The following is a 57,671-nucleotide window of genomic DNA, read 5'->3' on the forward strand; positions in this document are numbered from 1 at the left end:
TCACGTAAGCTCCTGTCTTGTGCGTGAGTAATAACCGCTTGAAAACAGGGATACTCCAAAGTCAAAATATAACCGTCTTGACCTTTCTCTTCAGCCAGCGCCCTTGCCGTATTCATGGCATGTTCTGGCAATCCGGCCAATCGATTGGCATCGGTAATGTGCATGGTAAACGCCTGTGTGGCATCGAGCACATTATTGCCAAACTGACTAGACAGCTCAGCTAAACGGGCTTGAATTGCTTCGAAACGTTTTTTTTGTTCGCTGGAAAGCGCAACGCCAGATAACTCGAAATCAAGCAGACTGTCCTCGATTATTTTCTGTTGTGCTGAGTTTAAAGCGTGTTTATCAATAGATTTAATCGCTTCATACAACTGATGATTGTGACCTATTGCAGCTTCATAGGCGGATAACAATGGCAAACACGCATCATAACAGTCACGCAAAGCCTTGGAGTCCATGACTCCATGCAAATGAGCCATAGGCGACCAAAATCGCTCCAGCGAATCAGCCAGATCATCCAGAGGATACATCAGATTATCCCAGGTATAATGCTGATTTTCCTTAAGGACAGAATCTATTTGTTCCAAATGACTTTTTAATAAGGCTTCCAAATGAGACTTAAATCCAGCAATGTCTATATGGCTAAATTGTGGTAATCCGACTGGCGATGACATGTTATACCTTGATCTGATTATTGGTGCTTCAAAGCATAGCACATCAAGTGATGAACACTCTATCCATAACGCAACGAAGTCCGATCGTCGCTGGGAAGATCTGCTGTATTTTCCAAAACAGTGTCGCCTTTAACCTGGTCATTATTGTTTTTGGCAAACACCCCAAACCGGGTAACGCCAGAGGGTTTTTCAACCGTATCATTAGGCCGAAACTGCTCCAAATTACGAGTAAGCGCAAAGGAAGCCATCCATATGGCGATCAACGAAACAGCACCAATGAAAGGGATAACTGCATTTGCGGCCAGAAATGGGAGAGCAAGACACATAGCCCAAAACACCGCTACAGTACCGGCAAGAACTAGTCCTAATCTTAAGGTTTCAAACTCGATACGGTGCTTAAGAAAGTGCTGATATTCTTCAATGGCATTTTTGGTTACGTCATCATCACAAGCCAGATAGATTTTTTTATAATCATTTTGCACGCCATAAAGCCTGTTAAGTTCAATAAACATCCTTAAACTGGCATTGGCAACATCAAAAGCAAAAGCGATCATGGTGAAATAAAAAGATAAGGGAGCCAAGGCGCCTACTAATACAAAACAATTAAGCAACCCCACTCCTACCCAAACCAAATCATTACCCAGTTCAAACCAACGGCGTTGTATTTGCGCCTGAAAACGAATATGCCAGTCCAGTTCCTGCTCTAGTGCATTTACGTCAGACCACGCAATACTGTGTTTTGCTAAAAGAAAAAGGTTAGTGGTCAAACGTGGGATGAAAAAACACCAGGCAATATAGTCAAAAAAAGGATTAGTATAAAAATCCATCAGCCGAACAAATTCTTTGTATTGTGGAGAACCGGTTACAACGAGATTTAAAAAATTTAAAAATCGTTTCGTACGAGTAAGAAAGAGTCTGAGCCAATTCAGCTGGGCGGTATTATCCCGGATGTATTGTGCGAATGAAAATTCAGGTTGTTCTGGATTTTTTATCCTTTCTTCAGGAAGAAAAGTCATCCCCGCCATGTCCTCAAGCAACGCTTTGTAAATTTGTTGATGTCGGCGTAACCGCTCAACTTCACGAGGAACAACGAGATAATTAAGGTAAATTTCCTCTAACAATTGCGCCAACATTAAGGCAGTTTGTAACTCGCCAATGACTTGTTTGGCGTTTATTTGCTTGGGATGATCAAAGTGATGCCTGATTTGATGGCATAAAATGCTGTATTCCATATTCAGCACGGGATGATGCAATACAATTTTTTTATAAAAATCAGAACCAAGAAGCTTGATGCGCTTATCAAAAGACCATTGCAGAGAATTACCCTCTGCCATTTGGGGCAAATCTGGAACAATGCTGCGTAAGCGCAAGATAACTGGCATCATGATGTCCTGAAATTACCTATTGAATATCCAATTTGTTTTATTGGTCTTAATTATTGGCTTCTGTATAAAAATATTCCATCCAATTGAGAATAGGGATACAAAAACAGGCGCATTATGACAAAAAATGGACAATAAGTAAAATTTTAAAAACATTAAAGTATAGAATTTACATCAGTTACAACTAAAAATGAATGGTTTTCTTGCTGATTTATGCCTTCTGAGCGACAATAGCGCCTCAGTTAAATGCATAAGAGTTCGCATGAATCTTTCTAAAGAATTAGCAAATGCTGTTCGTATATTAAGCGTTGATGCCGTAAACCAGGCTCAATCCGGTCACCCTGGAATGCCATTAGGTATGGCGGATATAGCTACTGTTTTATGGAAAAAATTCTTGAAATTTAATCCACGAAATCCCCAATGGTTCAACAGAGACCGGTTTGTGTTATCTAACGGACACGGTTCCATGCTGCTCTACTCCCTTCTTTACCTGACAGGATATAATTTATCTCTTGACGAACTTAAAAATTTTCGCCAGCTGCATTCTAAAACGCCCGGTCATCCAGAGTATGGACATACCCCCGGAGTAGAAACTACGACAGGCCCCTTAGGGCAAGGCTTGGCTAATGCGGTGGGTATGGCTTTAGCCGAAAAAATACTGGCCAGTCAGTTCAATCGTGATCAATTTGAACTCGTCAATCATCACACCTATGCTTTTGCAGGAGACGGTTGCCTGATGGAAGGTATTTCGCACGAGGCCTGTTCACTGGCGGGCACTCTGCAACTGGGAAAACTTATCGTATTTTACGATGATAATGGCATATCCATTGATGGTAAAGTTGAAGCCTGGTTTACTGATGATACTGTTGCCCGTTTCAGAGCATACAACTGGCAAGTGATTGAACAGGTTGATGGCCACGACATGAATGCCATTGAACAGGCCATCATTGAAGCCCGTGCCAATACAACGCAACCTACTCTCATTCAGTGCAAAACCATCATTGGACTGGGATCTTCTGTTGCCGGGAGTGAAAAATCGCACGGCTCGCCACTGAGTGCTGATGACATTCGGCAAGTAAGGGAATTTTTCAACTGGCCACATGCACCTTTCGTCATTCCTGATGCTCTTGCCCAACAATGGAACCATATAGAGCAAGGTGAGAAGGAAGAACAGCACTGGTTGCAACTGCACCATGAATACCAACAATGCTATCCTGAGAAAAACTACGAATTTTTACGCCGTATTAATGGCGACCTGCCCGACAACTGGCAAGAAGCTTCTGCAGCCTTTATCAATCAATGCCGAACAAACCAAAAGGCAATAGCGACAAGAAAAGCATCCCAACAGTGTATTGAATACTTTGCCGCTTTGTTACCCGAAATGCTTGGTGGCTCGGCTGATCTGACCGGCTCCAACAACACCGACTGGTCAGGAAGCAAGGCGATAACACCTAAAGATTATTCTGGAAACTATGTGTATTATGGGGTGAGAGAATTTGCAATGGCAGCCATCATGAATGGTCTTGCTGTTCATGGTGGATTCATTCCTTATGGTGGTACCTTCCTGGTATTTTCAGATTATGCACGTAACGCTGTTCGTTTGAGTGCGTTAATGAAGCAAAGAGTCATTTATGTCTTTACTCATGATTCAATAGGATTGGGAGAAGATGGCCCAACCCACCAGCCTGTAGAGCATGCCGCCATGTTGCGTATGACTCCAGACATGACCGTCTGGCGCCCTGCTGATTTAATGGAAACCGCAGTTGCCTGGCAAGATTCTCTAGCCCATCATAACGGGCCTGCGTCTTTACTTCTGTCACGTCAAAATCTACCCGCTCTACCTCACAGTGAGCAGGCCGCTGAGTTAATTAAAAAAGGCGGATACATTATCAAAGATTGCAATGGAACACCGAATGCAATACTGATAGCAACCGGTTCGGAAGTACATCTGGCCCTTTTAGCCGCCGAAGAAGCTGCAGCGAAAGGATTAAAAATCAGAGTAGTATCCATGCCCTGCGGTGAGCGATTTCTTGCCCAGGAACTTTCCTATAAAAATGAAGTATTACCTGATAATGTTCGAATTCGTATCGCTATAGAAGCAGGCAGCACTGCCTATTGGTATCAATTTGTGGGGCTGGATGGCGCAGTGATAGGTTTAGACAGTTTTGGCGTTTCTGCACCAGCAGCAGCAGCTTATACCAGCCTGGGAATTACTCAGGAACGTATTTTGAACACTTTGGAACGATTAATAAAACAAACACTAGTGTAACCCGCACCTTTTAAACATCAAAAGGATATACTTGCGAAAAACAGGTATGAGTAGGGCACCTCAAATCGGAGAAATAGCATGGCAATACGAGTCGCGATTAATGGCTATGGTCGCATTGGTCGTTGTATTTTACGTTCAATTTTTGAATACAACAGACAAAATGAATTTGAAGTTGTGGCAATCAATGATTTATCAGGAATAGATGTCACCGCACATTTAACCCGTCACGATTCGACACATGGTCATTTTGGATCAAGTGTATCAGTTGAAGGGAATACACTCATTGTTGATGGCCATAAAATTCAGGTTATAGCAGAACGTAACCCGTTAAATTTACCCTGGAACACTTTGGATATTGATATTGTGTTTGAATGTACCGGTTTCTTCACCACCAGAGATGCAGCGATGCAACACATTACTGCCGGGGCTAAAAAGGTACTGATTTCAGCGCCAGGCAAAGAGGTCGATGCCACCATTGTTTATGGAGTCAACCATCATCTTCTGAAAGCAAGCGACAAGATAGTATCTAACGCATCGTGCACCACTAATTGCCTTGCTCCAGTTGTCAAACCATTACATGACGCATTGGGAATAGAACATGGCCTGGTTAACACAGTTCATGCCTATACCAAAGATCAAATGTTGCTTGACGGCAGCCACAAAGATTTACGCCGCGCTCGTTCAGCGACGCAATCAATTATTCCAACCAAAACAGGTGCTGCGGCAGCTGTAGGCCTTGTTTTACCAGAGCTAGCCGGTAAGCTGGATGGTTTTGCCATGCGTGTTCCTGTTCTTAATGTTTCGGTAATTGATTTAACCTTTACCGCAAAACGCAACACAACCGTTGAAGAAGTAAATAGTATTGTTCGCCAGGCAAAAAGCCGTATTTTACAAATAAACGATGACCCATTAGTGTCTTGTGATTTTAACCACAATCCCGCATCATCAATATTTGATGCAACTCAAACGAAAGTATTAGGTAACCTCGTTAAAATCGTTGCCTGGTATGACAATGAATGGGGATTCTCCAATCGTATGCTCGACACAGCCCACCAAATGATGAATTGTTGAGGGATAACTCATGAATCTGATTAAAATGAGTGACATAGACCTTGCGGGTAAACGAGTTTTAATTCGCGAAGATCTTAATGTGCCCATTAAAGACGGGATAATTACCAGCGACCAAAGGTTGCGTGCCGCATTACCAACGTTGACTTCAGCACTGGATGCTGGTGCGGCGGTAATGGTACTCTCACACCTGGGACGACCCGAAGAAGGCCGCTACGAAAGCCGCTTTTCGTTAGAGCCTGTTGCAGATTATCTTCAGAAAAATCTTGACTACCCCGTCCGTTTTGTTAGTGAATATCTTGATGGTATTGAGATTAAACCCGGTGAATTGGTTATTTGCGAAAATGTTCGATTTAATCCTGGTGAAAAAAGTAATGATGAACATCTGGCAAAAAAATTAGCCCAATTGTGCGACGTATTCGTGATGGATGCTTTTGGAACCGCTCACAGGGCACAAGCATCAACTTATGGTGTTGCCCAATATGCTCCTGTAGCTGTGGCCGGTCCATTATTAGTTCGTGAGCTTGAAGCATTACAGCATGTTCTTAAAAATCCGCAAAAACCTATTGTTGCCGTTGTTGGCGGAGCAAAAGTCTCAACCAAACTCAGTTTACTCAAACAACTGGTTGGCATGGTAGATTATTTAATTCCAGGTGGAGGAATAGCCAATACGTTTCTTAAAGCCCAGGGATTTGAAATAGGTGTATCCTTGTATGAGCCTGATTTACTGGATGAAGCACGCCAGATCCTGAAACTGGCAGAAGAAAAAGGGTGTAAGATTCCTTTGCCTAAAGATGTAGTGGTTGGTAAAACATTTAGTGAAACATGCCCAGCCTTTAACAAAACATTAGCGAATGTTGCGACTGACGACATGATTCTCGATATTGGGCCTATGACCATCAGTGATTATGTGGACATCATTGATGAGGCAAAAACCATCATCTGGAATGGTCCGGTTGGTGTTTTTGAATTTGCCCAATTCGCCTATGGAACCCGGGCTCTTGCTATTGCAATTGCGGAAAGTGATGCATTTTCCATAGCAGGAGGTGGTGATACTTTAGCTGCCGTGGATCTTTATGATTTAAATAACCAAATTTCCTATATTTCCACCGGAGGCGGCGCATTTCTTGAGTGTCTCGAAGGAAAAACCTTACCAGCAGTAGCCATTTTGCAGGAGCGGGCTAAAGATGTTGAGAAGAACTAAGATAATTGCGACCCTTGGTCCAGCCAGTAATGATCCCGTCACCTTGCGTGCCTTGCTTGGTGCCGGGGTAGATGTGGTGCGAATTAATTTTTCTCATGCTGATGCTTCTGCGATAACACTGATACAACGGGTACGAAAAATTTCTGCAGAATTAAATCATCCCGTAGCAATTATGGCGGATTTACAAGGCCCAAAAATTCGAATTGGACGCTTTAAAGATAAAGCCATTACCCTTCTTGATGGTCAGAATTTTACTCTGGATTGTCAATCTCAAGAGATTGGTACGAATATGGAAGTCGCTGTGGCTTATCCCAATCTTGCCAATGAGCTGAGTAAAGGCGATCATCTGCTACTCAACGACGGATTAATCGAATTAGAAGTTATTAATATTATTGGTTCAAAAATTTATTGCCAGGTTATTGAAGGTGGTGTCCTTAGCGATTTGAAGGGGTTAAACAGAAAAGGTGGTGGTCTGGCAGCCAGAACCTTAACAGAAAAAGACATTAATGATTTACGTATCGCAATTGGGGCTGAGGTAGATTATGTCAGCTTATCTTTTGTAAAAGATGCTCAGGATATTCGCAACATCAAAGCATTAATGACGCAATTTGATGCTAAAATTACGCCCGTAATTGCCAAAATTGAACGCACTGAGGCATTAGAACACCTAACCGACATCATTCAGGAAGCAGATGCCATTATGGTTGCAAGGGGCGATCTGGGTGTGGAAATTGGCGCAGCAGAAGTTCCTGCCATTCAAAAACAAATTATTGAGCAAACTCGTCTGTTAAACAAAGTAGTGATCACGGCAACTCAGATGATGGAATCCATGATCAGTAATCCTCAACCTACTCGGGCAGAAGTATCTGATGTAGCCAATGCCATTTTGGATGGAACCGATGCGGTGATGCTGTCCGCTGAAACGGCAAGCGGCCAGTTTCCGGTGAAAGTAATCACTATGGTGAATAAAATATGCTTAAGCGCCGAAAAACATGCCAGCTTTTTTTATCATACCGATCCTGAATCCTGTCATTATCAACGTGCCGATCAGGCTATCGCTATGGCGACCATGCATGCAGCCAATCACTTTCCTATTCAAGCGATTATTACACTGACTGAATCGGGCGATACTGCGTTATGGATTTCAAGACATCATAGCACTGTACCTGTTATTGCCGTATCCGCCAACAAACGCACAGTGGGACGTTTATGTCTGATAAATAATGTATTTCCCGTATATCTCGACTATCATCACCTGGCTACCGCACATCTTAATCAACACATTATTGACGAGTTAGTCAAATTGCAACTACTGCAAAAAAATGGCTACATTTTATTAACTCGCGGCAAAGCCATAGGAACCCCGGGAGGAACGAATAGCATGGAGATCATTGCACTAACGCCCTAACCTTAAAAAATAGTCTTATCCTGCTTGCCGTAAACCCTTATTCGTATAAAGGCTTACGGCAATAAAACCTCCTCGAGAACTAAATTATCATGTAAAAAAGTTGGGAACATAATACAGCGCCTAAGGATTAACAATGTGCTAAAACCATGCAATAATCCGTCTATTATGCTCTGCCAAAGAATATCATGCCATTATACAAAACCATTTGTGACCAACTAAACCATGCAGGATTCCAATTTACTAAAGATACACTCCGAAATTTCGATATTATTGAATACATGGTACTTGAAGCGGTTGGGGCGCTTCATCCATTAAAGGATAAACCGCTACTGAGTGTTTTTCGCCTTGGCCATACAAGTAATTGTTTATTTGAAGATTCCCAAAAGCGCTCTTCACTGGAGTTTGGTTTTAAAAAAAATTCATCGGATTCCGGTCAATCAGCAATAAGTGAAGAAGACGGGTTTGATTTAATCGATAAAGTCAAAGCAATAGAAGTTAAATTTCCTAAAAGCACTCATGATTCTGAGCACTTTTACTATAATCATTTCAACACATTGTACGCAGTAATTATGCTAGATGACGATATTGAAAAGGCCATTCGCTCTTCATCAGTATTCCTTGCCGCAGGTGATTTGTCTCAATTTGATTTAGGATCACTTTTGCTGCTGAGAAAAAAACTGGCGTGTTATCAAATTGCTGATGCAAACATCAAGGCTCTGTCCATTGATTTAAGCGATAGAATAACTGACTATATGAACTCACATTTTGATCGGCAATTAATCGCTCAAACCGAGCCAGAAGCGCAAAAGCAATTTAACTTGATGATTGCCATTACAAAAGAAGAACACCGATTTAATCAGATTTTTCGCAGACTTTCTTACCGATTATCCGAATTAACGAACAAGGGAACGCCATTTTTTGAGAGCAGTATCATTCCACATGGTCCCATATCAAACGTCAGATATAATTCCAACTACGCCAAAATAGCATCCATTGCCAAGTCCTTAACCACTACCCTAAGGGCTGCTCGTAACGATTTTTTTAATAATCCGGTATCACAGGAACGTGTTATACAATTTCAAACAATCTGTATTGATGCAATAACCCATGCAAAAGGAGAATTCGCCAAATTTCGAGGTTTTGCTAATTGGTATAACGAATTAAATCCTGTACTGCAGTCAATAATCCAGTGCATTAGAACAATAGCAGGAATTATTGCCGGCCTGACTGTCATTCCGGCAATATTTACCGAAATGTACACAGAACGAGGCTACATAGGTACGTTCTTCAGCAACAAAACAGGTTCTCTGAAAGAACTCGAACGCTTCGAGCAGGGGCTTGTTGCCAAAGAAGGAATTTTTGACCGTTTAAAAACAGAAATCACTTTGGAACTACCGGAATTTAATGCTTTTTTAAAACCATAATATAAGCATCAACATAATCGGGTAAATGCCTTGTTCCACGATTAAACGCATCTCGTCCAGAATAACTGCCTGCCAGGTAATCAACCTGGTACAGATTATCAGCAAATGCACCGCCAGTGTCTGCCATAATTCCGGCTTTTGCGATGAGCTTACCCTTATGATCACGATACTGAATCATTAATACTCTACCCAAACCAAACTGGTGCAAATCAGCCGCAAATGTTACTTGGGGATTAATGGTGATTTTATGATCAGCGTCTTTACCATACCCTTTTATGCCATCAACCTGTTTAAAATACCAATAACGCTCCTGTTGATAAGGCGATTTCGTTCGGTCGTAGGCTATATTGTTGGTCCGGTGAACATTGAATATTTTTTTTTCTTTACCATCAAAATCAACAACAACAGTCCCTTGCAACAGAGCAGCCTCTAAATCCTCACGGCTTACATAAGCAAGTACTGGAACCGGCTTATCGTTTAATGCTCCTGCCAATATTGCCTGTTTACCGTAATTCAAACGAATTAGTCCTGGCTTTTTGTCTGCATCTTCCAGAGTTAAGCCACGTTCGTCAGCAGGAAGACCGTGCAGAGCATAGGGCATTCTGGATGTTTTTACTGAACTGGCATGGGCTAAATGAACGTAATATTTAGTCATTAATAAACGATCAGCGGGTAGATTTTTTAATAAAGGCTTATTTGTTGCCAGCAGGCTTGCCTGACGCTTATCAGGATACCAGCGCATAAAATCAAAATGGCGTTTTACAAAATTTGGATTATTTAATTTATCCTGATTGGCGCAAATAAATGTTAATGTTGCTTTAACTCGATTCAGCGGGATAGTAACCACCTTACCGTCATGAATCACGTGCGGGTCATAACCAGAACCTTGATGCAAATAGGCCAATGTTTGTTTGGCTGTGGCGCATAATTCCGTTCCATTGATATCGTAGATACCCTGAAACAATGGTTGAGACGCCACAAAATGAGGCGAAGCAAAAGCTGACTGAACGAATAAAAAGCCAAGCAGTATGGTTCGCAGCTTCATTTACTCAACGGTCTCTTTTTTCTCTTCTGCGCTACGAGATAATCCTAATTTCTCTTTGAGCCGTGCAACCGCATCAGGATCGTATTGCCGTGTTGTTTTATGTTTCACCACAACCGCAGCCGTTCTTACTGGTTGAGCTGCTGCATGGTGAGCACTAAACGCCGGAGCTCTGGGGGGATACGTTGGCAAGTAATCGTCACTAGGGGCTGCTGCACTATGGCTGGCAGACTTGGCGTAGGTCTGTGTTGGTTGCTGCATCACGCTTGCAGGTTGTTGCGTAGACAATTTACCGGCCATTATTTTACGTGCGTTTCGCACACTTTTTTCTACTCGTTTTTTTATTTTCGCAGCTGCATGCTCCGCTTCTTCATCAGAGACATCACTAACCACATTGCCCTGCAAATCAATTCGCTTTTCTCGAGCTTTCAAACAGGTGAGATAATCAAGGCGACGGGTAAAAAGGACAACCGCTTCTCTAAGCTTACTTTTTGAAATACCGGCTTCTGCGGCTTTATCAGCGAACTGCAAAATGTCATCCATAATGCCGGTTTTTAAAGGGCGTATGCGTAATGAATTATCAAATGCACTGGGAAAATTAGCAGCCAGCCAAACCAGTGCTTGCGATCGAGCTCGTCTGGATTGATTTTTTTGGGATTTATTGATTACAGCGGTGCGTGGATGCAGCTCCTGTTTTCTCATTATGGTACCTTTATTTTAGAACGTATTATGGAATGAAAGTTGTCAATTATCCGTGCGTTGTTGGTTTTCATATCCGATATCAGAAAATGGAATAGTTAGGTCATTTGTTTTAGAAATGAGCGCACAATGTACAATGTTTAACGGTTTTTTGCAAGCACTCTTAACGCAATTACAGGGCTTAAGCTGTATCCGATTAGAAAAATACTTTAAGATACACCTATAATTAATCATCTAACATAGGGTGAACAGATTATGAAACGATTTTTTATGTCTATTCTGGCGTTATTCTTTCCTTGGCTCGTGCTTTTGCTTCATGATAATCCCGGTGGGGCATTTGTTGCTTTAATCATGCAGGCTACTGTGGTTGGATGGCCTTTTGCGACCATTTGGGCCTGGCGTTTGGTTCACCCGGAAAATAAAACCGCTACAGAAGAAACAGAATAATTATCTATAACGTGTTTAAATCCATCAAACACACTACCTGGAGAACTGATGTCCATTCGAATTATTGTTAACGGAGCACAGGGTAAAATGGGTTCCCTTGCCTGTGAAACCTTGGCGAATCACCCTGATTTTGAACTGGTAGCCCAGCTGACCAAACAGGACAACCTGGCTGAGGCGATAACCAAAAACAGTGCTCAGATTGTAGTTGACCTAACTCGGGCAGATTGCGTTTACAATAATACGCAGACGATTATCCAAAATGGTGCTTGCCCTGTCATAGGAACATCAGGACTCATTACAGAACAAATTCATGAATTAACAAACGCATGTGAATCTCGTCAGCTTGGTGGAATTATTGTTCCCAATTTTTCTATTGGTGCCGTACTCATGATGTCTTTTGCAGCCAAAGCGTCTGAGTACTTGTCTGAAGTAGAAATCATTGAAACCCATCACCAAAACAAGCTGGATGCCCCATCTGGAACGGCTTTAAAAACAGCAGAAATGATAGCCTCAGCACGCAAAAATAAAAAAAATACACTGGTACTAAAAGAACTGATTCCGGGTGCTCGCGGGGGCACTTATCAGGACATTAATATACACTCCTTACGCCTGCCAGGGGTGCTCGCACGTCAGGAAGTACTCTTTGGAAACCTTGGCGAAACGCTGTCCATAACCCATGACAGTATCGATCGTCGCTGTTTTATGCCTGGGGTAATTCTTGCCTGTCAAAAAGTACTGGGATTAAACACGCTGATTTATGGACTGGAACATGTGTTGTAATTTCTAGCCTCGCTCATCCAGGCCAGCTTCTTTATCTATAAAGAAGCTACTACCTGACATGTGCTCCAATTACGCTAAACGAAGACTACAGGACAAATTGGGTATCATTTGTTTCAATAGACCGTTGAGATGAGCCAATAGCGCCTATTCAGACGATACATACAGCGAGTTAACAGGCGACAACACTACTGTTGGCTCGTTTTGATTCTTCAAACAGTCTTGACCATTCATCCACCGTTGTATTCGCAAGAAAATCAAGAGACTCATTATGTACCTCAAATACTGAAGTCACTATGCTTCTTATCCTGCCGTATATTGAGATCGTATAGATTGTACGTGTATCATCAGATACAGGCCTGTTAAATACTTCCAAAAATATTTTTTCCATCCGTAATATATTATTATCACCCGCATTTTTATCCTGAATCAAGCCAATTATTTTCGCGATTCCCGCAGGTAATTGAGAAGATGTATCAAATATGCTAAATCCCCATTCTTTACGTTTTTTTATAAAACGACTTCTTTCGCTAATTAATGAACTCAGAGCATCATACAATCGATTACACATACCCTCACCTAATTGTCTGGCTGTTAATTTACATTGCAATTCATTTTTAGTGATAAAAGAGTACTTCAGATATTTACTGATATGCTTCACCTCATTTCCGGTAGCCATCAAATCATCATAATCCACGCCTTTTTCAGTACCCAAGCGAAGATTAATTGCGGTAATAATATCAGCAGGTAAATACATATCAGGAGTTTTGATGCCGTCAGCGCCAGGCGCATTTTGACCAGCGTGCTCGTGCTGATGTCGTGTCATATAAATATCGACAAAAATATTAATAAAATTAATGCGATCTGCGTGAGTGAGTGGCGCATCAAATTTAGGCCATGCTCCATAGCGTTCCTTGTATAAAATCATGGCATCGGTATGCATCAACTCAACCGCTTTTCTATCCTTGCCACTAACACAAGAGCCATAGCTATGGCCATTTAGTGTGAGGATAATGACTTGTTCTAAAGAAGCTAAAAACAATTCTCGGCCTTTGTAATCCCAAACAGTTGCGGAACCAATGGGCGATTCAAGCACACGCTGGTACTCGTTTAAAAGATCCGTCAGCTCAGGAGTTTGAACCTCTAAATCGCGAACTGTAGACAACATGGTCAGACTATCAGCATCATCAGAGGCTGTATAATACAAATAACGGGCGTAATTAAAAGGATGATTGTGCTGTAAAATGACAGGCGCTTTTTTACTTCTTTGCACTGTAGACCGTGCGAGTTTGAATAATTCGAGATCGGGTGTGACTGACAAGGTATGCCGAAGTATAGAGGGGATATAGTCTGTGACATACAAGGGACTAATCAGAGTCTGTAATAAACACAATTGATTAGGTTTGGCATCCTTCATCACCATGGAAAAATTTGAATCACAATGCCTGCGTTTGACCGATAAAGGTGATTTTAAAGTATCGCGACTGCCTATATGAGCTGATCTAAACCGTTTTCCATACAGCTCTTTTACCGCTAAGGACTCATCTTCCTGAACCTCATTGGGCATTATTTTGAAAAGGCGATGAGCTGCAAAATTTGCTGGAGCGGGCAAGGTTCGGTGCCTACTGGATAAAAAGGATACCACTTCCTCTACAGGTGCATCACATCGCAAGGCATGTGCCAGAAAACTTTGCTGTACCGTGGATAATGACCAATACCATAAAGGGAGTTTAGGCAGTTTATCAAGAGAATCCAAAAAGGCAGGACTGATCTCTTGCTTCGATACAAAGTCCTTCAAAAGTATTAGGTTAGCATCAATGCACCACGGTTCAGCTGCAAGTACGTTTAGTACGGCTTTCTGAGCTTTAGAAAATTGAGATAAATTATCAATGTCTCTTAATTCAAGAATAATATCTCGTGATGTGCTTTTTAACTCATCCCATAAGCGAATAAACTTATAAATGTCGCTTGTGATTGAGGCAACATTAGGTGGACTAATCTCTAAATTAACGAAATACTCTTTTTGAAATTCTTGAAGGCTCCTAAACCAAACAGGTGTTTTGGGATAAGCCGTGAATCTTATCGCATTTAATTCGGTAATGAGTTCATCAGAACAAGGAGGCAGTGACTCGTCATACTGTAAAATATAGTCCATACCCCGTTCTGTTTGCATGGGCATTAACGTAGCCAAATCATATCGCCCCCTACTCATTAACACATACTGCTCGGCATCATTCAAACAATCAACAGCCTCATTGAACTCCTTGCCTTCTGACCATTTCCAGCATACAGAAATAATTTGAACCAATCTGGCGGTGAAATTTACCAGCTCGGTTTGTAAATGTTCCACAGAGTCTGTGGCCAGATTACAGGACGCTTTCACTTCCAGCACAAAATTTTTCAGTGTTTCAGCAGTTATAGAGGTAAATCGGGAATCCAGGGGGTATGCGTCCAGCATGAATAAAAATGCATCATGAAGACTGTCTATGCGTCTTTGATAACTTCGGCGGTAATTGGGTTTGTCTTGAAAATATTCGATGCGATAATCGGGTATGAGCTTAACCAGTGTGCGAGATAATTCTGGTGATATTTCAGTACCTTCCAAAAGACGTAAAATTATACCTTTTCCCATAGCTTATTCCCTTACTGCTTTTTTATTTTTATTATTGTACAAATAATTTTACGAAACAATCATTTGTGCCGTCATTAAAATTATTTTCTCAGATAAGATATCAGGAAGTTGAGTACCTTAATAGTTTTACTTCATGCTAAACTGTATTTTTTGGATAAATAATAAAAGGATGTCTATGAAAAGTATAGAGGATTTCGTGGGATTTTCTGAGTCAAATATTGGCGATGCGTTCCAAAATGCGCTAAACAACGCTGGAAATCCTGTCCATTGTGCAGTAGTGGAAACTCTGTGCTTTCAGAAAAGTAAAACCAGACGATACTATAGGGTTATTTTAAAAACAATGACTGAAAAATCAATGTAACACGGTATTGTTAAATAACTGGCATCAGCGATGAATCAGATACTTCATGAGCCGTTTGTGCAAGACGACGTCAATCGTATTTTAAACACCATAACGCCCATAACACATTAAAAAAGGAGTTTAACCATGGGATATAACGTACCCCATTTTATAGGTGGTCAACTGATCACTGAGTCCAACACAGAAGCTCATCCTGTATTCAATCCAGCCCTAGGTGAAACGATTGGTCAGGTACATTTTGCATCCAAATCGCTTTGCGATAAAGCGGTAACAACAGCAAAAGAGGCAGGAATTGAGTGGGCTGAAACTCCTGCAATCAAAAGAGCGCGCATCCTGTTTAAATTCAGAGATCTATTAGAAAAACATCAAACGGATCTGGCTCGCATTGTGACTCGAGAACATGGCAAAACGCTGGAAGATGCCAAGGGTTCCGTAGCTCGCGGTATCGAGGTAGTTGAATTTCATTGCGGGCTGGTAAACCAACTGAAAGGCGATTTTTCTGCTGATGTTGCAAGCCAAATTGACTGTCATACCTTCAGGCAACCATTAGGTGTGTGCGCAGGAGTATCCCCCTTTAATTTTCCAGTTATGGTACCGATTTGGATGATGATCCCCGCCATAGCCTGCGGCAATACCTTTATTTTAAAACCCTCAGAACAAGATCCCTCGGCTCCAATACGATTAATGGAATTATTAAACGATGCAGGTTTACCACCAGGTGTCGTAAATTGCCTGCAAGGTAATAAAGCAACCGTTGAACACTTACTGGCTCATCCTGATATTGCCGCATTCACAGCGGTAGCCTCCACACCCGTTGCTCAGTCTATTTATACTACGGCTACCGCCTATGGAAAAAGAGCCCATACCTTTGGTGGTGCCAAAAACCACTGTGTTGTCATGCCGGATGCCGATTTAGACCAGGCAGCCAGTGCCATTATCGGAGCTGCGTATGGATCTGCTGGTGAACGATGCATGGCCTTATCGGTAGCCGTAGTTGTGGGCGATGAAACTGCTGATGCGTTAATTGCCAAAATGGCGCCGCAAATTCGTGCGATGAAAATTGATGCTGGCGATGTAATAGGTGCCGACATGGGGCCATTAATCAGCCATGCGCATCAACAACGAGTATTAGCAGCTGTAGACAAAGGAGTGAATGAAGGAGCTCAACTGATTATCGATGGCCGTTCGTATAAGCATCCCCAGTACCCACAAGGTTTTTTTGTTGGACCCTGTCTTTTTGATAAGGTAAAGGAACACATGACCGTATATCAAAATGAAATTTTTGGTCCTGTCCTTGCGGTTGTTCGAGTCAATCATTTTGCAGAAGCACTGGCTCTGGTTAACAGACATCAATACGGTAATGGCACTGCCATATTTACCCGTGATGGATTTACCGCTCGTGAATACAGCCAAAAAGTTCAGGCCGGTATGGTAGGCGTGAACATACCGATTCCTGTACCTATTGCCAATCACCCCTTTGGTGGATGGAAACGTTCTTCTTTTGGCGATACCAACATGCATGGCGCAGAAAGCATTCACTTTTATACTCGCCGCAAAACAATAACCAGTAAATGGCCCGTAACTCAATCCAAGGAAAGTGCATTTACCATGCCTACCCATTAACAAAACCAAATCAACGGAACATTATCAATCGTTACGGAGTAATCAATGACTAGAATAGGCTTTATAGGGTTGGGACATATGGGTTTGCCCATGGCGATTAATCTGATCAAGGCAGGATATCATGTTACCGGATATGATCTGCAAGAATCGGCCTTAGCACAATTTTCCCAAGCAGGTGGTACCAAAGCGCTCACGCAGCAAGAAGTAGCACGTAATCAGGATGTGCTTATTACCATGCTGCAAACAGGTGAACAGGTATTAAAGGTCTGCAAGGGAGGAAATGGATTATTCAGCCATGCCAATTCGAATGCATTATTCATTGATTGCTCTACTATAGATGTCCATTCTTCTCGTGAGTTTCATCAGCTGGCCAGGGAGCATGGTCTACGCTCTGTGGATGCTCCAGTTTCAGGAGGTGTTGCCGGGGCAGCGGCCGGCACACTGACCTTTATGGTAGGTGGTGAAGTTGATGTTTTTCATGCCGCACAACCCATTCTTGCCCATATGGGACAAAAAATAATTCATACTGGCAACTCGGGTAGTGGCCAGGCTGCGAAAATATGCAATAACATGATTCTCGGTATTTCCATGGTTGCCGTTTCCGAAGCTTTTGTTTTGGCAGAACAACTGGGGCTGTCTGCGGAAAAACTCTTTGAAGTAGTCAGTAACTCATCAGGACAATGCTGGGCTATGAGCAAATACATTCCGGTTCCCGGGGTTTTGGATAACGTTCCAGCCAATAACGAATACAAACCCGGATTTGCAGCGGCCATGATGCTAAAAGATTTAAAATTAAGTCAGGAAACGGCACGTGCTGCACACGTTACAACTCCTTTGGGAGCTCATGTTACCCAACTCTATCAACACTTCATTAATCAAGGGCTTGGAGATACTGATTTTTCTGCAATCATTAAACTGATTGCTCAAGGCGTTGAGGTGTAACATGAAGTCCATTTCTTTAGCACACCCTAAATTGACCGACACTTTAGACGCATTAACGGAATTTTGGTCTGAAATCGCAAGCCAAACTCTTGACTGGATACAACCCTGGGATAGCATCCTTAACGGGGGATTTAAAGAAGGCTACATCAACTGGTTCAACGGTGGCCAATTAAACGTCAGTGCAAACTGCCTTGACCGGCATCTGGCGCAAAAAGCCAATCAAACCGCCATTATCTGGGAAGGAGATACGGAAGAAGAGCATCAAACGCTCACCTTCGCCCAATTGCATGCAGAAGTCTGTCGAATGAGTAATGTTCTTAAGCATTTGTACATAAAAAAAGGGGATAAAGTAGCGATATATTTACCCATGATACCTGAAGCGGCAATTGCCATGCTGGCTTGTGCTCGTATTGGTGCAGTTCATACGGTAGTTTTTGCCGGTTTTTCAGCGCATGCGCTAAGACAACGTTTAATCGCCTCCGAGTGTTCCTTATTAATTACCGCAGACCATTTTAACCGTGGCGGGAAAGAGATTAATCTAAAAGAGCAGGCAGATGAAGCCTGCGCCAACCTGAACTTAAACCAATTAATCATCAAGAAGGACAATACATCAACATCATCACAAGCCAGCAACTGTTATTGGTGGCATGAGCTCAGGCAACAGGTATCGGCTCAATGTGAGCCCGAACCTATGAATGCTGAAGATCCTCTTTTTATTTTGTATACCTCAGGAAGTACAGGACAACCCAAAGGCGTTGTTCATACCACAGGAGGATATTTGGTTCAGGCAGCATACACACATCAACTACTGTTTAATTGTCAAAACAATGAAGTATTTTGGTGTACTGCGGATGTTGGTTGGATTACTGGCCATAGTTATGTCGTTTATGCCCCCCTGTGTAATGGCATTACTACCCTGATGTACGAAGGGATACCGACATGGCCTAATCCAGCAAGAAATTGGCAAATCATCGACAAACACAAGGTTAATGTCTTTTATACAGCCCCCACGGCCATCAGGTCATTAATGCGGGCCGGGGATCAGTGGTTGGAATCAAGCTCTCGAGCATCTCTGCGCCTCATAGGCACGGTTGGCGAGCCTATTAATCCAGAAGCCTGGAACTGGTACCATCAAAAAGTAGGCCAGGGAAGATGTCCGGTTGTGGATACCTGGTGGCAAACAGAAACTGGAGCCATCATGATTAGTCCACGATTCGATGATTCAACGATTAAACCCGGATCAGCCCGTCAGCCAGTACCGGGAATTATTCCCGTATTGCTCGATAATCAAGGTGATGAAGTTCAGGGAGCAGGTGAAGGCTCACTGGCAATAAAATATCCATGGCCCTCAATTGCGCGCACCATAGCTGGAGATCATCAACGCTATTGTGCCACCTATTTTATGAATGGCTATTACATAACCGGTGATGGTGCAAAAAGAGATAAAGATGGTGATTATTGGATTACCGGCCGTATCGATGATGTTTTAAATATTTCCGGGCACAGACTAGGTACTGCAGAAATTGAAAGCGCTCTTGTCAGCCACCCCAGTGTAGCTGAGGCTGGCGTGGTCGGTATTCCTCATGAAATAAAAGGTCAGGGGATTTTTGCTTTTGTTATTTTAAAACAGGGGTATGTTGGTGATGAGCAACTAAAAAAAGTTTTAGTCGAGCAAGTAAAAGAGGAAATTAGCGCTATAGCAAAACCGGATGTAATCTATTTTGCCAGCGATTTGCCCAAAACCCGCTCAGGCAAAATAATGCGCCGAATTTTACGCAAAATAGCCTGTCATGAAGTAGACAATATTTCCCAACTAGGCGATTTATCCACCCTGGCCAACCCCCATGTTGTCGAGGAATTAATGAACGACATTATCGGATAATAAAGACTTACCATGCAACTACCCCATAACTCAGGAGCATTTGCATGGTAAGGATAAACCCCAATTAATCCAGCATCAACCAGGAATTTAATACGGCAACCAAAGCATCAATACCGTCTTTTTTAAGCGATGAAAAAGACTGAACAGAAATCAAATGTTCAGCTAATTCATAATGCTTGCGTACTTTAAGCACCGTATTTTTTACTTCGCTACGGCTTAATTTATCGGATTTAGTGAGTAAAATATGAACGGGAAGTTCTCGGTTCAACGCCCAATCTATCATCATTTGATCCAAATCTTTTAGTGGATGACGCACATCCATTAAAAGAATCAGCCCTTTAAGACTCTCTCTGACCTCAAGATAGTGTGCCAGATTTTTCTGCCACTCCTGTTTGATTTGCAAAGCTACTTTTGCGTAGCCGTATCCAGGTAAATCAACCAAGCGGCGTTGCTCATCCAGAGAAAATAAATTGATTAATTGAGTACGTCCGGGTGTCTTACTGGTTCTGGCAAGACTTTTTATACCGGTTAAACAATTAAGGGCACTGGATTTACCCGCATTGGATCGGCCAGCAAAAGCGACTTCGTAACCAATATCTTCAGGTAACTGATCAACACGGGCTGCACTTTTTAGAAATACTGCTTTAGAATATAAATTTACTAACATGGATTATAATTTCATTTTGGGATTTTGACCCAAGCAGTGTACCATTAAATTATCCATTATTTATGAGACAACGATGAAAAAATTGGCACTTACTCTCATCTTGTGCTTTCCATTGGTTCTGCACGCACAGGAAAATCTCCAGGACGTGCAAAATAAAGCCCAGATTTGTGCTGCCTGTCATGGACCTCAAGGCATCAGTTCCGCAGCTGAGTGGCCTAATCTCGCTGGACAACATCAGCACTATTTGGTGAAACAATTAAAAGACATTCAACAAGGAACACAGCGTGTTGCTCCTACCATGATTGCCATGGTTGCCAATCTTAGTGAACAAGACATGAATGACCTGGCGTCATTCTATGCTAAAATGCCACGTGCCCAAGGCTCTACTCCGAAAAAATACCTGCGCCGTGGCGAACAAATTTACCGAGGTGGAGATTTTAGTAAACACATTACCGCATGCATTGCCTGCCACGGTCCTAATGGTACAGGTAATGCTCAGGCTGGTTTTCCCGTCCTTGCAGGTCAAAAAGCAACATATACCGTACTGCAATTACAGGCATTCAAAGACGGTAAACGAAGCAATGATCTAAACCATATCATGCGAGACATCAGTGGCAGAATGAGCCAGGATGATATGGAAGCGGTAGCCCACTACATTGAAGGTTTATATTAAGGAACAAAACATGTTAAAAAAACTAGTTTGTATTGTATTGTTATTACCTGTCATAGCATTTGCCGCAGAGTTTATCGAGGGTAAAGACTATCAAGTGGTCAGCACCCCTCAGCAAACAATAAACAAAGGCAAGATCCCCGTAATCACTGAATTTTTCAGTTATGGTTGTCCCTGGTGTTATAAAATTGACCCATCCGTAAATCAATGGGCCGGAAAAATGAAAAATCAGGTACAATTCGAACGCATTCCTGTTGTATTTAAACCGGACTGGGAGCTTTATGCCAAGGCATACTACACCGCAAAAACCCTGGCATTGGCGGATAAATTAAGCCCACAATTATTTAAGGCCATTCTGGAGGATAAAAAACCTTTGGCATCAAAACAAACCATGATAGATTTTTTTACAGCACACGGTGTTGACCGAGAAATTGCCAAAAGTGCTTTTGAAAACTCCCCTACTATTGACATGCGAGTTCAAGACGGCATGAGCTTAATGGCCAGCTATCAGGTTAATGCGGTGCCCGCATTTGTCATAAACAATAAATACAAAACTGATTTGCAAATGGCCGGTAGTCAGGAGCGTTTATTCCAGATATTGGATTATCTGGTACGAAAATCAGCGTAGTCCACTCGTTAAAGACCTGCTCGTTGTTTCCCTTAAGCTGGACACAGAACAAGGGAAACAAACAGGGTGATAAACTTTGGGTTTTAAGCAAATTACAAACCCTTACCCGGATTTTCCAAACTTAAAATTCCTGTATTAAAATCATAGGCGAATATTTCTGCATAACGCCCCCAGTCAATCATTGTTCGCAAAACTCTATCGGCTTCTTTTTCACTCAAATAATCTTCTAACTTACTTAAAAAACGTTCTTCAGAAACTCTATGCCCAACTTTTTCATCTAAAATTCGGCGAATGTAACGAGCAAGAGGAACTTTTTCCAATAACCGTTGGGCAAATAACTGCTTTCGCTCCTGTAAATCAGCTTCAGAAAACTGTTTTCCCAAATCACTAAGTTGAATGTCGCCTGCGGAGACCTTCGCAAAACCGAGTATTTCCAATGTTTCAAGAATGGGGAACAAGTCATCAATATTCATCATGAGTTCATCAGCAAGTTCTGGTAAGTCTATGCGCTCTTCAAATGATTTCATGGTTTCAATCAAGCCTGACAATTCTGAAGGCTCAACATCGGGTAACCGGTATCCCAAACCAATTTGTCGCTCTCTTTGCGCACGCTTGGCTTTTTCTTTAGGCCCGGTAGTCATCAACGTATAAATCTTGTCTACCAATGCACGAAACTCTGCTGTTTCTGGATCTCGGGGCTGAGGAAGAGTCACTGGTAATTCTGCACGAATATATCCGGGGTCATTGCCAAAAATAACAATTCGGTCAGCCAGGGTGGCTGCTTCTTCAATATTATGCGTGACCAGTAGAATCCCATTGGTATTGGTTTTCTTTTCTTTCCACAATTCCAGCAAATCAGATTTTAAATTTTCTGCGGTTAATACATCAAGCGCTGAAAACGGTTCATCCATTAACAATACATCGGGATTAATCACCAAGGCGCGAGCAAAACCAACTCGTTGTCGCATACCACCCGATAATTCTTTGGGAAATGCCGATTCAAACCCGTCAAGACCGATAATATCAATAGCTTCAATGGCTCTATGCCTGCGTTCATCACGGCTAACGCCCTGTGCTTCAAGTCCAAGCTCCACATTTTCCAGAACAGTAAGCCAAGGCATCAGCGCAAAGGATTGAAACACCATGGCAATACCTTCCACAGGTCTGGTGACTGCTTTGCCTCTGTAAGTAACAGAGCCACTCGAGGGCGCAACCAAACCGGCTATAATCCGTAATAAAGTCGATTTTCCAGAGCCGGATTTCCCAAGCAAGGCGACTATTTCACCTTCCTGTAATTTAAAATTAACGTCCTCAAGAACCAACAAATCTTGAGATGACGCCTTTTTAAACGACTTTCTCAGATTTTCTATAGCAATAATGGTTTCAGACATAAGTGCCTCAATTAAAATTAAAACGTTCTTCTGCTAATCGATACAATGGACGCCAGATAAGATGATTAAACGCCAGAACATAAAGGCACATCATAGTGGTTCCCAACGCAATTTTTGGAAAATCACCTGCTGTAGTACTGGCTTGTATGTATTCCCCCAACCCAGTCGCTTGCAAGGTGACATTTCCCCAACTAACCCATTCCGCAACAATACTCGCATTCCAGGCACCGCCTGCGGCGGTTATGGCGCCCGTAATATAAAAGGGGAAAATGCCAGGTAAAGCCAGACGCTTCCACCAGTTCCATCCTTTCAAACCAAAATTATCTGCAGCAAGATACAAATCTCTGGGAATACTCGATGCTCCAGCAATGACGTTAAACAAGATATACCACTGCGTACCAAGAATCATGAGAGGGGTAACCCATATTTCGACACTTAAATGAAATTCAACTATAGCGATAACAAAAAGGGGATAAAATAAATTAGCCGGAAAGGCGGCTACAAACTGGATTACAGGTTGAATCTTCTGCGCAAGTCTGGGTCTTAGGCCTATCCAAACACCAACCGGTATCCAGATTAACGAACTGATGATAATGAGTACGATAACTCGTGTACCAGTTGCTGCTCCAAGTAAGAACACATGCAAAATATCACTGACTTTCAGCTCAGCAAGAATAAATTGCAGCAATAACCAACTGCCGCTGACTATAGAGAGAATAACCAATGTACCCCATAATCTATCCATACGCTTTTGTCGTTTAAAATCAATTTCTCTTACTGCTTTAGGTTCACCAAGACGAAGCCACCGAGCATTGACAAAGGCGCCGACAACTATCCCAATCCCCTTAGTAAACCGCTTCATCAGTCGACTGCTGCGAATCAAATCAATAAGCCAGGACTGATATTCGGATTCATCGGGTGATTGCTCTACTTTAAATTTTTCTGACCAGGCAATTAAAGGCCTGAATAAAATTTGATCGTACAAGAAAATAACGATCATCATGGTCACAATGGCATAACCCACCGCATGCAGATCTTTTTGCGCTATAGCTAATGCGATATAAGACCCAACTCCGGGTAAGCGAATGTTTTGATGAGCGACAGAAATGGCTTCGGATAAAACCACAAAAAACCAACTTGCCGACATGGAAATCATCATATTCCATAACAGTCCCGACATGGAAAAAGGCACTTCCACTTTCCAGAACCGCTGCCATGCTGAAAGTCGAAACATAGCGGAAACTTCTTTTAAATCATGGGGTAATGTTTTCAAAGATTGATAGAAGCCAAAGGTCATATTCCATACCTGAGCACAAAATATCGCAAAAATAGAGGCGCACTCTGGGCCTAATAAACTATTAGGAAACAGATGAATAAAACCTGTAACGGTAATGGATAAAAAACTCAGCACCGGGATGGATTGTAAAATATCAATGGCAGGAATAATAATCTGCTCAGCCCGACGATTTTTGGCGGCCAGAGCACCAACAACAAACGTGAAAACTATGGAAAAAATCAAAGCGATAAACAATCGTAATACGGTACGCAAGGCGTAAAAAGGAAGATTAGCCGGAGCCAGAGAAATGGGGATCTGATCGCCCAACTGATAGGGCGTTGCCATTTGCGACCCGGCCCAACCCAAAAAAAACAACACGGAAAAAATTAAAACAAGTAACAGCAAATCCCAGCGATTGATTAATCGACCAACTGAATCAGGATTAGCGGAATAAAAACGGCTGTTACGTACCATGGTTGTATGTACCTTAATTTGAGACAGGGCTTAGGCAAGTATTTTGTAGTCAGTAAATCAATGAATCCACATTGAATAAAATACCATAAAATAGGTTTAATCTGTATAGATTAAACGCGTTATCACAATGAATTGGTTTATTTTTGAACTAATATGGAACTTTATTGACTTCCCAGTGTCTAATAAGTGAGTATTCTCCCCCGAATGCTCCTCCCCGCTTTCCCTCTTTATGCGGGGCTGTAAACGAGTTTATGAAACTCGGTTACATAATGTTCCCCGGTACTTTAACCGGGGTTTTTTTTATATTAGACTCAAGTTTTATAATTCAAAACAGTTTCTGGCTTAGTGTTACACACTTAGGATATGAGCGCATTGAGATGAAGCATCCATGAATAAAGTATTCACTATGACAACAGGCCTATTCCTGTTTTTGGCAACCCAAATAGGGATTACCGCACCAGACAAAGCTCAATTGGCCGTTTGGGCTAATGAAGCCATTGTTGCAACCTACACTTTTGACTCCAAAAATTTCCTGCAACAGCAAAGAGAAATTGCCAAATACTTTACTTCTGATGGTTGGATTGCCTACACCAAGGCACTAGACGATTCCAAATTACCGGAAGCGGTACAAAAAAACGCCTACGAAGTCACTGCAGTTGCAACGCAACCACCTATAGTAACTCCGGTTAATCCAACTCATTGGCAAGCAACCATGACCGTTCTTGTGGTTTATAAAAATCCACAATACCAACAGCAACAAAACCTAAAAGTCATCTTAAATTTCATGCAGGCACCCTCAGGTCAAGGAGTACGAGGATTGGCAGTCACCAGCCTCCAATCCAGCATTATTGAGCCTCCATGCGAGTGTAAAATCCCGCAAACCGAAAACGCTATCCCAGTAGCCGATAAATAATGAAACCCAAATGAAAAGCAATCAAGACACCTAGTAGCACTAAAATGAAATTTAATTTCACCGGAATAGTGACATCCAAAGCAGACTGCTCTGGTTTATTGGGATTATAATACACGTCAATTTCTGAATTTTCTTTAAAAGCCAAAGCTGCTTTGTAAGCAATGCGTCGAGAATAACTGGAATTAGGATTATTGTGCGAGGTATCCAGGAACAGATACTCTCCTGTCAGCTCCCTGTCCTGAACCTGATAGAGGTATTCAATTTTAGGCCAGAGGCTATGACCAACTCTGGTCCATTCACAGCGAGTAATATGGCCTTTAACTTGTAACCAGGATCGTGATTGCACCAGTGCCGATCGATTACGCCAAAAATGGATGAAGAACACTGAAAGAATAATTAACCAACCAACATCCAGCACCCATCTCCCAGAGTTAAGCCAATTCATTATGAAAATCCCTTAAATATAAAGTATATCGTTATTTCATTTAATAATGTGAAAAATCAAAAGCTAAATCTCGCAAATTTAATCGCAACGAGTATAATCACAAACATCATGACGATAAATGAAAGGACACGCAATGACTGCTAAAACCCCTCTGCACGCCACTCACTTGGCCAGCGGTGCCAAAATGGTTGATTTTCATGGATGGGACATGCCCCTGCACTACGGTTCACAACTCAACGAACATCATACAGTTCGCAAAGACGCAGGTGTTTTTGACGTGTCGCACATGACCATAGTCGATATTCTTGGAGCTGGTGGACGTCAATTTTTGCGCAAAATACTCACCAATGACATAGACCAATTACAGCACAATGGTAAAGCGCTATACAGTTGTATGTGTAATGAGCATGGTGGAATTATCGATGACTTGATTGTTTATCAACGTGCCTCCGATAATTATCGGGTCGTTCTTAATTCAGCAACTCGACAAAACGACATCAACTGGATCCGTCAAAAAAGCGAAGGCTTTGCAGTCGGATTACAAGAACGAGGCGAATTAGCAATGATAGCCGTTCAAGGACCCAATGCAATAATCAAAACCCTGAGCGTCTTAAGTCCGGCACAAACAGATGCCGTTTCAACCCTGACCCACTTTGAATGTGTTGATGTAGATAACTGGTTTTTTGCCCGCACAGGATACACTGGAGAAGACGGATTCGAACTCATCGTTCCCCAAGAACAGGTAACTCAGTTGTGGCAGAAATTAATAAATGCCGGGGTAACCCCATGCGGACTTGCTGCGCGTGATACCTTAAGGCTCGAAGCAGGTATGATGCTTTACGGCCAAGACATGGATGAAACAACAACGCCGCTTGAATCGGGACTTGCCTGGACTGTGAAATGGGAACCGCAAGACAGAGGATTTATCGGCATGGGCGCATTAATGTCGCAAAAACAACAGGGTATAAAACGGAAAATGGTAGGACTAACCCTCTTGGAAAAAGGGATTATGCGCCATGGTCAAAAAGTGATAGTAGAAGGGGCTTGTGATGGAATAATTACCAGTGGCAGTTATTCCCCCACTCTGGAACACTCCATTGCTTTGGCACGAGTTCCAGTGGCAACAGGTGATAAAGTTATGGTCGATATAAGGGGTAAACTGGTTCCAGCAAAAGTAGGAAAACCACGTTTTGTTAAACAAGGAAAGGCCATTTAACTGAATTCCGTTTAAATGACTATTTCATACATTAAGGATATAACAATGAATGAGTTAAAATTCACCGCAACACATGAATGGTTAAAACCAGGTCAGGAAGAAGTCACTATTGGCATCACCGATCACGCCCAACAGTTACTTGGCGATATGGTGTTTGTTGAGTTGCCTGAAATTGGCGACGAAGTTACTGCGGGACAGGAATTAGGCGTGGTGGAATCAGTAAAAGCTGCTTCTGATTTTTATGCGCCAATCAGCGGCGTGGTCACAGCAATTAACGATGCCGTTGTTGAAAATCCGGCTATAGTCAATACAGATCCCTACAGCACCGGATGGTTGGTAAAAATAAAGCCCAATAACCCCAGTCAAATTAATGAGTTATTAAGTGCTGATCAATATCAAAATGAGATAGCTGAGGAAAATTAATCATGCCTTATATCCCGCACACTCCTGAAGATACTAAAGAAATGTTGACTACTATTGGCGTCAACGACATCCAGGCTTTATTTGACGAGATTCCAGCAGCCTTGCACTTCAGTGGATTTCAAAACATGCCCTCTGGCGTCAATGAAATGGACATGCTGAAAGAAGCTCAAACTCTAGCCAATAAGAATCGCAACGGTATTTGTTTTATTGGCGCCGGCTGTTATGAACACCATATCCCGGCTGCAGTGTGGGATATCGCTTCACGTGGTGAATTTTTAACTGCATACACCCCTTATCAGGCAGAAGCCAGTCAGGGAACACTGCAATTGCTGTATGAATACCAAACCATGATCTGCGAATTGACGGGTATGGAAGTATCCAACGCCTCCATGTATGACGGAGCCACTGCCCTTGCTGAAGCGGTACTGATGGCGGTACGAGTAAACAAACACAGCAAAACCAACCGTGTATTAATCGCCGGTACCGTTCATCCCTATTATCGTGAAACCCTGGAAACGATTGTTCGTAATCAACATATTGAGGTAATTACTTTACCATATGATACGCAAGAAGGGATCACCGCTTTATCTGCTCTTGAACACTATACCGGGGAAGACATTACTGCGCTCGTCATCGCACAACCCAATTTCTTCGGCTGTCTGGAACAAGTTGATAAACTCGTTGACTGGGCTCATCAGAATAAAACCATTAGCGTGGCCTGTGTTAATCCGGTGTCACTAGCGTTACTCAATCCTCCCGGTCTTTGGGGCGAGCATGGCGTTGACATTGCATGCGGAGAGGGGCAACCGCTGGGTTCTCCCATGGCATCAGGCGGTCCCTATTTTGGTTTTTTAAGCACCCGTATGGCGCATGTGCGTCAATTGCCTGGCCGTTTAATTGGCTGCACCGTTGATAAAGACGGTAAAACCGGTTTTAGTCTGACCCTCCAGGCTCGTGAACAGCACATACGTCGTGGTAAAGCGACCTCTAATATTTGCACGAATCAGGGATTGCTGGTCACAGCAGCGACCATTCACATGAGTTTGCTGGGTGCAGAAGGGCTTAGACAGGTTGCCAGTCAATGCCATCAAAACACCCACGATCTGGTTGAGGCGCTCATCCAGATTGATGGTGTAGAGCAAGTGTTCAAAGCCCCTTATTTCCATGAAGCGGTACTCAAACTGAATCAACCGGTAGAGCATGTATTAACACAACTCTCCGCTGCAGGGATTGCCGGAGGATACATGCCAGGCCTTCATTATGAACAACTGACGAATACCCTTTTGGTTTGTGCTACTGAAATGCGTACCGCCGCAGACATCGCAACTTATACGCACACACTAAAAACGATTATGACCCATGGAGGTGCCTGATGATTATTATTCAACTGAACTATCTCACTCCTGTTAATGAGGTTGATAAATATTTACAGGCTCACCGAGAGTTTCTTGATTACTATTACAAACAGGGGCTGTTACTTGTTTCAGGCCCGATGAAACCGAGAACCGGGGGTATTATTATCGCAAACACCAACGACAGAGAATATCTGGAATCCATATTTAAAAAAGATCCTTATTTCCTGGCTGAAATTGCTGAGTACCACTTTATTGAGTTTACCCCACGGATGTACAGAGACGAACTCAAAGAACTTATTCAAAAAACGGAAGGTACATTATGATGATTTTTGAATTATCGAAAAATGGACGACAATCTATGGCTCAAGCGCCCAAAATTGCTCAAAGCGCTTATGCGATACCCGCAGAATTTCAACGGAAAACGCCGCCAAGAATGCCCGCTTGTTCCGAATTACAGGTAGTGCGCCACTTCACTCGCTTGTCTCACAAAAATTTTTCCATAGATACCCATTTTTATCCTCTGGGCTCCTGTACCATGAAATACAATCCCAAAGGTGTACAAAAGGCGGCTTCTAACCCTGGCTTTGCTCATCGGCATCCTTTAGCTTTGGAGACAGACAGCCAAGGTTTTCTTGAAGCACTGTACCGCTTACAAAACAATATTGCGGAAATAACCGGAATGGCCGGAGTGTCGCTCACGCCTATGGCAGGATCGCAAGGTGAATTTGCTGGGGTAGCGATGATAAAAGCATATCATCAATCACGTGGAGATACTGCACGTGATGAAATGTTGATTCCTGATGCAGCACATGGAACAAACCCTGCTTCAGCGGTGATGTGCGGTTTTAAGGTAATAGAGATAAGAACCGGCGCAGACGGCGATATCGATTTGGAAGAACTGAAAAGTAAAGTTGGCCCCAGAACAGCCGGAATCATGCTGACCAATCCCTCAACTTTGGGTTTATTCATGCGTCAAATAAAAGAAATCGCTGCTTTGGTCCATCAAGCAGGAGGATTGCTGTATTATGATGGTGCGAATCTTAATGCCATACTTGGCAAAGTCAGACCTGGCGATATGGGTTTTGACGTCATGCATCTCAACTTGCACAAGACCTTTGCTACGCCTCATGGCGGGGGTGGTCCGGGTGCCGGCCCTGTTGCTGTAAGTAAAAGACTGGTGCCGTTTATGCCTCTACCCATAGTTAAAAAGACAGGCTCGGAATACCAATGGGCAACGAAACAGGATTATCCACAATCTATAGGTCGTTTGTCTTGCTTCATGGGCAATGCCAGTATTTTGTTGCGTGCCTACTTTTATATGGTTGTATTGGGTAAAGAGGGTTTATTAAGGGTTGCCGAATATGCCACGTTAAATGCCAATTATTTACTAAAAAAACTCAGCGCCGCAGGCTTTACTCCCGCTTATCCCGACAGAAGGGCATCCCATGAATTTATTCTTACCTTAAGCCCTGAAAAGAAAAACTTTGGTATTTCCGCAATGGATTTTGCCAAAAGATTATTGGATTATCGTGTTCATGCGCCTACAACCTATTTCCCTTTACTTGTTCCGGAATGCCTTTTGATTGAGCCTACAGAAACAGAAAGTAAGGAAGAATTGGATGGATTTATTCAGGCCATGCAAACCATCAGGGAAGAAGCGGCTAATAATCCCGATTTAGTGCATGAGGCGCCACATACCTTACCCGTAAAACGCCTTGATGACGTCAAAGCGGCCCGAGAACTTGATTTAAATTATTTCGCCAAAGATAAAACCAATACAGATAACTCCTAACTCTGATACTGACAAAGAGATCATGCCTGTACCTAAACGGCATGATCTCTTGCAACTCCCGTTCTGCTTACGGAAATAAGTGCTGTACGCTTCCCAAAAATAGGGCTTTAGCATAAAATGCGCCCCTTTCCGAACAAGAAGATTAAAACAAATGCACATGAATTCCTTAGTCAATTCATTGGCAACACTTAAGGAATATGTGTTTCCTGAAATAAAGAAGATGAAACCCCAAAATTTGTTCGTCTTTTTTATTTTGGGATTTTCGATAATTTATAGTCTTATTCCTTCTCTGGCTTACCAGTCAATACTGCCAGACTCAGCACAAAACTTAAGTTGGGGGCATACCTGGGCATGGAGCTACAATAGACACCCGCCTCTTGGCACTTGGTTCATTACATTCATGAGCATGATATGCGCCAATAACGAGGTGGCAACGTTTAGTGCCAGCATCTTGTGCTTATCAATAAGCCTGGTTTTTATTTTTTTGCTGTCTAAACGCTATTTAGGCTCGAAAGATGCCTTTGTAGCCTGTGTTATTTCCTCTTTTTCTTTATATTATCAAACTAATTTTGTCCTCCAATTTAATCAAAACAGCATCATGCTCCCGTTTTGGGTCCTGTTATGTTATTTTTTTGACCGTTGCATCCATAGCAACAGTATGCGAGACTGGTTTTGCCTGGCAATGGCCACTGCAGCAGCAGTTCTGGCAAAATACGAATCACTGCTGATAATTTTTATCACCCTCATTTATTTACTGGGGCATTTAAACCGTAAATACTTGTACCGATTAATACTGGCAACCTTACTGACACTATTACTGCTTACTCCTCATTTAATTTCTGTCGCCCAACACGGTTATTTAACTCTGGAGTTTATTCGCAGTAAAGTCAGCGGCAATATGGGTTACTATGTCTTTAATCGCCATGTGTATTACCCGATTAAAGCATTGATCGAACAATTAGCTCACCTGTTACCAGCCATAGCCTTGTTACTTTTGCTAATTAAAACCAAAAAAGTTCATCTTGCCCCTTACAAGCAAACATGCAATAAGTGGAACTACCTCACTTATCTGGGTGTAGCCCCTCTAGGTTTGGTAATTTTGCTGTCTTTTGTTTTTGGCTTCAAAATTCAACCTGAATGGGGATTTCCGCTTTTTTCATTCAGCATTCCGGCGCTCTTTTCTTTTTTTAATCTAAAGAGCAGACCCACTCTTTTAAAACCGTTGCTTTTGACCGCTTTGCTCATCCATGGCAGCAGTTTAGGCATTTATATGGCGACAAACTATTTTTCTCTCAAATTAACCCGCACCAATAATCCCAGTTATCTGTTGGCTCAACTCGCTCAAGACTATTGGAGGCAATGGACCAAAGAACCCTTGTTGTATGTGGCTGGAGACGAAAACTACGATTATTACCTTGCAGCTTATCTGCCCAATAAACCCATGCTTTTAGAAGGCTATTCGTTTAGACTCAGTCCTTGGTTAGACAAGAACGATATTAAAAAACAGGGTATGTTAATCGTAATGCAAGGATGTGATCCCATGCGCAACAAGCAACTTGCAGTGCGTTATGCAGCTCAGGACTCTAAGTGTATTGCGATTCCCTTGAGCAATAAATACCAACCACAATCTATTAAGTTAACCTTGATGAGAGTACCTCCAGAACTGACTGGACGAGAATGATTTATCATTCGCATAAAACCTCATCTCTAGCCTCTCTTTTTTACTGGAAGCCAAAGCAGGACTTATTTAAATCTGAATGGGATAGACGGTTTCATGTTCTATAAAATCGTATGAAAGGACGGATATGCGTTTTCACTTTTCTAGGCGACCATTCCTTGTTCATACTGACACACCAAGGATAACTTGATGAATATTAATCGATTTTTTTAATTAAAAGTCTTTGCTATTGAAAAAAAATAAGTTATAACACTCTTACCTGGTTCAAGGATTGACAAGGTATTGATGTTGGATCAGCACGTTCTAAAGACCGTGCTGAATTAACTATTTTTTCATGGAGCGAGAAAATGAACAGTAAAGTGTTTGCACAGCGCTTTAACAGAGAATTGTCTGCCCTCGGATTTCCAGAGGAACACTCTGAAAAGACCAAAGCGGTTTCAAAAGTTTTTGGGGTTACCCGCCATTTAGCCAATTCAATGATATTTGGTCACGTACTTCCCAACAAAGATCAACTGGATAAAATTGCAGAAATTATGGAAGTATGTCCACTGTGGTTAGGAGGGGCAACCGACAGAAAAAAAGCATACCCAGGACGTGAGACAGCGGATAGCGTGTAATAATTTTTGAAATTATTATATACTGAAGCATATCATATGGCGTTTGTTTTCATTCATATCAAAGCGAACGCCTCATCAACAGGCGGATTATCCTAACCATGGAATGCTTAAGTTTTTGTGTTGCCAAATCAATAGACCTGACACGAGTAGACAACCATTTTAAAAATCTACCTCAAAAATACAACTCGGTTAAAACCCGCGATGTGCTCAAGCTCAATCCCCGTGACCGTGCAGATCACACTATTTTTATCTTTAAAAACGGTACGGTAGTTTCCTGGGGCATCAAAAGATATGAGATTAACGACTATCTGAACACCATTAAACTCTTAATCGATAAACCAGTAGCGCTATTGGTTCATGATGAATTTCATTATCTGCTTAGCAACAAAACAGCCATAGAACCGCATGATTTTTTTGATGTCGATTGTCTGACCATGGAAGATGATAGCGATGAACTGAAACTTAGTTTGTCTTATGGCTTTTCTCAATCGGTAAAATTACAATATTTTGAAACCATCATCGAAGCCCTGATAGACAAATACAATCCCATGATTCAAAGCCTGTCTCATAAAGGCGAAATGCCCATAAGCCGAAAACAAATCCAACAAGTTATCGGAGAAATTTTAGGCGCCAAGAGCGAATTAAATTTAATCAGTAATTTTCTCTATCATCCCAAATATTTTTGGCAACATCCGACTCTTGAAGAACATTTTTCCATGCTGGAGCGTTACTTACATATTCAAAGACGAGTTAATGCAATAAACCACCGGCTCGACACACTCAATGAGATATTCGATATGTTCAACAATTATCTGGAAAACCGTCATGGTCATAATCTGGAAATAATTATCATCATATTAATCGCTATAGAAATCATTCTGTTAATCTCAAATTTCCATTTTTAACCGTTTCCTCATAATGAACCAGGATATCAATAAGCTGGATACTTTTTAGCCACAGCTCCCACAACAGCTTAGTTGCACATCGCCCCTGTATTTGTGTAGGATGATCTTTTGCTACCAATCTATCCTCCAATGAATACATTAAAATTCACTATGCTGAAGGGAACCACGCTCAAAACCGAAATCCTGGCAGGAATGACCACTTTTCTCACCATGGTTTACATTGCCTTTGTTAATCCGTCTATTTTGCATGATGCAGGAATGGATCAGGGTGCTGTGTTTACAGCTACCTGTCTTGTGACGGCCTTTGCCTGCGCCCTAACCGGACTTATGGCCAATACCCCTATAGGCGTTGCCCCGGGCATGGCATTGAACATTTATTTTTCTTACAGCGTTGTGCAGGGTATGGGGATAGATTGGCAACATGCCTTGGCCATGGTATTCATTTCTGGGCTGTTGTTTTTGCTGGTGACGTTAACGGGTCTGCGCCGATTGTTAATTGAAGCCATTCCTTATAATTTACAAATTGCAATTTTAATTGGTATCAGTTTATTAATCGCCTTGATTTCTCTGCAAGCCAATCAAATCGTCATAGACGATCCGCACAGCTTAATGCGGCTTGGTAATCTAAACCATCCTGAGGTTGGCTTATTTTTCCTGGGATTTGTAATGATCCTGATTTTAGATTATTACCGCATTCCCGGCGCAATCATCATAGGCATACTGAGTATTGCTGTATTGAGTTTGATGACAGGGCTAACCTCCTGGCAGGGCTTGATTGCTCTTCCCCCATCTTTAGAGCCTACTTTTTTAAAACTCGATTTTTCTGGATTGACCAGCGTAACCGCATTAAAAGCTATCTTTACTTTTTTTCTGATTGCTATCTTTGATGCAACCGGTACTCTGATAGGTCTGCTAAATCCCACTGTATTCAAACAAGAACAGAATTATCCTAAGCGCCTCAGTTACAGTTTAACTGCAGATGCGGCAGCGTCTACCTTGGCAGGACTTCTGGGTTCAGCCAGTACCTCACCTTATATAGAATCAGCAACCGGGATTGAAGCAGGAGGAAGAACAGGTATTACCGCTTTAGTTATAGCGGTGGGATTTATCTTGATGCTGTTCTTTTTTCCTTTGGCTAAAATGATTCCCAGTTTTGCAGTCGGGCCTGCTTTACTCTATGTGGCATGCTGCATGATGAAGCATTTAACCGATATGAAACTACCCGACATCAGTGAAACGGCGCCATGTATGCTCACGATTATGATGATTCCTTTTACCGGATCCATAGCAAATGGTATTGGTGGCGGAATTATTCTTTACAGCGTGCTTAAATTAGTAACCCGACAGCAGCAAAGTCCCTTGGTTATTGCTCTAAGTCTGATTTTTGTCGTGTTTTTTGTCATCAGCTAAGCAAGGAAATCAAGCATGTTAGAACAAACATTAAGACATCATTACCAACGGATATTGGTTGATCCCCTGCTAAGTCGGCTGAGTAATCGAATCACGCCCTTGGCACTCACCGGGCTATCAGGTCTTTTGGGTTTATTGTGTGTGCCCTGTCTGTTGTTACAAAAACCATTTCTGGCAATTAGCAGCCTTTTGCTATCAGGATACCTTGATACTCTCGACGGCTCCCTGGCTCGCTTTCAGGGCAAATCAAGTGACTTTGGCTCGGCGATGGATATCATTGTTGATAGAATCGTTGAATTTGCTGTAATTTTGGCTTTTTATTTATCCAATCCAATCCATAATGGTCTGCCAGCTCTTTTAATGTCTGGGAGTATTCTATTGTGCATTACCAGCTTTTTGGTTGTAGGCATTTTTACGAACAACACCACCCATAAAAGTTTTCATTACAGCCCGGGGTTGATGGAACGTGCGGAAGCATTTATTTTTTTTATTGTTATGATTCTTTGCCCTGAATACTTCAACCCCCTCGCAGGGCTATTTTGTATTTTGGTATGTTTCACCGCCTTCCTGCGAATGCTGGAATTTAAAAAAAATTGCGCACGTATTAGTTAATTTAGACTACACTTAATGCATCGATTCGATAAGTTTGAATCAATACAAGTGAGTGTTCACAATGAAACATCCTTTTGTTTATTTGGGTCTGTTTTGCATCCTGCAATTTAATCTGGCAACGGGATTTGCGAAAACCGAACAGGCTATTTTTGCCGGGGGTTGCTTCTGGTGTATGGAAGCGGATTTCGACCATCTTCCCGGGGTTATCTCAACAACATCGGGATATGACGGGGATGTAGGTGAAAAACCCTCCTATGAACTGGTATCGGCTGGAAAAACGCACTACGCAGAATCAGTCCTTGTGACCTTTGATTCAGCTAAACTAAACTACAAACAATTAGTTGAGTATTTTTTCAGACACATAGATCCAACAACGCAAAATGCTCAATTCTGTGATCAGGGACCTCAGTACCGAAGCGCTATTTTCTATTTAAACAACGAACAAAAACAGACAGCACAAGCAATCAAAAAAGCATTAATGAATTCATTTCCAATCATTTATACTGAAGTAATCCCATCAACCCATTTTTATCCAGCAGAAGAATATCATCAAAATTATTACCAAAAAAATCCTATACGTTATAAATACTACCGATACCGTTGTGGCCGGGATGCTCGAATTGATGAGGTATGGTCTCATGAACAACGCTAAATACATCACGCTGATATTTTTTTGTTGCATCAGTTTTTTCACTCAGGCATATCCTGCGTTTGATAAGGAACAACAACTCAAAAAACTCACCCCTTTGCAATATGAGGTCACCCAACAAGGAGCAACCGAGCCTCCTTTCAACAACGCCTATTGGGATAATAAGGCAGAGGGAATTTACGTTGACATCGTATCTGGAGAGCCTTTATTCAGTTCACTTGACCAATTTTCTTCAGGAACAGGATGGCCTAGTTTTACCAAACCTATAGACATGCAGTATATCAGCCTGCATACAGACCGTCATTTTTTGCTGTTCCAACGCACCGAGGTGAAATCAAAGAGTGGCAACTCTCATTTAGGCGATCTTTTTCATGATGGCCCACCACCTGGCGGACTTCGTTATTGCATCAATTCAGCTTCCCTGGAATTCATTCCCAAAGACCAAATGGCACAGAGAGGTTATGGCGAATATCTTAAACTTTTTTCCAAACACGAGTAGGCAATTCATGAAAAAACAGGCTAATCTTAACAATAATGATTTTAACTAGAATAATACCACTATGATTACCAGTGTAAATCAACTAAATCCCCAACAGCTCAAAGAACTGGAGGCGTTGGTGGCCTTCTGTAAACAATCTGATGGCAGCATACCCAATACCTATCCCCACATTTTAAGCCAAGCACGTAGTTTGCCAGCCAGTGTGCTTTATTATAACGAAAAAGAACAACTAACCGGTTTTTTAAGCGTCTATTTCTTTTATGAAGATGCGGTTGAAATAGCGGTTTTGGTAAAGCCTTCAGAACGAAAGCAAGGTATAGCAAAAAAACTCATCGAAGCTATTATGCCTATAATCAAGGGTCACGAATTTAATCGCTTAATTTTTTCAAGTCCATCTCATCTCAATGACCAATGGATGCTCGCTAAAGGATTTACTTATTTGCACAGTGAATATTGCATGGAACGAGAGGAACTAAGCCCTTTACTTGAAAACAATAACACTTTAAATTTTCGTAAAGCCAATATGGATGATATTCCCGTTTTATCCGCCATAGACAAAGCATGTTTCCCTAAACATTATGTTGAGTCAATTGAACGGTTCCAACACATCATAGAAGGCAGGGAATATGAAATTATTATCGCCCTGCAAAACAACAAACCCATAGGAAAAGCGCATATTCGTTGGCAAGACGATGGCGCCACTCTTTCTGATATTGCCATATTACCAGCCTATCAAGGTAAAGGCTTGGGAACATCATTAATTACCTATTGCATCAATCAGGCCTTAATCGAGGGAAAACCCCACCTTAATCTGGATGTAGAAACTCATAATCTCAAAGCGCTTAATCTGTATTCCAGACTTGGATTTCTAATCCAGAATGCATGTGATTATTGGGAAATTAACCTAAAAAAATTACAACAACTGTAATGCAACCTTCTTTATGCCTTGGAAAAACACCGTGCTTGTTTTAATGAAAAGATGGGGTGTTCTTCCTATGTGTCATCACAATTAGAACTTGACATGATTTAAACCTCACCTTTAGTATTGCTGATGTTGGCCTTAGGGAAGGCTTTGTTTATTGGACTAAAAGGATCGTTAATGAAAAAAAGGGTTGTGATTACTGGAATGGAAATTACTTCCTCCATAGGGACTGGGATCAATAAATTTTGGAATGCTGCGGTTCAGGGTTCTTGTGGAATTAAACGAATACAAGCCTATGACCCCTCGCCTTATACAACGCAAATTGGCGGAGAAATCACCGATTTATCGCTTGATAATCTTCCAGAGTTTAATAAAAGCAAACGATATCCCAAGGCGGCTCAATATGCCTTGTACTGCGCACATCACGCTATAGAACAAGCCGGGCTTACTGCGCAGGAACGTGCTGATGCCGGAACGTTTATTGGCACAAGTCTTGGTGGTCACCCTGAGTTAGAGTTGGGCTATAAGGTATTTTATACTGAAAGCTGGAAAAAAATCCCCCCACTTAGCGTGATTAGAGGAATGCCTAATTCAGTGGCAAATCATATAGCCATCGCTTTTGGGATAGGCGGCCCTAACTCAACCATTTCCAATGCCTGTGTTTCTTCAGCAGAGGCCATAGGTACAGCCTATAAACAGATCTCGCAAGGAAATCTTACCACTGCTTTATGTGGCGGCACTGAATCCTTGCTATGGGAATCAGTCATGGCTGGCTGGTGCAAACTGCGAGTAATGTCCACCAATAATGAAAATCCCGAGCGAGCCAGTCGTCCTTTTGATTTAAACCGAGACGGAATGGTAATGGCTGATGGTGCTGGCATTCTGATTTTGGAAGAACTTCAACAAGCCAAAGCACGAGGGGCGCAAATTTTTGCAGAAATTATCGGCTTTGGTGCCAGCTGCGATGCTTTTCATGTTACGGCACCGCATGCTCAAGGACAAGCAAGGGCAATCAATGCGGCATTAAACGATGCAAAATTATCGACAAACGACGTTCATTACATTAGCGCACATGGTACAGGCACTCAATTAAACGACAGTACTGAAACCGAAACCATCAAATCAGTATTTGGTCAAAAAGCCTATGACATACCCATCACTGCTCAAAAAGCCATGACCGGGCATTCTATAGGTGCTGCAGGGGCAATGGAAATTATAGCCACAACATTATGCCTGCAAAACGACATGCTTTTACCCACCATCAATTTACACACCCCAGATCCCGCCTGCGATCTGGACTATGTGCCCAATGTCTGCCGCCCTAAAAAAATAGATATTGCATTATCCAATCATTTTGCCTTTGGTGGGGCAAACGCAGCACTGGTACTTTGCAAATTCAGGGGCTAATTATTTATCCTGAGTCTGCCTTTTTGCGCCAAGGATAATAACCCATTAGCCCTGTCCCCATGGCTGATGGGGAAGACTAGTTAAACACGTAACTTAAACTCGCCAAGACTTCATTTGTGTATAAATGACTTAACCTCGGCCCTTTGGTAATGGTATTACCATCGCCACCCAAATAGCTTTTACCCCAGTCACCCCACTGATATCCCAGCGCCAATTGCCAGTTAGGATTTAGTATCATTTGCACGCCTGCACCGAGTGTAAAAGAAAAAGCAACAGTAGTCTCATCAGCAAACCAGGGCGAGGGATATAAATAAGGACTTATTGACAGTGAATTAAACCCATGTGAGTGATTAAATCCTGCGCCCAAACTTCCACTGATGTAAGGTTGAACCGGTTGAATCAAATGACCTATGAGTCGGCCTTTCATCTCAACCCTGACATGATTCACTTTATATTGAAAAGAATAAAGATCACCAATTCCATCAACATTGACCGTACCAGTAGCGGTAGCATCTGTGGCTCCGGCCACACCTAAGCCCAGCTCCCCCAGAATATCTGGTCTTACCATCCGTTGCAGTCCAAAAAAAAGTTCTGCATTGCCCAAAGCACTACTTTTTGAATTATAAATATAATAATTAAAGCGTGGGATGGGCTCAGGATAAAGATATTGATCTTGCCCTGGAGCAGCCCAGGATGCACCGCCACTTAAAGTAATTATTGATGACCAAAGTACTGGCATCTCCTCTTCATACACTAGTTGTGCTGCGCAAACACTCAATGAAACAGTTGCACCAAGTCCAACACCCATTATTTGTTTAAACATATCCTATCCTTTTGATATCAGATTAATCATCCTGTAACGCTCAGACAAACACAAAACGTGTTTGTCATTTCAATAAATCTTTAAAAAATTTTTAATTCATCAAGCAATATGCTGCCCACAAAATCAAATAGCCCCCAAAAAAGGCTCATAGGATAACGATGTATTAAAACCGGCTCAATTAAGGACGGGTTCATTGTTTTTATACCTTATTTAGCTGTTTTTTTCTATTGAAAAAGAATACATTAACTCATCAAGCCATGTACTCAACAAAAAAACCGGCCAAGCGCAAAACACTCAAAAAATCAGATTAAAATAAATAGCAGCGATTTCTATTCGTATTAACTCGAAAATGGGGATTAAGGCGTATATAATCGATCTATTTTGCAGAATAAACAGGTTAATGAATGAATACTCCACTTAGTGACATTGCACATCTGGTTCAGGGAGTTATTATAGGCGATGGGGCAATAACAATATCCTCGTTATCACCCATAGATAATATTACTGCGGGTTCTTTGGTTTTTGCAGAGGGCGAAGACAATATTAAACGAGCAGAGCAATCTGAAGCTGCTGCCATTTTGGTAGGACAGGGAACGAGCAACTCCATTAAGCCATTAATTCAAGTTCCTCATCCCTTTAAAGCCTTTATTCAATTGCTCCACCATTTTAATCCGCCAAAACAATCAACTGCCGGCATTCATCCCACAGCAGTTATCGGTGAAGGAGTTCAACTGGGTAAGGATGTATTTATAGGCCCTTATGTGGTGATCGAATCAGGAAGCAAGATAGGTAATCACTGCGTCCTCAAAAGTCACATACATGTTGGTCATGATGTGGTAATAGAAGACCATACCACCATACATCCGCACGTAACAATATATGACCACACGCAAATAGGTGCTCGAGTCATAATTCATGCGTCAACTGTGATTGGCTCTGATGGCTTTGGCTACACTTTTGCTGATGGACAACACCTGAAAGTGCCTCATTTGGGACGAGTTATTATTGAAAGCGATGTGGAAATTGGCGCCAATACCGCAATAGATAGAGCCACCTTGGGGGCAACCGTAATTGGTCAAGGGACTAAAATCGATAATCTGGTTCAGGTGGCTCATTCTGTCAAACTGGGTAAAAACAACATCTTATGCGGGTTTACCGGAATTGCCGGAAGTACCACCACAGGTAACAACGTCATATTTGCAGCGAATGTCGGTGTCAGCGATCACGTGCGTATTGACGATGGCGTAGTACTCGGGGCACGTACCGGTGTACCGCCAAACAAACATTTAAAAGAGGGCACTGTTTATCTGGGCAGTCCAGCTCGTCCCAAAGATTTGGCAATCAAACATGAATTGTCGGTAAATCGTATTCCTTTAATGCGAAAAAACATCAAAACACTGACTGAGCAGGTCGCATTACTCAATAAACACTTAGCCCCCAAAGAGGCAGAATAACTATGAAAGCCCCGTTAATTCTGATTGATGGATCATCTTATTTTTTTCGGGCATTTCATGCCTTACCTCCTTTAACCAATTCAAAGGGTCAACCCACTGGAGCAATCTATGGGGTAGCCAACATGATAAAAAAACTGATTAAGGACTACCAGCCGGAAGAACTGGCGGTAGTTTTTGATGCCAAGGGAAAAACATTTCGTGATGAGTGGTATCCTGAATACAAAGCCCACAGGCCGCCTATGCCTGTTGAACTTAGTTCTCAATTTCAGCCCCTAATTCAGCTCTTGCAAGCTATGGGTTTGCCTTTGTTGATTGTTGATGGTGTTGAAGCAGACGACGTGATTGGTACCCTGGCTCATCAGGCAACACAGCAAGGAGTGTCAGTTGTCATTTCGACCGGAGATAAAGACATGGCACAATTGGTTAATGAACACGTGTCATTAATCAATACCATGAGCAATTACAGCATGGATATTAACGGTGTTAAAGAAAAATTTGGGGTGGCGCCTGAACAAATTATTGATTATCTAACGCTCATAGGCGACTCGGTAGATAACGTTCCCGGAGTAACCAAATGCGGCCCCAAAACTGCCGTTAAGTGGTTGGAGGAATACAAAACCCTAGATAACCTGATTGAGCATGCCCATGAAATAGGCGGTAAAATTGGCGAACATTTAAGAGCTTGTATCCCGCAATTGCCTTTATCCAAAAAACTGGTGACCATTAAAACTGATGTGCATCTGCCCCTGACTTTAAATGAGTTAAAACCGAAACAGGTGGATAAAGAACAGTTGATCGAACTGACTCGTGACTTGGAGTTCAAAAACTGGCTGAAAGAATTATTGGGGCAAGAGGACACTCAACCAGTCCAAACCAATGAAGCCGCACCTTCCTCGAGTGCATCTTGTGAGATCATCACAACCCAACACCAATTCAATCACTACTTAAACCAATTGGAGCAATGTTCCATTTTTTCTGTAGACACCGAAACCACAGGCCTTGACGTGATGACAGCAGAGCTGGTTGGTATTTCCATGGCTATTGAACATGGAAAAGGGGTATACATACCCTTGATGCATACCGATGGCAGCCCCCAGCTCAATCGTGATGCAGTGCTCACTGCCTTAAAACCCGTTCTGGAATCCCCTGAAATTAAAAAAATTGGCCAAAACATAAAGTATGATTACGGTATTTTTAAAAATCATGGGGTCACCTTACAAGGAATAGCCTACGATACCATGCTGGAATCTTATGTGCTCAACAGCAGCGCCGGACGGCATGATATGGACACGCTGGCTTTAAAATATTTAGGCCATAAAACCATTAGCTTTGAGGATATCGCTGGAAAAGGGGCAAAACAACTGCGATTTGACCAAATACCTGTTGCTACAGCTGGAGTTTATGCAGCAGAAGATGCCGATGTGACATTACAACTGCATCACACCCTATACCCTATGATGGATGAACCACTAAAAGAAGTATTGCAGACCATTGAAATGCCCTTACTCACTGTACTGGCGGATATGGAGCGATATGGTGTTTTAATTGATCCAATAACACTGAAAACGCATGGTAACAGATTAAAAGAACGGATTGGCGAACTGGAAAACGAAGCCTTAAGCTTGGCTGGAAGACCGTTTAACCTAAACTCGCCAAAGCAATTACAGGAAATTTTATTTGATGAACTCAAGTTACCGGTACTGGCCAAAACACCAACCGGACAGCCCTCTACAGCAGAGTCCGTTTTACAGGAGCTGGCTTTTGATTTCAGACTTGCCGCAGTCATTCTGGAATATCGCAGTCTGAGCAAGCTGGTTTCAACCTACATTGATGCCTTGCCCAAAAAGATTAATCCGACCACACACCGTGTGCATACATCTTATAATCAGGCAGTCGCAGCAACTGGACGCTTATCCTCCAGTGAGCCTAATTTACAAAACATACCTATCCGTAGTGAAGAAGGCAGATTAATTCGTAAAGCATTTATTGCCCCCCCGGACTGCGTCATTCTTGCGGCTGATTATTCACAAATTGAATTACGCATCATGGCGCATCTATCACAGGATGCTAATTTACTGAAGGCTTTTGCCAATGGATGGGACATTCATGCAGCAACAGCCAGCGAGATTTTTCAAACACCACTTGATCAGGTGACATCAGAACAAAGAAGAAAATCAAAAGCCGTAAATTTTGGTTTGATTTATGGGATGTCTGCCTTTGGTTTGGCCAAACAACTTGGAGTGGAACGTCAGGATGCCCAGCAGTACATTGATACCTATTTTCATCGTTACCCTGGTGTTCTGGATTATATGGATAGAACTCGAAAACAAGCTCATCAACAAGGTTATGTAGAAACACTATTCGGCAGACGTCTCTATTTGCCCGAAATTAATGCCCGTAATATGATGCGCCAAAAAGCTGCCGAGCGAATGGCAATCAATGCTCCTATGCAAGGTACCGCAGCAGATATCATAAAAAAGACCATGCTTGCCGTTGCACACTGGCAACAGACACAAAGCTCTCCTCCTGCCCGAATGATCATGCAAGTACATGATGAATTGGTTTTTGAGGTTCGCAAAGATGCCGTAGAATCCTGCACGCAAATTATCCATAATCTAATGGAGCATACCGTTGAGTTATCGGTACCCTTGCTGGTTTCTATAGGCACAGGCGCTAATTGGGATGATGCGCACTAACCAAGCCCTTTACGTGCACAGCAACTCCCGAGCAATGGGCATATAATCTTTAAAGGTGAACCTGCGAGAAAAACGTCCTTTTCCCGCAGTTCATTTCTTAAGAATTACGAGAACGCTTTGCAGGTTCTTCTGCAATATCCTCTTCATCACGTAGACGCTTCGCTGAATCGTCACATGCGGATTGAGGTAGTGATAATGACGAGGAAGCACCACTACTTGCGGCAAAGAAAGTGAATGAAGATGAGCCTGTACTGAATTTATTTCTACACAGCTCAAGCAACTCAGGAAAATCAACCAGGTTCCAAAGTCGGGTGACATGGAAGGTTGCACCGGGTTTAAACTCCATACGATTCTTGAGGTGCTCTGTATGACAGGTCAACCATTCTGCCAGATATTTTACAGATAAACGGGCAATAAACGCAGCAAATGCTTCAGATGATATATCCAGACTGCGCAAAACCGCCTGCTGCGCCTCACTGGGCTCATCGATTGCGCTCAAAGCATCCACAAGCTGCTGCATATTTTCTGAGGTAATGCGCTTGATAAAATGTGCTCTTGCAAAGTCACGCAGTTCCTGATCAAGCAATGCGGTACCCAAAGGGCTCAAAAAAGGGTGTCCAATTAGCGAATTAAAAAGACGACTTAAAGTTCCAAGAGGACAGCTTGGCTTATCTCCCTCACCATCGTCATACTGTTCTTGTTTTGCCCCACCATCAGGACGGTACTCATCCCAATTATGTGCTCTGTTGAGGAGGGCAAGCTCTGCGATGAAATGTCCTATACGCCCCTTGTAAGTGTGCCCGTCAGTAGGAGTAGCCGCCTTGTCTTTGTCTTTTGCTGCCATCCAAAATAATGCAATTTCCGGAATAAACCGTTCAAAAGATGAATACCCTAAACCGCAAAATCGATCACCCTCGCTAAAAAAAGCATCCACAGACAACCAGGGGTTGGGCTTTAATAACCAGCGAAGAGCAGTATGAACAGGGTGCAAATAATAGTGTTTTAATGCGGTTTTATATACATCCTCCGCAAGATTAAGGCTTTGAAATTCATCCCAGGTTAACGGTAAGATACAGTCCTTGTTTTCAACAGTGATAACTGCGGGATTTTTCTGATATTTTTTAATCAGAGAGCCACGAAGTTTACGCACCATACGCAGTGCTTTGTTTTGGTTTTGTTTTTTTTCTTCATCTGGAAAATAATGCTCTTTCAAACGAGATAAACGCCCAAGCTCTATTGCAGACAAGCTGCGCATAGACGACTCACTATCCTGTGCAATGGCACGCAGATCCACATGCCCGGCAAGGTCATTTTCATAAAAATTAGCGGCGCGTGCAATAGTAAACACCATAGGTACAGTCATAAGCAGCTCGGCAGCCATTTGATTTCCGTGCCGATAAGCTGCTCGCAAAAGAGCATTTTGCTCATCATGCACATCAGCATGCGCTTGCGCAAGGACACTGGGAATACCGAGTAAAAAGCGAAAATACTCGTGCGATACCTCTGTATTAATTGTTATAAGCGCAATTGCCAGACGTAAAGCAAGGAGAGTATTGCCCTCACTGAGAGTAAATACTTCTGATGGATAATGCACTGCAAAAAACTCAGAGGTCTTACGCCATCCTTCACAACGCTCAAAGATAAAGGGATACAGCACATCACTACACTCATTCCTTTGATCAAAAAGCATCCATTCCAGAAAAATCAGATGCTGCAACAGATGCCAGATCACCTCTGGATATTTTTTGGCGGTAGCAAAAAGATCAAACTCATAACAGGGCGCAATGCCAAAAATTGTTGCAAAATCTTCAAAACCACAAAGACAATCAACAACCATATTCAGTAGATCGTACCCCATAAAACGCTCTAAATAACGCAGAGTAGATATCTGGCCATTTTCTATGGCGCTAAGATAAATATTGGCAAGAATTCGCTCAGGGATTTGGTTTGGTGCGATATGTTTTAATTGTCTTTCCGCATGATGCAGGTTCTCAGGAGCTTGCATTGCCTGAAAATAAGCAAGGCAATTATCTGCCAGAACCGCCGCCTGGATTTGGGTAGCGGTCATATGACGTTCTATCAGGTACACAACCTCATCGTTACGACACAAAAAAGCTTTTGCGTAGGCTGCATAATTTTGTGCCTGTACTGCTGATTGCATAAAACTTAAGGGCATTATTGCAAACAAATAATTCAGTGTCTCAATATGCCCTTTGGCAACCATCTGAATAAATGAGCCAAAGTTATTGTGCGCTAATGACTGTTGCATTTGTTCAAGGGACATAAAATCCTGCAGGTATCTTACGGTCTCGATTTTATTCGACAAAACAGCATTACGCCAAAGGCCAAATTGATTATTAGCAAATACTTCTCTTAACTCATCAGGCAAGACATAGCCTTGCAAATGCGCCACAAGACTCAGATCATCGCCTGAAAGAGCATATCGCAAGGACTGAAAATTAGAGCTTTTAACGGCCTCACGTACCTCGTCATACGCCATAAAACGTTCAAAATAGTGTTGCGCAGCAAGGCCGCCATACTGCATGGCTTGACCATATAACGAGTAATTGTTGTACTTAAGAGCGGTTCGAATTTCATCTTTCTGCAGATACTGTTCAAGAAAAGCAAGGCTCAGTAGACAACCTTTGGCGAAAGCCTGACGATATACAAAATAATCCTCTTTGGTTATACACGTTACTATCTCGTCTTGACTCATATAAGTGGCAATAAATTTCACTACAGCTAGGTTATTATTGAAAACAGCATGTTCAAATTTACGCCAACCATTTGCACTGATTACATCGATCACAGTCCACGGTAAAAGATAAGATTCGAAATGCTTGATTAAGTCTATATGACCATAATATACCGCTGCTTCAAAAGGGTTTTTACTGTCATCAAACATCTCACAGAGTTGTTGTTCTGTCATCTTCGATTCAAGGTACTTTACGGTCTCGAGGTGCGCATTTTCTGCAGCATAGTTACAGGGTAGATAATTGGCATCAGAGTCATAGTTAGAAAGCGCTTCGGACAGTTGTTCAGCACTTAGTGAGCGTTCCATCAATTGCAAAACGTCTGTTTGGCCGCACTCTGCAACTTTTGTGTAGATTTTATAATCCTCTGCGGCAATTGCCTCCTTCCAGACTGAGTCCTCTATAACTTTTTTTAACAACTCAAGTAAGTTGATGTATCCGCCTTTGGCCGCAACACGAAACATTTGAAATTTATTTGCCTGAAATGCGGCATGCCTTTGTGCGGAATTCAAGTGCTGCCCTATATGGTACATGGGCAAAAGGTAGCCGTTTAAAGCGGTCATACGATACGCTTTATAATAATCGGCGGTAACTGCTGCTTTAATTTGATGTGGCAGCATATGCAATTCAAGGTACTGCAATATCTGCAAATATCCATGAGCAGCCGCCTGCTGGTAGCCTTCAAATTGATTTGCTGCAACGGCTCTGTAACGTTCCGCAGGAAGCATGAAATGTTCCAAATAGCGTAAGACATCCAAATGTCCATAAGAAGCCGCTTTGCGGTAGCCCTCAAAACAATTCTCTTTTATTGCTGTGCACATCTGTTCCGGAGTAATCCATTGCTCCAAATAACGCAGCAAATCAACATGCCCCTGCGCCACCGCCTCACGGTAGACTTCACAGGAATTAAAACTAAGAGCAGCTCGAATATCCTCTGGATGCATCCAGTCACTCAAAAACATTAAGGTATCACTATGACCTTGAGCCGCAGCGTTTCTATAGGCCTGAAAGTGATTTATCTGAATCATGGTCTTAAATTGATCCTGAGTTATCCAGAGTTGCGCAAGTTTTAGAATGGCCGTATGGCCGTTGCCGGCAGCATCCAGCAATACGCTGTATTCATCGGCTACGAGAGCGGCGTTCGCATCTTCTGGTGTCATAAAAGCATAGAGATGTTTTACTGTATCTATATGGCCATGAGTGAACGCCTCTTTGAATACTTGAGCACTCTGCAACTCGACAACCTTTCGAGTATCGATAAGCTGATCATACGCCTCAAGGTAGTGCAAGAATTCGAGATGACCATTCACTGCGGCCTCTCTATACACCGCAAAATCGTTACGCTGTAACACCTTGCGCCACTCTTCGTCACTTAAGCATGATTGCAGATACTGCATGGAAGATACAGAACCGTATTTTGCAGCGATAATACAACCAAAAATCCAGAAATGTCGCAACGTTTGGGGATCGATTGTGACATCGGGGTGATTTGTATAACGTTTTAAAACATCCAACCGTCCCATAACCAAAAGTGCATCAAGAACATCCTCGTGATGATCTGCTTTTATAGCCAAAATAAAAGACAAGAGAGCTTCGGTTGCAACATCTTTATAGCGTAACAACATACATAAAATCGCTTTATAAGGATGAGAACTGTTATTCAAGCGTGCGAGTAAATTCGCAGGACTTAAGGCGAAAATCCAAAGATTTTTATGAGCCGTATGACACTGAAATTCATTGCGCCAAAGCGTCCAGGGGATGAGGCGAGCTAGTGGATGAGCGGCATGATGTTTGGGGGTATTAAGATGCAACACCGTCATAATCTAAACCCTTGCAGGCAAAAAAATAAACACTTTAGTCTAAAATGTATCTTTCGTCAACAAATATGGATTAATAACGATCTAATTGATAGATAAAAAACCATTTAATGCAGTTGCTTGAAATGCAAATAATGCTCATCCCCAAAACGTTAAGGGATGATGCACAATCGCCAGTGACTCGTGTTCACAAAGAATTGAACCCTGTTTATGCCGTGCCAATTATAAGAAACAATGCATTTTGCAACCGATTAAAAGTCCAAATCATGCGCTAATAATCGCCGGTGTGCCCTAAAATAAGTTATAGGCGAATGCTCTAAAAGGTCTGATAATTTTTCCATGTAAATACAGGCAAATCGCTCAACCTGATAAGCAAAATAACTTTCTTCTGCTCCAGCACGAAATATCCGTTCCCATTTAGGATTATAAAACTTGGCTTGCTCCTGTAACAGAGTGCTGATTTGTGCGTCTATAGCGGATATCTCAACTTGCGACTCATTAATTTGACGGTCGTATTTGTTTGATGCTTCATCGATACTTTGCGTGCATAAAGTAACATAGTGCTGTTCCAGATTTTTTTTCACCGCCATAAGTTCCACTATTTTTTTCTCAATAGGCAACGCTTTTAACTGGGCAGCTATCTCTTCACCTAATTCATCGACAACCAAAGCTGTTCGCCAATTACAATCTTTCTTTAGTCTTAAGATATCACCGTAAATATGATCTCCTATGTAAAGAATTTCATCACCACCAATGTTTAGATGTTCGGCAAATTTTTTAGCATTACCACCTTGATATATCCCGGGAACCAAAGCACCAGTCACATTGGTCATGGTCGCATTATCAGGATTAACCGCTAAAAATCGCAAGTTATCATAAAAAAAACGCGGTTTATTAGCCAAAGTGATAACGTACTCAAATATATCGCGCCAGGATTCACCCTTGTTCATAAAGGGCGTGATGGCATAATCGAGCAACAATTTGGTATAGCTGTATTCCGAATTGGTTAAAATAAATATTTTTTTTCCATGACGAATAAAATGCCTTAAACCCTCAACTACAGCCTTTTCTTTGATAACGAATCTATCCAAATCATTAATAATAATATTTTTTAAACTGCCATCTGAATGCACCTGATCAACGCAAAATTGCACGTCCAGGGCTATAGTTTGATAATTGGGCATTTCATCAGGAAAAGCATCCTTCAAATCGACTAACTGACCGTATAATACGCAAAAAGCAATTGAAAAGGACGTATCAATAGCCATGTAATTGGGATCACTTAAATCAACATAAGTACTGCGATAAAAAGACTGCTGTTCGTTAAAACGAATTAATTGCGTACCATGATAACTTTGTCTTATAGCACCGTAACGGCTTAACTTTAAGATGTTGCCGTTTCTACTGTCTATTACCAAGCCTCGAATGGCATCGTGGTAATTAAAATGTAAATTTTTAATGGCTTCGGGATAGTGTTTCAGAGCAACTAATCGTTCTTTAATCAACTGATAGACCAATCCTTCAAATTGCTCGGAATGATAGCGAATCAAGGTATGATCCATATCCAGACCAATATACTTGATTTTTTTCATATTGATAATTCGATTAACAAAAACCTTATGTGCATCCATGGAATTCAAAGCCTGTAAAAAGAATGTTTAAATGTAAAGTGCTCTGCTTACTTCAAGTTTTTAATCGCATCAGCACAAGCTACCAGCACTTTATCCGCTAGACGATGGGCAAACACGCCATTTTCAACAACGCCAGTTATCTGGTTAATTGCCTGTTCAAGCATCAGAGGCTCTGTGATGTCCAAATTAAATACGTCGAGAATAATATTGCCATTATCCGTGACAAATCCTTCCCGGTACTCCGGATCGCCACCTAATTTGACTAATTGACGAGCAACAAAGCTGCGCGCCATAGGTATCACTTCAACAGCAACAGGAAATGCGCCCAATTGGGTCACTACTTTAGACTCATCCACGATGCACACAAATTTTTGTGCGACATTGGCAACAATTTTTTCACGAGTCAAGGCACCACCGCCGCCTTTGATCATTTCTCCTCGCTCATTGACCTCATCTGCACCGTCTATATAAACAGGCAAATCATGGACTGCATTTAGATCAACAATAGGAATACCTGCCGCTCGCAGCAAAGACTCGGTTGCCTTGGAACTGGCAACACAAGCATCAATCCGGTGTTTGACCTGAGCCAGCTCCTTGATAAAAAAATTGACCGTAGATCCTGTACCTACGCCAACCACCATATCGTCATCAATAAACGCCATGGCGGCTTTTGCTGCTTTGATTTTTAATTCACTCATCACACACTGCCTTGTTGTCTTTGCCTGATTACTTCGTATAAGGACACCCCAGTAGCCACAGATACATTCAAACTATCCACTGTTCCGGCCATGGGTAAGGAAAAAAGACCATCGCAGTGTTCCCGGGTCAAACGCCTTAAACCTTCGCCTTCGGCGCCAAGCGCTATAGCGACAGTGCCAGTACAATCGATTTGATATAAAGAAGATTCTGCTTCGCCAGCCGCACCATAAATCCAGACGCCCTCTTCCTTGAGTATGTCCATAGCTCTGGCCAGATTGGTTACCCTGACCAAAGGCACCGACTCAGCCGCACCGCAGGCTACCTTGCTGACTACAGGAGTAATACTGGCGCTTTTATCTTTGGGAATCACTACAAAATCAACTCCGGTTGCGTCAGCTGACCGCAAGCAGGCGCCCAGATTATGTGGATCGGTAATGCCATCCAAAATTAATACAAGCCCGGGTTTTTTGCAGGTTTCCAGTAATGACACTAAATCCGATTCATTGTATTCAGGCAAAGGGCGGACTGAGGCGACAAGCCCCTGATGTGTGAACTCGGCAAAACGCTGATTCATTTTCTGTGCGCTTAATTTTTCTATACGAACCTTTGCCTGTTCTGCCTTGTCCAATACGTCCTGTACTCGTCTATCAATTCTGTCCTGACTGACAAAAAGGGTATTAACCACTCGACGTGGATTAGCGAATAAAGCGCTAACCGCATGAACCCCATACACCAACTGCTCACTCATTACTTACATCATCCTCTGCAGGCTCAAAATCAATTTTACGTTCGTCCAAATCAACCCGTGCAACCAATACCGTCATGCTATCACCCAAACGATAAATCTGGCCGCTTCGGGCACCAATTAAACGATGTTTTACGGTATCAAAGGTATAATAATCGTTTTTCAAGGACGTCACGTGTACCAGGCCCTCAACATAGATTTCATCCAGTTCAACAAAAATACCAAAACTGGTCACCGCAGATATTCTTCCTTTGAATACCTGCCCTAATTTATCTTGCATGTATTCGCATTTCAGCCAGGAAACCACTTCACGAGTTGCTTCATCAGCACGGCGTTCAGTCATAGACGAATGTTTACCTAAGCGGTTCATATCGTCATGGGTATAACTGAACTCGTCTACAGGTTGGTTATCAAGCAAATGTCCTATTGCCCGGTGAATTAATAAGTCAGGAAACCGTCTGATTGGCGAAGTAAAATGAGTATAGGCAGAATAAGCCAAACCAAAATGACCTTCATTCGCTTCAACATACTGTGCTTGTTTTAAAGAGCGCAGCATAACCGTTTCTATCAAATGTTTTTCAGGCCTATTGCCTATGGTACTCATGGTACGCTGAAAATCTTTGGGTGTTGGTTTTCGACCACCGCCTAAAGATAAGCCCATTTCACCTAAAAATTGCCGCAGTGCGGTTATTTTATCTTCCTCGGGTGCCGCATGGACTCGATACAAAGTTGGTATTTCGGCTTTTTCCAAAAATCGTGCAGTTGCGACGTTCGCAGCCAACATACATTCTTCTATTAATTTGTGCGCATCATTACGAATAACCGGAACAATACATTTAATTTTTTTATTTTCATCAAATTCGATTTTGGTTTCAGTTGTTTCAAAATCCATAGCCCCACGTAATTTTCGTGTGGTTAATAAAACCTGATACAACTCATAAAGACAACTTAATACAGGCCATACATGCTCATGATGTTCATCGGCTTTTTGCTGTTCGAGCCAGTTACCGACTTGAGTATAAGTCAGCCGAGCCTGAGAATGGATGACCGCCCGGTAAAAACGGGATCGTGCTATTTTACCGTCCGAGCTAATGGACATTTCTGCAACCATACACAGTCTATCAACATGCGGATTCAAGGAGCATAATCCATTGGATAACGCCTCCGGCAACATAGGCACCACTTTTCCTGGAAAATAAACCGAATTACCACGCCTAGATGCCTCTTTATCCAAAGCCGAATCTTGCGCTACATAATTACTGACATCAGCAATAGCGACATACAATTGAAATCCGCCCTTGGGCTTTTTATAACAATACACTGCATCGTCAAAATCTTTGGCATCTTCGCCATCTATAGTCACAAAAGGCAGTTTTCTTAAATCTGTCCTGTTCTTTAGCTGATCTTGAGTGACCTGTTGCGGAATTTTAGCCACTTCGGCCAAAACATCATCCGGCCATTCAAAGGGAATGCCGTGCGCATGAATTGCAACCTGTATTTCCATGCCAGGAGCCATATGCTCACCTAAGACATGGATCACTTTTCCTATAGCCTGTGCTCGTTTATTAGGGTAGGCAATTAATTCGACCAGAACCATTTGTCCGTTTTTAGCACCACCTGCGAATTCCTGGGGAATAGAAATATCCTGAGTCAAACGCTTGCTGTCAGGCAAGACGAAATTGACACCATGCTCAGTAAAAAATCGGCCTACCACCGTTGCATTGGCATGCTCAAGTACTTCATGAATTTTCCCCTCGGGTCTTCCTCGCCTGTCAACGCCAGCCTGATAGGCAAGCACGACGTCACCGTGCATAACGGCTCGCATTTCCTTGGCGGAAAGCACCATGTCCTCGCTTCCTTCATCGGGTATGAAAAAACCAAACCCGTCAGGATGCCCCTGAACCGTCCCCCGGCGTAAATTGATTTTTTGCAAGAGACAAAAGCGGCCTCGTCTGTCTTGCATGATTTGTCCATCACGCAGCATGGCTTTCAAACGAAAACCCAAAGACTCCTGCTTGCTTTCTTGATTAATATGTAATTTGTCAAATAACTGATTTCGTGACATGGGCCTGCCATACTCATCCAGAATTTCCATAATAAATTCTCGACTGGGTATTGGATCAGCATATTTTTCACTTTCCCGTTTAAAAAAGGGATCTTTTGATTTTTTACTCACCTTTCACCATATATAAATTTTATTGTCATAATTATCGCTTACACACCTTTTAGTCTGTTCTACCACTTATCTATAGAACTAGCAAGAACAGAACATTTCTTATACTGGATCCCGATGAGCGAGTACTCTTTTACTTTGCTAAAGGTAATTTAAAACCTCGTCCACCAAGAGCCGCAGTCAAAGCCTGTAAGGACAAGTCTTCACCAGCCCAATACGTGCCATTACTTCCCGCAGGAAGAGTTACGCCTTTCCACTGGCACACAGCAATAGCTCCCTCGCAAGGGATTTGCTGCTCATGACCAGGTCTGGATTCAATACAATTTAACTGAAAAGGAGATTTGTCCAGCGCCAAAGCCGACCAATTATCCGCCTGTAAACGAGTAGTCCATCCTGCGCTGGCTCCTGGATTGGTCACGGGATGAGTTATCCAAAGATCAGCATTGGTTAGATTGTGAATAAATACCAATTTACTGCTCTTTGCTTTTAATAAAACCGACTCTCCCTGAACAGCAACAGGTTGACATCCATTTGGCAAGGTCGATTCTGCGTATAAAAAGGCAGAAGTAAGCATCAAGCAACACGAGAACAATATTCTCATCACCAGCTCCAGAATTAGTGTTCAGGACATGAAAAATCAGCAGTGTTATCCTGAGCATATTTCGTAATAGACGTTACTGCTTCATCAAGAATTATACAGTTATCCTATCATTCTGACCAGCAACAACTTTTTTAGGCGCCAAAGACAGATGTTGCTTTGCAAAACGCAAAAAATATGGTGTTCTATGGAACCAAGTCGGTTGGAGAGATTGCATGAAACCAAGCGCTTGTGCAGCGGATGACGAAATGGCCGCTTCTTAATTCAATATCATGACAATAACATAAGGTTAAAACATTATGCGCATATGGGTTGATGCTGATGCCTGTCCTAAAGTAATCAAAGAAATTTTATTTCGTGCGGCCATGCGCACCCAAACGCCCTTGACCTTAGTTGCAAATGCCTTCCTCACCTATCCCAACTCGCCCTATATTCGGGCGATACGAGTAGAAAAAGGCTTTGACCAGGCAGATCATTATATTGTCAATCATGTCTACCCTCACGATCTGGTGATTACCGCAGATATTCCTCTCGCTGCAGAAGTTGTCGCAAAACACGCTGTGGCCATTAATCCCCGTGGCGAAATTTATACCGCAAACAACATCAAACAGCGGTTAACCCTTAGAGATATGAATGAGCAATTGCGCGCTACCGGAGAGCGTATTGGCGGCCCATCAGCATTAAGCATCAAAGAAAAAACTGCTTTTGCCAATGCACTGGATAAATGCCTTGCCAAAAAATAAATTGGATAATTCACTGAGCTGCTGCAAGCGACAATTTATTTTTGTAATCTTCAAAAACTGGGCAAAGACACGGGCACCATTTACATTAGACAAGGGCAAGAATTCGTTCAGTGATTTTTTGTCCAGTACAAAGTTTCCAGGCAAAGAAAGCTGGATTCACTTCGGCAAATAAGGTTAAACTAATTGAATTTTTATTCAGCAGGATAGATCATGTACCAAGACATCAATCCCTCAACTATCACCACTTTGCATAAAAACAGTATTATTCAATGGAAATCTTCAGGAATAAAACACCAACAGCAGCATTTTTATCTACTGGTTGAAGAAAACCATGCATTTAATTATCAACTATGGCACGCAGAAGATCGGGCTCGTAGAGATGACATGGGTTTTGAATTTGTTTATAAAGCCAAACGTGAAATAGACGCATGCAACCAATCAAGAAACAATCGCATGGAAGCCATGGACGAATGGCTGTATCATTTATTACAACCAGCCAATCCCGATCAATGTCCCGTGAACTCTGAATCACCCGGAATGATAATCGATCGCCTCTCTATACTGGCCCTGAAATCCTATCATATGGCTCTCCAGACGCAGCGCCAGGATGCGAGTGAAGAACATAAAAAACTCTGTGCACAAAAATTAATGACCATACATGCTCAACTGGATCAACTGGCTCTTTGTCTGGGGCAACTTCTTGATCAAGTACAGGCGAAAACACGTACCTTCAGAGTCTATCATCAATTTAAAATGTATAATGACCCTACATTAAACCCAGAACTTTATTCTGCAAACTAGCAGCATAAATTGAAAAATCGTTCTCGCTTTTAATATGGGGAATTGATGGCTTTATCAGTTTTGTTGATATAGAAGGCGTTGATGGCCTGGATGGTGTTGCGGGTCTTTGGGGGGTTGCGGGTCTTGGGGGAGTTGCCGGTTTTGATGCTCTTGGGGATGTTTGGGGTGTTGAAAGTGTTGATGATGGCGTTGGTTTTTTACTAAAAAATCCAATAAGAGATGGAATAGTAAAAATGGATTTCTGGGAATCAGTCAGAGACTTATTACTCTGGCTCGACTCCCTCAAAACCTCGGTTTTGAGCGCAACCTCAGCGTTAAGAGGTTCACGTCCAGACATTCCATCTTTATCAGCCTGTCCTTTTGGTGGACGCCCCAATCCTTTTGCCAAAGCTCTTAGAGCCAGAATAATACTAAAAAATAATGCATTAAATACGGCTAAAACATACATTATCGGCGTGTCTTGATAATGTCCGTGCTCATCCATTTCCTGTAAAGGATTTCCTGCAAAATCGACAAACTTTTGTCCTTTGCCAAACCCTGAAAACAGTGAGCGGAACACTTCGAACCATTCTTGAAAGAAGAACTGTGGGGAAGGGTCAAGATATAAAACGTCCTGTATGGAGTGTTGAAAAGACTCTGGCTCCATGTAATCGCCAGCCCCCCTCAGCAGATGATTTTTCATCTCAATCAAGTCCTTATAAGACTTTTCATCCTCATTTGCTGCGCTGCTCGATTGCTTGTAGGCACGAAACACAGAATGAGCAGCAAAACAGGCCATAAATACCAAACCAAAAACAACACAACTTACGAGTAAAAACGGAGGAAATGAAATACCCATTAACACTAAAAAAGACCCAACGAAAAACAACAAACTTGCTAGAGCACTGTAGGCATATAAACCATTTTTAAGCCCCACAAGTATTGCGGAGAGATATGAACGGCTTGCTTGCTGACT

49 protein-coding genes (2 of these 49 cut by a window edge) are annotated in these 57,671 nt (G+C 42.2%); 32 read left to right on the forward strand and 17 right to left on the reverse strand.

Annotation, left to right across the window (positions count from 1 at the left end):
• Together Lwor_RS02840 and Lwor_RS02845 are read right to left on the reverse strand one after the other, a co-directional pair.
• Positions 1–674 carry the 5' portion of a M3 family metallopeptidase gene (locus Lwor_RS02840; RefSeq protein WP_058492389.1) on the reverse strand. The gene continues 1,348 nt to the left of window position 1, outside the view, so only the first 674 of its 2,022 coding nucleotides appear in the window; the start codon lies at positions 672–674; its stop codon lies off the left edge, out of view.
• Positions 675–733: 59 nt separating this feature from the next.
• Positions 734–2,059, reverse strand: a complete 1,326-nt coding sequence (locus Lwor_RS02845) for a hypothetical protein (protein ID WP_065235833.1) — start codon at positions 2,057–2,059, stop codon at positions 734–736.
• Between the two features lie 259 nt (positions 2,060–2,318).
• Between Lwor_RS02845 and tkt the strand changes: the two genes are divergently transcribed.
• The 5 genes from tkt to Lwor_RS02870 all read left to right on the forward strand — a co-directional run bounded on the left by tkt (position 2,319) and on the right by Lwor_RS02870 (position 9,429).
• Complete coding sequence (tkt, locus tag Lwor_RS02850; protein ID WP_058492391.1) at positions 2,319–4,325, forward strand: transketolase; 2,007 nt, start codon at positions 2,319–2,321, stop codon at positions 4,323–4,325.
• A gap of 78 nt (positions 4,326–4,403) precedes the next feature.
• Positions 4,404–5,396, forward strand: coding sequence for a type I glyceraldehyde-3-phosphate dehydrogenase (gene gap, locus Lwor_RS02855; RefSeq protein WP_058492392.1), 993 nt, complete (start codon positions 4,404–4,406; stop codon positions 5,394–5,396).
• A gap of 10 nt (positions 5,397–5,406) precedes the next feature.
• Positions 5,407–6,597 (forward strand): phosphoglycerate kinase, encoded by a 1,191-nt coding sequence (locus tag Lwor_RS02860; RefSeq protein ID WP_058492393.1) that lies wholly within the window; start codon positions 5,407–5,409, stop codon positions 6,595–6,597.
• On the forward strand, positions 6,581–8,005 hold the full coding sequence (gene pyk, locus Lwor_RS02865) for a pyruvate kinase (protein ID WP_058492394.1): 1,425 nt from the start codon (positions 6,581–6,583) through the stop codon (positions 8,003–8,005). Before Lwor_RS02860 ends, pyk begins: the two co-directional genes overlap by 17 nt.
• Before the next feature lie 185 nt (positions 8,006–8,190).
• A complete protein-coding gene (locus Lwor_RS02870) occupies positions 8,191–9,429 on the forward strand; it encodes a hypothetical protein (protein WP_058492395.1) in 1,239 nt (412 codons plus the stop codon).
• Here Lwor_RS02870 and Lwor_RS02875 read toward each other — a convergent pair.
• Both Lwor_RS02875 and Lwor_RS02880 read right to left on the reverse strand, forming a co-directional pair.
• Positions 9,407–10,474 carry a hypothetical protein gene (locus Lwor_RS02875; RefSeq protein WP_058492396.1) on the reverse strand — a complete coding sequence of 356 codons (1,068 nt, stop codon included), beginning with the start codon at positions 10,472–10,474 and terminating at the stop codon, positions 9,407–9,409. The genes Lwor_RS02870 and Lwor_RS02875 overlap by 23 nt on opposite strands.
• The gene (locus Lwor_RS02880) at positions 10,475–11,173 is read right to left on the reverse strand and encodes a ProQ/FinO family protein (protein WP_058492397.1); all 699 of its coding nucleotides are present in this window, start codon (positions 11,171–11,173) and stop codon (positions 10,475–10,477) included.
• Between the two features lie 252 nt (positions 11,174–11,425).
• Between Lwor_RS02880 and Lwor_RS02885 the strand changes: the two genes are divergently transcribed.
• Both Lwor_RS02885 and dapB read left to right on the forward strand, forming a co-directional pair.
• Positions 11,426–11,617 (forward strand): hypothetical protein, encoded by a 192-nt coding sequence (locus tag Lwor_RS02885; RefSeq protein WP_058492398.1) that lies wholly within the window; start codon positions 11,426–11,428, stop codon positions 11,615–11,617.
• 48 nt (positions 11,618–11,665) lie between these two features.
• On the forward strand, positions 11,666–12,397 hold the full coding sequence (gene dapB / locus Lwor_RS02890; RefSeq protein ID WP_058492399.1) for a 4-hydroxy-tetrahydrodipicolinate reductase: 732 nt from the start codon (positions 11,666–11,668) through the stop codon (positions 12,395–12,397).
• A 169-nt stretch (positions 12,398–12,566) separates the two neighbouring features.
• Here the strand turns inward: dapB and Lwor_RS02895 are convergent, their stop codons facing one another.
• Entirely contained in the window at positions 12,567–15,026 is a 2,460-nt protein-coding gene (locus tag Lwor_RS02895; RefSeq protein ID WP_058492400.1) for a hypothetical protein, read from the reverse strand.
• Between the two features lie 175 nt (positions 15,027–15,201).
• Here Lwor_RS02895 and Lwor_RS02900 point away from each other — a divergent pair, with 175 nt between their 5' ends.
• From Lwor_RS02900 to acs, 4 genes are all read left to right on the forward strand, one after another.
• A complete protein-coding gene (locus Lwor_RS02900; protein ID WP_058492401.1) occupies positions 15,202–15,387 on the forward strand; it encodes a hypothetical protein in 186 nt (61 codons plus the stop codon).
• A 126-nt stretch (positions 15,388–15,513) separates the two neighbouring features.
• A complete protein-coding gene (locus Lwor_RS02905) occupies positions 15,514–17,010 on the forward strand; it encodes a CoA-acylating methylmalonate-semialdehyde dehydrogenase (RefSeq protein ID WP_058492402.1) in 1,497 nt (498 codons plus the stop codon).
• A gap of 45 nt (positions 17,011–17,055) precedes the next feature.
• Positions 17,056–17,952 carry a 3-hydroxyisobutyrate dehydrogenase gene (gene mmsB, locus Lwor_RS02910; RefSeq protein ID WP_058492403.1) on the forward strand — a complete coding sequence of 299 codons (897 nt, stop codon included), beginning with the start codon at positions 17,056–17,058 and terminating at the stop codon, positions 17,950–17,952.
• A gap of 1 nt (position 17,953) precedes the next feature.
• Positions 17,954–19,834 carry an acetate--CoA ligase gene (gene acs / locus Lwor_RS02915; RefSeq protein WP_058492404.1) on the forward strand — a complete coding sequence of 627 codons (1,881 nt, stop codon included), beginning with the start codon at positions 17,954–17,956 and terminating at the stop codon, positions 19,832–19,834.
• Between the two features lie 64 nt (positions 19,835–19,898).
• Here acs and yihA read toward each other — a convergent pair whose 3' ends face one another.
• Positions 19,899–20,501 carry a ribosome biogenesis GTP-binding protein YihA/YsxC gene (gene yihA / locus Lwor_RS02920; protein WP_058492405.1) on the reverse strand — a complete coding sequence of 201 codons (603 nt, stop codon included), beginning with the start codon at positions 20,499–20,501 and terminating at the stop codon, positions 19,899–19,901.
• A 73-nt stretch (positions 20,502–20,574) separates the two neighbouring features.
• Between yihA and Lwor_RS02925 the strand changes: the two genes are divergently transcribed.
• Positions 20,575–21,174: a c-type cytochrome gene (locus Lwor_RS02925; protein WP_058492406.1), complete on the forward strand. Its 600-nt coding sequence runs from the start codon at positions 20,575–20,577 to the stop codon at positions 21,172–21,174.
• Between the two features lie 10 nt (positions 21,175–21,184).
• Positions 21,185–21,799, forward strand: a complete 615-nt coding sequence (locus tag Lwor_RS02930) for a thiol:disulfide interchange protein DsbA/DsbL (protein ID WP_058492407.1) — start codon at positions 21,185–21,187, stop codon at positions 21,797–21,799.
• A gap of 92 nt (positions 21,800–21,891) precedes the next feature.
• Here the strand turns inward: Lwor_RS02930 and Lwor_RS02935 are convergent, their stop codons facing one another.
• Both Lwor_RS02935 and Lwor_RS02940 read right to left on the reverse strand, forming a co-directional pair.
• Positions 21,892–23,190: an ABC transporter ATP-binding protein gene (locus Lwor_RS02935; RefSeq protein WP_058492408.1), complete on the reverse strand. Its 1,299-nt coding sequence runs from the start codon at positions 23,188–23,190 to the stop codon at positions 21,892–21,894.
• A 7-nt stretch (positions 23,191–23,197) separates the two neighbouring features.
• Positions 23,198–24,940: an ABC transporter permease gene (locus Lwor_RS02940; RefSeq protein WP_058492409.1), complete on the reverse strand. Its 1,743-nt coding sequence runs from the start codon at positions 24,938–24,940 to the stop codon at positions 23,198–23,200.
• 388 nt (positions 24,941–25,328) lie between these two features.
• Here Lwor_RS02940 and Lwor_RS02945 point away from each other — a divergent pair, with 388 nt between their 5' ends.
• Positions 25,329–25,853 carry a DotI/IcmL family type IV secretion protein gene (locus tag Lwor_RS02945; protein WP_058492410.1) on the forward strand — a complete coding sequence of 175 codons (525 nt, stop codon included), beginning with the start codon at positions 25,329–25,331 and terminating at the stop codon, positions 25,851–25,853.
• Here the strand turns inward: Lwor_RS02945 and Lwor_RS02950 are convergent.
• Complete coding sequence (locus Lwor_RS02950) at positions 25,831–26,298, reverse strand: DUF3592 domain-containing protein (RefSeq protein ID WP_058492411.1); 468 nt, start codon at positions 26,296–26,298, stop codon at positions 25,831–25,833. The genes Lwor_RS02945 and Lwor_RS02950 overlap by 23 nt on opposite strands.
• Before the next feature lie 133 nt (positions 26,299–26,431).
• Between Lwor_RS02950 and gcvT the strand changes: the two genes are divergently transcribed.
• The 14 genes from gcvT (at position 26,432) to Lwor_RS03020 (ending at position 39,783) form a co-directional block, all read left to right on the forward strand.
• Positions 26,432–27,514: a glycine cleavage system aminomethyltransferase GcvT gene (gene gcvT, locus Lwor_RS02955; protein WP_058492412.1), complete on the forward strand. Its 1,083-nt coding sequence runs from the start codon at positions 26,432–26,434 to the stop codon at positions 27,512–27,514.
• 45 nt (positions 27,515–27,559) lie between these two features.
• The gene (gcvH, locus tag Lwor_RS02960; RefSeq protein WP_058492413.1) at positions 27,560–27,937 is read left to right on the forward strand and encodes a glycine cleavage system protein GcvH; all 378 of its coding nucleotides are present in this window, start codon (positions 27,560–27,562) and stop codon (positions 27,935–27,937) included.
• Positions 27,938–27,939: 2 nt separating this feature from the next.
• Positions 27,940–29,310: an aminomethyl-transferring glycine dehydrogenase subunit GcvPA gene (gene gcvPA / locus Lwor_RS02965; protein WP_058492414.1), complete on the forward strand. Its 1,371-nt coding sequence runs from the start codon at positions 27,940–27,942 to the stop codon at positions 29,308–29,310.
• Positions 29,310–29,615: a YciI family protein gene (locus Lwor_RS02970; RefSeq protein ID WP_058492415.1), complete on the forward strand. Its 306-nt coding sequence runs from the start codon at positions 29,310–29,312 to the stop codon at positions 29,613–29,615. The genes gcvPA and Lwor_RS02970 overlap by 1 nt, the downstream gene beginning before the upstream one ends.
• The gene (gene gcvPB / locus Lwor_RS02975; protein ID WP_058492416.1) at positions 29,612–31,084 is read left to right on the forward strand and encodes an aminomethyl-transferring glycine dehydrogenase subunit GcvPB; all 1,473 of its coding nucleotides are present in this window, start codon (positions 29,612–29,614) and stop codon (positions 31,082–31,084) included. Before Lwor_RS02970 ends, gcvPB begins: the two co-directional genes overlap by 4 nt.
• Before the next feature lie 151 nt (positions 31,085–31,235).
• Positions 31,236–32,765, forward strand: a complete 1,530-nt coding sequence (locus Lwor_RS02980; RefSeq protein WP_083501566.1) for a glycosyltransferase family 39 protein — start codon at positions 31,236–31,238, stop codon at positions 32,763–32,765.
• A 344-nt stretch (positions 32,766–33,109) separates the two neighbouring features.
• Positions 33,110–33,379: a hypothetical protein gene (locus tag Lwor_RS02985; protein ID WP_058492418.1), complete on the forward strand. Its 270-nt coding sequence runs from the start codon at positions 33,110–33,112 to the stop codon at positions 33,377–33,379.
• Positions 33,380–33,477: 98 nt separating this feature from the next.
• Entirely contained in the window at positions 33,478–34,284 is an 807-nt protein-coding gene (locus Lwor_RS02990) for an RMD1 family protein (protein ID WP_058492419.1), read from the forward strand.
• Positions 34,285–34,413: 129 nt separating this feature from the next.
• Entirely contained in the window at positions 34,414–35,694 is a 1,281-nt protein-coding gene (locus Lwor_RS02995) for an NCS2 family permease (RefSeq protein WP_058492420.1), read from the forward strand.
• Positions 35,695–35,709: 15 nt separating this feature from the next.
• Positions 35,710–36,306 (forward strand): CDP-alcohol phosphatidyltransferase family protein, encoded by a 597-nt coding sequence (locus Lwor_RS03000; protein WP_058492421.1) that lies wholly within the window; start codon positions 35,710–35,712, stop codon positions 36,304–36,306.
• Positions 36,307–36,367: 61 nt separating this feature from the next.
• Complete coding sequence (msrA, locus tag Lwor_RS03005) at positions 36,368–36,958, forward strand: peptide-methionine (S)-S-oxide reductase MsrA (protein ID WP_058492422.1); 591 nt, start codon at positions 36,368–36,370, stop codon at positions 36,956–36,958.
• A complete protein-coding gene (gene msrB, locus Lwor_RS03010) occupies positions 36,945–37,454 on the forward strand; it encodes a peptide-methionine (R)-S-oxide reductase MsrB (RefSeq protein WP_083501567.1) in 510 nt (169 codons plus the stop codon). Before msrA ends, msrB begins: the two co-directional genes overlap by 14 nt.
• Positions 37,455–37,515: 61 nt before the next feature.
• Positions 37,516–38,382: a GNAT family N-acetyltransferase gene (locus tag Lwor_RS03015; RefSeq protein ID WP_058492423.1), complete on the forward strand. Its 867-nt coding sequence runs from the start codon at positions 37,516–37,518 to the stop codon at positions 38,380–38,382.
• Positions 38,383–38,553: 171 nt separating this feature from the next.
• A complete protein-coding gene (locus Lwor_RS03020; protein ID WP_058492424.1) occupies positions 38,554–39,783 on the forward strand; it encodes a beta-ketoacyl-[acyl-carrier-protein] synthase family protein in 1,230 nt (409 codons plus the stop codon).
• 76 nt (positions 39,784–39,859) lie between these two features.
• On the opposite strand, the gene Lwor_RS03025 is transcribed toward Lwor_RS03020, so the two are convergent.
• Entirely contained in the window at positions 39,860–40,606 is a 747-nt protein-coding gene (locus tag Lwor_RS03025) for an outer membrane protein (protein WP_058492425.1), read from the reverse strand.
• 404 nt (positions 40,607–41,010) lie between these two features.
• On the opposite strand from Lwor_RS03025, the gene lpxD reads away from it, so the two are divergent.
• Together lpxD and polA are read left to right on the forward strand one after the other, a co-directional pair.
• Positions 41,011–42,060, forward strand: a complete 1,050-nt coding sequence (lpxD, locus tag Lwor_RS03030) for a UDP-3-O-(3-hydroxymyristoyl)glucosamine N-acyltransferase (RefSeq protein WP_058492426.1) — start codon at positions 41,011–41,013, stop codon at positions 42,058–42,060.
• 2 nt (positions 42,061–42,062) lie between these two features.
• Entirely contained in the window at positions 42,063–44,756 is a 2,694-nt protein-coding gene (gene polA / locus Lwor_RS03035) for a DNA polymerase I (protein WP_058492427.1), read from the forward strand.
• A 97-nt stretch (positions 44,757–44,853) separates the two neighbouring features.
• On the opposite strand, the gene Lwor_RS03040 is transcribed toward polA, so the two are convergent.
• From Lwor_RS03040 to Lwor_RS03065, 6 genes are all read right to left on the reverse strand, one after another.
• Positions 44,854–49,329, reverse strand: a complete 4,476-nt coding sequence (locus Lwor_RS03040; RefSeq protein WP_058492428.1) for an ankyrin repeat domain-containing protein — start codon at positions 49,327–49,329, stop codon at positions 44,854–44,856.
• Between the two features lie 248 nt (positions 49,330–49,577).
• Positions 49,578–50,957 carry an HAD-IG family 5'-nucleotidase gene (locus Lwor_RS03045; protein WP_058492429.1) on the reverse strand — a complete coding sequence of 460 codons (1,380 nt, stop codon included), beginning with the start codon at positions 50,955–50,957 and terminating at the stop codon, positions 49,578–49,580.
• A gap of 47 nt (positions 50,958–51,004) precedes the next feature.
• The gene (rpiA, locus tag Lwor_RS03050) at positions 51,005–51,655 is read right to left on the reverse strand and encodes a ribose-5-phosphate isomerase RpiA (RefSeq protein ID WP_058492430.1); all 651 of its coding nucleotides are present in this window, start codon (positions 51,653–51,655) and stop codon (positions 51,005–51,007) included.
• Positions 51,655–52,404 carry a 23S rRNA (guanosine(2251)-2'-O)-methyltransferase RlmB gene (rlmB, locus tag Lwor_RS03055; protein WP_058492431.1) on the reverse strand — a complete coding sequence of 250 codons (750 nt, stop codon included), beginning with the start codon at positions 52,402–52,404 and terminating at the stop codon, positions 51,655–51,657. Before rlmB ends, rpiA begins: the two co-directional genes overlap by 1 nt.
• Positions 52,397–54,577: a ribonuclease R gene (rnr, locus tag Lwor_RS03060; protein ID WP_058492432.1), complete on the reverse strand. Its 2,181-nt coding sequence runs from the start codon at positions 54,575–54,577 to the stop codon at positions 52,397–52,399. The genes rlmB and rnr overlap by 8 nt, the downstream gene beginning before the upstream one ends.
• A 130-nt stretch (positions 54,578–54,707) precedes the next feature.
• Positions 54,708–55,175 carry a hypothetical protein gene (locus Lwor_RS03065; protein ID WP_058492433.1) on the reverse strand — a complete coding sequence of 156 codons (468 nt, stop codon included), beginning with the start codon at positions 55,173–55,175 and terminating at the stop codon, positions 54,708–54,710.
• A gap of 296 nt (positions 55,176–55,471) precedes the next feature.
• Between Lwor_RS03065 and Lwor_RS03070 the strand changes: the two genes are divergently transcribed.
• Positions 55,472–55,915 carry a YaiI/YqxD family protein gene (locus Lwor_RS03070; RefSeq protein WP_058492434.1) on the forward strand — a complete coding sequence of 148 codons (444 nt, stop codon included), beginning with the start codon at positions 55,472–55,474 and terminating at the stop codon, positions 55,913–55,915.
• Between the two features lie 210 nt (positions 55,916–56,125).
• The gene (locus Lwor_RS03075) at positions 56,126–56,716 is read left to right on the forward strand and encodes a DUF4254 domain-containing protein (protein ID WP_058492435.1); all 591 of its coding nucleotides are present in this window, start codon (positions 56,126–56,128) and stop codon (positions 56,714–56,716) included.
• Here the strand turns inward: Lwor_RS03075 and Lwor_RS03080 are convergent.
• On the reverse strand, positions 56,682–57,671 hold the 3' portion of the coding sequence (locus Lwor_RS03080; RefSeq protein WP_058492436.1) for a hypothetical protein. It continues 1,035 nt past the right edge of the window; the window shows 990 of its 2,025 coding nt (coding positions 1,036–2,025); its start codon lies beyond the right edge, outside the window — the gene reads right to left on this strand; it ends in the stop codon at positions 56,682–56,684. The genes Lwor_RS03075 and Lwor_RS03080 overlap by 35 nt on opposite strands.

Origin of the sequence: Legionella worsleiensis, from assembly GCF_001467535.1 — a bacterium.
GTDB lineage: Bacteria > Pseudomonadota > Gammaproteobacteria > Legionellales > Legionellaceae > Legionella > Legionella worsleiensis.

Bases quoted from the DNA above. Each gene is read 5' to 3' on its own strand.
- Lwor_RS02845 (WP_065235833.1), bottom strand. From the start codon at position 2,059: ATGATGCCAGTTATCTTGCGCTTACGCAGCATTGTTCCAGATTTGCCC.
- tkt (WP_058492391.1), top strand. From the start codon at position 2,319: ATGAATCTTTCTAAAGAATTAGCAAATGCTGTTCGTATATTAAGCGTT.
- gap (WP_058492392.1), top strand. From the start codon at position 4,404: ATGGCAATACGAGTCGCGATTAATGGCTATGGTCGCATTGGTCGTTGT.
- Lwor_RS02860 (WP_058492393.1), top strand. From the start codon at position 5,407: ATGAATCTGATTAAAATGAGTGACATAGACCTTGCGGGTAAACGAGTT.
- pyk (WP_058492394.1), top strand. From the start codon at position 6,581: ATGTTGAGAAGAACTAAGATAATTGCGACCCTTGGTCCAGCCAGTAAT.
- Lwor_RS02870 (WP_058492395.1), top strand. From the start codon at position 8,191: ATGCCATTATACAAAACCATTTGTGACCAACTAAACCATGCAGGATTC.
- Lwor_RS02875 (WP_058492396.1), bottom strand. From the start codon at position 10,474: ATGAAGCTGCGAACCATACTGCTTGGCTTTTTATTCGTTCAGTCAGCT.
- Lwor_RS02880 (WP_058492397.1), bottom strand. From the start codon at position 11,173: ATGAGAAAACAGGAGCTGCATCCACGCACCGCTGTAATCAATAAATCC.
- Lwor_RS02885 (WP_058492398.1), top strand. From the start codon at position 11,426: ATGAAACGATTTTTTATGTCTATTCTGGCGTTATTCTTTCCTTGGCTC.
- dapB (WP_058492399.1), top strand. From the start codon at position 11,666: ATGTCCATTCGAATTATTGTTAACGGAGCACAGGGTAAAATGGGTTCC.
- Lwor_RS02895 (WP_058492400.1), bottom strand. From the start codon at position 15,026: ATGGGAAAAGGTATAATTTTACGTCTTTTGGAAGGTACTGAAATATCA.
- Lwor_RS02900 (WP_058492401.1), top strand. From the start codon at position 15,202: ATGAAAAGTATAGAGGATTTCGTGGGATTTTCTGAGTCAAATATTGGC.
- Lwor_RS02905 (WP_058492402.1), top strand. From the start codon at position 15,514: ATGGGATATAACGTACCCCATTTTATAGGTGGTCAACTGATCACTGAG.
- mmsB (WP_058492403.1), top strand. From the start codon at position 17,056: ATGACTAGAATAGGCTTTATAGGGTTGGGACATATGGGTTTGCCCATG.
- acs (WP_058492404.1), top strand. From the start codon at position 17,954: ATGAAGTCCATTTCTTTAGCACACCCTAAATTGACCGACACTTTAGAC.
- yihA (WP_058492405.1), bottom strand. From the start codon at position 20,501: ATGTTAGTAAATTTATATTCTAAAGCAGTATTTCTAAAAAGTGCAGCC.
- Lwor_RS02925 (WP_058492406.1), top strand. From the start codon at position 20,575: ATGAAAAAATTGGCACTTACTCTCATCTTGTGCTTTCCATTGGTTCTG.
- Lwor_RS02930 (WP_058492407.1), top strand. From the start codon at position 21,185: ATGTTAAAAAAACTAGTTTGTATTGTATTGTTATTACCTGTCATAGCA.
- Lwor_RS02935 (WP_058492408.1), bottom strand. From the start codon at position 23,190: ATGTCTGAAACCATTATTGCTATAGAAAATCTGAGAAAGTCGTTTAAA.
- Lwor_RS02940 (WP_058492409.1), bottom strand. From the start codon at position 24,940: ATGGTACGTAACAGCCGTTTTTATTCCGCTAATCCTGATTCAGTTGGT.
- Lwor_RS02945 (WP_058492410.1), top strand. From the start codon at position 25,329: ATGAATAAAGTATTCACTATGACAACAGGCCTATTCCTGTTTTTGGCA.
- Lwor_RS02950 (WP_058492411.1), bottom strand. From the start codon at position 26,298: ATGAATTGGCTTAACTCTGGGAGATGGGTGCTGGATGTTGGTTGGTTA.
- gcvT (WP_058492412.1), top strand. From the start codon at position 26,432: ATGACTGCTAAAACCCCTCTGCACGCCACTCACTTGGCCAGCGGTGCC.
- gcvH (WP_058492413.1), top strand. From the start codon at position 27,560: ATGAATGAGTTAAAATTCACCGCAACACATGAATGGTTAAAACCAGGT.
- gcvPA (WP_058492414.1), top strand. From the start codon at position 27,940: ATGCCTTATATCCCGCACACTCCTGAAGATACTAAAGAAATGTTGACT.
- Lwor_RS02970 (WP_058492415.1), top strand. From the start codon at position 29,310: ATGATTATTATTCAACTGAACTATCTCACTCCTGTTAATGAGGTTGAT.
- gcvPB (WP_058492416.1), top strand. From the start codon at position 29,612: ATGATGATTTTTGAATTATCGAAAAATGGACGACAATCTATGGCTCAA.
- Lwor_RS02980 (WP_083501566.1), top strand. From the start codon at position 31,236: ATGCACATGAATTCCTTAGTCAATTCATTGGCAACACTTAAGGAATAT.
- Lwor_RS02985 (WP_058492418.1), top strand. From the start codon at position 33,110: ATGAACAGTAAAGTGTTTGCACAGCGCTTTAACAGAGAATTGTCTGCC.
- Lwor_RS02990 (WP_058492419.1), top strand. From the start codon at position 33,478: ATGGAATGCTTAAGTTTTTGTGTTGCCAAATCAATAGACCTGACACGA.
- Lwor_RS02995 (WP_058492420.1), top strand. From the start codon at position 34,414: ATGAATACATTAAAATTCACTATGCTGAAGGGAACCACGCTCAAAACC.
- Lwor_RS03000 (WP_058492421.1), top strand. From the start codon at position 35,710: ATGTTAGAACAAACATTAAGACATCATTACCAACGGATATTGGTTGAT.
- msrA (WP_058492422.1), top strand. From the start codon at position 36,368: ATGAAACATCCTTTTGTTTATTTGGGTCTGTTTTGCATCCTGCAATTT.
- msrB (WP_083501567.1), top strand. From the start codon at position 36,945: ATGAACAACGCTAAATACATCACGCTGATATTTTTTTGTTGCATCAGT.
- Lwor_RS03015 (WP_058492423.1), top strand. From the start codon at position 37,516: ATGATTACCAGTGTAAATCAACTAAATCCCCAACAGCTCAAAGAACTG.
- Lwor_RS03020 (WP_058492424.1), top strand. From the start codon at position 38,554: ATGAAAAAAAGGGTTGTGATTACTGGAATGGAAATTACTTCCTCCATA.
- Lwor_RS03025 (WP_058492425.1), bottom strand. From the start codon at position 40,606: ATGTTTAAACAAATAATGGGTGTTGGACTTGGTGCAACTGTTTCATTG.
- lpxD (WP_058492426.1), top strand. From the start codon at position 41,011: ATGAATACTCCACTTAGTGACATTGCACATCTGGTTCAGGGAGTTATT.
- polA (WP_058492427.1), top strand. From the start codon at position 42,063: ATGAAAGCCCCGTTAATTCTGATTGATGGATCATCTTATTTTTTTCGG.
- Lwor_RS03040 (WP_058492428.1), bottom strand. From the start codon at position 49,329: ATGACGGTGTTGCATCTTAATACCCCCAAACATCATGCCGCTCATCCA.
- Lwor_RS03045 (WP_058492429.1), bottom strand. From the start codon at position 50,957: ATGGATGCACATAAGGTTTTTGTTAATCGAATTATCAATATGAAAAAA.
- rpiA (WP_058492430.1), bottom strand. From the start codon at position 51,655: ATGAGTGAATTAAAAATCAAAGCAGCAAAAGCCGCCATGGCGTTTATT.
- rlmB (WP_058492431.1), bottom strand. From the start codon at position 52,404: ATGAGTGAGCAGTTGGTGTATGGGGTTCATGCGGTTAGCGCTTTATTC.
- Lwor_RS03065 (WP_058492433.1), bottom strand. From the start codon at position 55,175: ATGAGAATATTGTTCTCGTGTTGCTTGATGCTTACTTCTGCCTTTTTA.
- Lwor_RS03070 (WP_058492434.1), top strand. From the start codon at position 55,472: ATGCGCATATGGGTTGATGCTGATGCCTGTCCTAAAGTAATCAAAGAA.
- Lwor_RS03075 (WP_058492435.1), top strand. From the start codon at position 56,126: ATGTACCAAGACATCAATCCCTCAACTATCACCACTTTGCATAAAAAC.